Source organism: Paenibacillus planticolens (assembly GCF_013141725.1).
Taxonomy (GTDB): Bacteria; Bacillota; Bacilli; order Paenibacillales; family NBRC-103111; genus Paenibacillus_E; species Paenibacillus_E planticolens.
Genome location: NZ_WHNZ01000083.1, coordinates 1 through 57,671, shown reverse-complemented (window position 1 = coordinate 57,671; position 57,671 = coordinate 1). Strand labels below are relative to the sequence as shown.

At 48.8% G+C, this 57,671-nt stretch carries 55 protein-coding genes and 2 riboswitches; of the genes, 54 read left to right on the top strand and 1 reads right to left on the bottom strand.

The window, feature by feature from the left end; all coding sequences use genetic code 11:
• Positions 1 to 44: 44 nt before the first annotated feature.
• A riboswitch (cyclic di-GMP riboswitch) is annotated at positions 45 to 131 on the top strand.
• A 100-nt stretch (positions 132 to 231) separates the two neighbouring features.
• From GC097_RS31645 to glyA, 11 genes are all read left to right on the top strand, one after another.
• A complete protein-coding gene (locus GC097_RS31645; protein ID WP_171687245.1) occupies positions 232 to 966 on the top strand; it encodes a PilZ domain-containing protein in 735 nt (244 codons plus the stop codon).
• A gap of 78 nt (positions 967 to 1,044) precedes the next feature.
• Positions 1,045 to 2,145, top strand: a complete 1,101-nt coding sequence (gene ychF, locus GC097_RS31640; protein ID WP_171687244.1) for a redox-regulated ATPase YchF — start codon at positions 1,045 to 1,047, stop codon at positions 2,143 to 2,145.
• Positions 2,146 to 2,177: 32 nt separating this feature from the next.
• The gene (gene prfA / locus GC097_RS31635; protein WP_171687243.1) at positions 2,178 to 3,254 is read left to right on the top strand and encodes a peptide chain release factor 1; all 1,077 of its coding nucleotides are present in this window, start codon (positions 2,178 to 2,180) and stop codon (positions 3,252 to 3,254) included.
• Between the two features lie 14 nt (positions 3,255 to 3,268).
• Positions 3,269 to 4,138, top strand: coding sequence for a peptide chain release factor N(5)-glutamine methyltransferase (prmC, locus tag GC097_RS31630; protein WP_246294581.1), 870 nt, complete (start codon positions 3,269 to 3,271; stop codon positions 4,136 to 4,138).
• A gap of 100 nt (positions 4,139 to 4,238) precedes the next feature.
• Positions 4,239 to 5,003 carry a stage II sporulation protein R gene (gene spoIIR / locus GC097_RS31625; protein ID WP_171687242.1) on the top strand — a complete coding sequence of 255 codons (765 nt, stop codon included), beginning with the start codon at positions 4,239 to 4,241 and terminating at the stop codon, positions 5,001 to 5,003.
• A gap of 34 nt (positions 5,004 to 5,037) precedes the next feature.
• Positions 5,038 to 6,108 carry an L-threonylcarbamoyladenylate synthase gene (locus GC097_RS31620; RefSeq protein ID WP_171687241.1) on the top strand — a complete coding sequence of 357 codons (1,071 nt, stop codon included), beginning with the start codon at positions 5,038 to 5,040 and terminating at the stop codon, positions 6,106 to 6,108.
• Between the two features lie 64 nt (positions 6,109 to 6,172).
• Positions 6,173 to 6,733, top strand: a complete 561-nt coding sequence (locus GC097_RS31615; RefSeq protein ID WP_246294580.1) for a manganese efflux pump MntP — start codon at positions 6,173 to 6,175, stop codon at positions 6,731 to 6,733.
• A gap of 114 nt (positions 6,734 to 6,847) precedes the next feature.
• A complete protein-coding gene (locus GC097_RS31610; RefSeq protein WP_171687240.1) occupies positions 6,848 to 7,450 on the top strand; it encodes a low molecular weight protein arginine phosphatase in 603 nt (200 codons plus the stop codon).
• Between the two features lie 57 nt (positions 7,451 to 7,507).
• Positions 7,508 to 7,588: riboswitch (ZMP/ZTP riboswitch) on the top strand.
• A gap of 103 nt (positions 7,589 to 7,691) precedes the next feature.
• The gene (rpiB, locus tag GC097_RS31605) at positions 7,692 to 8,150 is read left to right on the top strand and encodes a ribose 5-phosphate isomerase B (protein ID WP_171687239.1); all 459 of its coding nucleotides are present in this window, start codon (positions 7,692 to 7,694) and stop codon (positions 8,148 to 8,150) included.
• A 12-nt stretch (positions 8,151 to 8,162) separates the two neighbouring features.
• Entirely contained in the window at positions 8,163 to 8,768 is a 606-nt protein-coding gene (locus tag GC097_RS31600; RefSeq protein WP_171687238.1) for a TIGR01440 family protein, read from the top strand.
• Positions 8,769 to 8,809: 41 nt separating this feature from the next.
• On the top strand, positions 8,810 to 10,060 hold the full coding sequence (glyA, locus tag GC097_RS31595) for a serine hydroxymethyltransferase (protein ID WP_171687237.1): 1,251 nt from the start codon (positions 8,810 to 8,812) through the stop codon (positions 10,058 to 10,060).
• Positions 10,061 to 10,316: 256 nt separating this feature from the next.
• Here glyA and GC097_RS31590 read toward each other — a convergent pair whose 3' ends face one another.
• Positions 10,317 to 11,606 (bottom strand): MFS transporter, encoded by a 1,290-nt coding sequence (locus tag GC097_RS31590; RefSeq protein ID WP_171687236.1) that lies wholly within the window; start codon positions 11,604 to 11,606, stop codon positions 10,317 to 10,319.
• Positions 11,607 to 11,789: 183 nt separating this feature from the next.
• Between GC097_RS31590 and GC097_RS31585 the strand changes: the two genes are divergently transcribed.
• The 43 genes from GC097_RS31585 to GC097_RS31375 form a co-directional block, all read left to right on the top strand.
• Complete coding sequence (locus GC097_RS31585; RefSeq protein ID WP_171687235.1) at positions 11,790 to 13,616, top strand: ABC transporter substrate-binding protein; 1,827 nt, start codon at positions 11,790 to 11,792, stop codon at positions 13,614 to 13,616.
• A 185-nt stretch (positions 13,617 to 13,801) separates the two neighbouring features.
• Positions 13,802 to 14,431 (top strand): uracil phosphoribosyltransferase, encoded by a 630-nt coding sequence (gene upp / locus GC097_RS31580; protein ID WP_171687234.1) that lies wholly within the window; start codon positions 13,802 to 13,804, stop codon positions 14,429 to 14,431.
• A gap of 30 nt (positions 14,432 to 14,461) precedes the next feature.
• Positions 14,462 to 15,598, top strand: a complete 1,137-nt coding sequence (wecB, locus tag GC097_RS31575; protein WP_171687233.1) for a non-hydrolyzing UDP-N-acetylglucosamine 2-epimerase — start codon at positions 14,462 to 14,464, stop codon at positions 15,596 to 15,598.
• A gap of 224 nt (positions 15,599 to 15,822) precedes the next feature.
• Positions 15,823 to 16,044, top strand: coding sequence for an AtpZ/AtpI family protein (locus GC097_RS31570; RefSeq protein WP_171687232.1), 222 nt, complete (start codon positions 15,823 to 15,825; stop codon positions 16,042 to 16,044).
• The gene (locus tag GC097_RS31565) at positions 16,044 to 16,424 is read left to right on the top strand and encodes an ATP synthase subunit I (protein ID WP_171687231.1); all 381 of its coding nucleotides are present in this window, start codon (positions 16,044 to 16,046) and stop codon (positions 16,422 to 16,424) included. Before GC097_RS31570 ends, GC097_RS31565 begins: the two co-directional genes overlap by 1 nt.
• A gap of 33 nt (positions 16,425 to 16,457) precedes the next feature.
• The gene (gene atpB, locus GC097_RS31560; protein WP_157318598.1) at positions 16,458 to 17,153 is read left to right on the top strand and encodes a F0F1 ATP synthase subunit A; all 696 of its coding nucleotides are present in this window, start codon (positions 16,458 to 16,460) and stop codon (positions 17,151 to 17,153) included.
• 77 nt (positions 17,154 to 17,230) lie between these two features.
• Positions 17,231 to 17,455 carry a F0F1 ATP synthase subunit C gene (atpE, locus tag GC097_RS31555; protein ID WP_028556930.1) on the top strand — a complete coding sequence of 75 codons (225 nt, stop codon included), beginning with the start codon at positions 17,231 to 17,233 and terminating at the stop codon, positions 17,453 to 17,455.
• Between the two features lie 78 nt (positions 17,456 to 17,533).
• Positions 17,534 to 18,019, top strand: a complete 486-nt coding sequence (gene atpF, locus GC097_RS31550) for a F0F1 ATP synthase subunit B (RefSeq protein ID WP_171687230.1) — start codon at positions 17,534 to 17,536, stop codon at positions 18,017 to 18,019.
• Positions 18,016 to 18,549 carry a F0F1 ATP synthase subunit delta gene (locus GC097_RS31545; RefSeq protein WP_171687229.1) on the top strand — a complete coding sequence of 178 codons (534 nt, stop codon included), beginning with the start codon at positions 18,016 to 18,018 and terminating at the stop codon, positions 18,547 to 18,549. The genes atpF and GC097_RS31545 overlap by 4 nt, the downstream gene beginning before the upstream one ends.
• Positions 18,550 to 18,581: 32 nt before the next feature.
• Positions 18,582 to 20,096 (top strand): F0F1 ATP synthase subunit alpha, encoded by a 1,515-nt coding sequence (gene atpA, locus GC097_RS31540; RefSeq protein ID WP_171687228.1) that lies wholly within the window; start codon positions 18,582 to 18,584, stop codon positions 20,094 to 20,096.
• A 130-nt stretch (positions 20,097 to 20,226) separates the two neighbouring features.
• Positions 20,227 to 21,084 carry an ATP synthase F1 subunit gamma gene (gene atpG / locus GC097_RS31535; RefSeq protein ID WP_171687227.1) on the top strand — a complete coding sequence of 286 codons (858 nt, stop codon included), beginning with the start codon at positions 20,227 to 20,229 and terminating at the stop codon, positions 21,082 to 21,084.
• Positions 21,085 to 21,134: 50 nt separating this feature from the next.
• A complete protein-coding gene (gene atpD / locus GC097_RS31530) occupies positions 21,135 to 22,532 on the top strand; it encodes a F0F1 ATP synthase subunit beta (RefSeq protein WP_171687226.1) in 1,398 nt (465 codons plus the stop codon).
• 47 nt (positions 22,533 to 22,579) lie between these two features.
• Positions 22,580 to 22,984 (top strand): F0F1 ATP synthase subunit epsilon, encoded by a 405-nt coding sequence (locus GC097_RS31525; RefSeq protein WP_171687225.1) that lies wholly within the window; start codon positions 22,580 to 22,582, stop codon positions 22,982 to 22,984.
• Positions 22,985 to 23,212: 228 nt separating this feature from the next.
• Positions 23,213 to 23,578 carry an NADH-quinone oxidoreductase subunit A gene (locus GC097_RS31520; RefSeq protein WP_216625964.1) on the top strand — a complete coding sequence of 122 codons (366 nt, stop codon included), beginning with the start codon at positions 23,213 to 23,215 and terminating at the stop codon, positions 23,576 to 23,578.
• Positions 23,563 to 24,081, top strand: coding sequence for a NuoB/complex I 20 kDa subunit family protein (locus GC097_RS31515; RefSeq protein ID WP_171687224.1), 519 nt, complete (start codon positions 23,563 to 23,565; stop codon positions 24,079 to 24,081). The genes GC097_RS31520 and GC097_RS31515 overlap by 16 nt, the downstream gene beginning before the upstream one ends.
• The gene (locus GC097_RS31510) at positions 24,078 to 24,830 is read left to right on the top strand and encodes an NADH-quinone oxidoreductase subunit C (RefSeq protein WP_171687223.1); all 753 of its coding nucleotides are present in this window, start codon (positions 24,078 to 24,080) and stop codon (positions 24,828 to 24,830) included. The genes GC097_RS31515 and GC097_RS31510 overlap by 4 nt, the downstream gene beginning before the upstream one ends.
• A gap of 3 nt (positions 24,831 to 24,833) precedes the next feature.
• A complete protein-coding gene (locus tag GC097_RS31505; protein ID WP_171687222.1) occupies positions 24,834 to 25,934 on the top strand; it encodes an NADH-quinone oxidoreductase subunit D in 1,101 nt (366 codons plus the stop codon).
• Complete coding sequence (gene nuoH / locus GC097_RS31500; RefSeq protein ID WP_171687221.1) at positions 25,934 to 26,938, top strand: NADH-quinone oxidoreductase subunit NuoH; 1,005 nt, start codon at positions 25,934 to 25,936, stop codon at positions 26,936 to 26,938. Before GC097_RS31505 ends, nuoH begins: the two co-directional genes overlap by 1 nt.
• Before the next feature lie 22 nt (positions 26,939 to 26,960).
• Positions 26,961 to 27,413 carry an NADH-quinone oxidoreductase subunit NuoI gene (gene nuoI / locus GC097_RS31495; protein WP_171687220.1) on the top strand — a complete coding sequence of 151 codons (453 nt, stop codon included), beginning with the start codon at positions 26,961 to 26,963 and terminating at the stop codon, positions 27,411 to 27,413.
• A complete protein-coding gene (locus GC097_RS31490) occupies positions 27,406 to 27,936 on the top strand; it encodes an NADH-quinone oxidoreductase subunit J (RefSeq protein ID WP_171687219.1) in 531 nt (176 codons plus the stop codon). The genes nuoI and GC097_RS31490 overlap by 8 nt, the downstream gene beginning before the upstream one ends.
• Positions 27,937 to 27,938: 2 nt before the next feature.
• Entirely contained in the window at positions 27,939 to 28,250 is a 312-nt protein-coding gene (nuoK, locus tag GC097_RS31485) for an NADH-quinone oxidoreductase subunit NuoK (protein ID WP_171687218.1), read from the top strand.
• A gap of 15 nt (positions 28,251 to 28,265) precedes the next feature.
• Complete coding sequence (gene nuoL / locus GC097_RS31480; protein ID WP_171687217.1) at positions 28,266 to 30,173, top strand: NADH-quinone oxidoreductase subunit L; 1,908 nt, start codon at positions 28,266 to 28,268, stop codon at positions 30,171 to 30,173.
• Positions 30,163 to 31,785 carry a complex I subunit 4 family protein gene (locus GC097_RS31475; RefSeq protein WP_171687216.1) on the top strand — a complete coding sequence of 541 codons (1,623 nt, stop codon included), beginning with the start codon at positions 30,163 to 30,165 and terminating at the stop codon, positions 31,783 to 31,785. The genes nuoL and GC097_RS31475 overlap by 11 nt, the downstream gene beginning before the upstream one ends.
• 4 nt (positions 31,786 to 31,789) lie before the next feature.
• A complete protein-coding gene (locus GC097_RS31470; protein WP_171687215.1) occupies positions 31,790 to 33,301 on the top strand; it encodes an NADH-quinone oxidoreductase subunit N in 1,512 nt (503 codons plus the stop codon).
• A gap of 286 nt (positions 33,302 to 33,587) precedes the next feature.
• Positions 33,588 to 36,116, top strand: a complete 2,529-nt coding sequence (locus GC097_RS31465) for a S8 family peptidase (protein ID WP_246294579.1) — start codon at positions 33,588 to 33,590, stop codon at positions 36,114 to 36,116.
• A gap of 19 nt (positions 36,117 to 36,135) precedes the next feature.
• On the top strand, positions 36,136 to 36,396 hold the full coding sequence (locus tag GC097_RS31460) for a DUF1146 family protein (RefSeq protein ID WP_246294578.1): 261 nt from the start codon (positions 36,136 to 36,138) through the stop codon (positions 36,394 to 36,396).
• A gap of 197 nt (positions 36,397 to 36,593) precedes the next feature.
• Positions 36,594 to 37,913, top strand: a complete 1,320-nt coding sequence (gene murA, locus GC097_RS31455; protein WP_171687214.1) for a UDP-N-acetylglucosamine 1-carboxyvinyltransferase — start codon at positions 36,594 to 36,596, stop codon at positions 37,911 to 37,913.
• Between the two features lie 830 nt (positions 37,914 to 38,743).
• A complete protein-coding gene (spoIID, locus tag GC097_RS31450; protein ID WP_171687213.1) occupies positions 38,744 to 39,793 on the top strand; it encodes a stage II sporulation protein D in 1,050 nt (349 codons plus the stop codon).
• 82 nt (positions 39,794 to 39,875) lie between these two features.
• Positions 39,876 to 40,607: a M23 family metallopeptidase gene (locus GC097_RS31445; RefSeq protein WP_171687212.1), complete on the top strand. Its 732-nt coding sequence runs from the start codon at positions 39,876 to 39,878 to the stop codon at positions 40,605 to 40,607.
• A gap of 304 nt (positions 40,608 to 40,911) precedes the next feature.
• Positions 40,912 to 41,202, top strand: coding sequence for a sporulation transcriptional regulator SpoIIID (spoIIID, locus tag GC097_RS31440; RefSeq protein ID WP_029195640.1), 291 nt, complete (start codon positions 40,912 to 40,914; stop codon positions 41,200 to 41,202).
• Between the two features lie 164 nt (positions 41,203 to 41,366).
• Positions 41,367 to 42,365 carry a rod shape-determining protein gene (locus GC097_RS31435; RefSeq protein ID WP_171687211.1) on the top strand — a complete coding sequence of 333 codons (999 nt, stop codon included), beginning with the start codon at positions 41,367 to 41,369 and terminating at the stop codon, positions 42,363 to 42,365.
• A gap of 29 nt (positions 42,366 to 42,394) precedes the next feature.
• The gene (locus GC097_RS31430) at positions 42,395 to 43,288 is read left to right on the top strand and encodes a flagellar hook-basal body protein (RefSeq protein WP_171687210.1); all 894 of its coding nucleotides are present in this window, start codon (positions 42,395 to 42,397) and stop codon (positions 43,286 to 43,288) included.
• A 23-nt stretch (positions 43,289 to 43,311) separates the two neighbouring features.
• On the top strand, positions 43,312 to 44,178 hold the full coding sequence (locus GC097_RS31425) for a flagellar hook-basal body protein (protein ID WP_171687209.1): 867 nt from the start codon (positions 43,312 to 43,314) through the stop codon (positions 44,176 to 44,178).
• A 26-nt stretch (positions 44,179 to 44,204) separates the two neighbouring features.
• On the top strand, positions 44,205 to 44,423 hold the full coding sequence (locus GC097_RS31420; RefSeq protein ID WP_171687208.1) for a DNA-directed RNA polymerase subunit beta: 219 nt from the start codon (positions 44,205 to 44,207) through the stop codon (positions 44,421 to 44,423).
• A gap of 100 nt (positions 44,424 to 44,523) precedes the next feature.
• Positions 44,524 to 45,042: a CDP-alcohol phosphatidyltransferase family protein gene (locus GC097_RS31415; RefSeq protein WP_246294577.1), complete on the top strand. Its 519-nt coding sequence runs from the start codon at positions 44,524 to 44,526 to the stop codon at positions 45,040 to 45,042.
• 164 nt (positions 45,043 to 45,206) lie between these two features.
• Positions 45,207 to 45,635, top strand: coding sequence for a 3-hydroxyacyl-ACP dehydratase FabZ (gene fabZ, locus GC097_RS31410; RefSeq protein ID WP_171687206.1), 429 nt, complete (start codon positions 45,207 to 45,209; stop codon positions 45,633 to 45,635).
• A gap of 23 nt (positions 45,636 to 45,658) precedes the next feature.
• The gene (locus GC097_RS31405) at positions 45,659 to 47,362 is read left to right on the top strand and encodes a phospho-sugar mutase (protein ID WP_376768440.1); all 1,704 of its coding nucleotides are present in this window, start codon (positions 45,659 to 45,661) and stop codon (positions 47,360 to 47,362) included.
• 171 nt (positions 47,363 to 47,533) lie between these two features.
• Positions 47,534 to 49,582, top strand: coding sequence for a DUF5693 family protein (locus GC097_RS31400; RefSeq protein ID WP_312875756.1), 2,049 nt, complete (start codon positions 47,534 to 47,536; stop codon positions 49,580 to 49,582).
• A complete protein-coding gene (csaB, locus tag GC097_RS31395; protein ID WP_171687258.1) occupies positions 49,558 to 50,673 on the top strand; it encodes a polysaccharide pyruvyl transferase CsaB in 1,116 nt (371 codons plus the stop codon). Before GC097_RS31400 ends, csaB begins: the two co-directional genes overlap by 25 nt.
• A gap of 53 nt (positions 50,674 to 50,726) precedes the next feature.
• Positions 50,727 to 51,515 carry a WecB/TagA/CpsF family glycosyltransferase gene (locus GC097_RS31390; RefSeq protein ID WP_171687203.1) on the top strand — a complete coding sequence of 263 codons (789 nt, stop codon included), beginning with the start codon at positions 50,727 to 50,729 and terminating at the stop codon, positions 51,513 to 51,515.
• Positions 51,516 to 51,647: 132 nt separating this feature from the next.
• A complete protein-coding gene (locus GC097_RS31385) occupies positions 51,648 to 52,757 on the top strand; it encodes a glycosyltransferase family 4 protein (protein ID WP_171687202.1) in 1,110 nt (369 codons plus the stop codon).
• 273 nt (positions 52,758 to 53,030) lie between these two features.
• Entirely contained in the window at positions 53,031 to 56,906 is a 3,876-nt protein-coding gene (locus tag GC097_RS31380; protein ID WP_171687201.1) for an S-layer homology domain-containing protein, read from the top strand.
• A gap of 382 nt (positions 56,907 to 57,288) precedes the next feature.
• Positions 57,289 to 57,671 (top strand): S-layer homology domain-containing protein (locus GC097_RS31375; RefSeq protein ID WP_171685887.1); only part of this gene is annotated, 383 nt, incomplete at its 3' end.

Here is a 57,671-nt window from a genome sequence, read left to right as displayed (position 1 = left end):
TTTAGACCATAAAGAACGAGATAAGTATGAATTTCATTTGCAGGATTCGATAATGGCAAACTTGCCGAAAGGCAAGGACGCAAAGCTGAGGGTCTACCGTTCCATGGAACTATGACAGCCTGGTTACCGAAAATCGATGCTTTTTTGGGTTGAGGTAATAGGCTGTTCCCGCGGTAAAGGGGCAGTCTATTTTTTTATATAAGGAACACGGAGGAAGGTGTTGATGAACAAATGGCGAGCAGACAAAAAGCTATGAAGTTTTATGGCAGCAAAGAAGGGTACGACGCTGATGTCATGATTGAAAGCAAAGCGATGCTGAGCAAGGACGATTTCGTTGCTACAGGCGTGCTGACGTATGCGCTCGGTGATATTATTGAGGTGGAGCTGCCGGAATATGATAATTTTGCGCTGGGCGATAAATGTAAAATGACCGTCTATACGAGGTCCGGGCTGTTTGTCATAGAGACAACGGTCGTGGCCAAGGAGCAGGGCTCTCTCATTGTCCTGAATCCGCCTGAAAACCGCAGGAAATTTACGGAGAAAAGGGAGTTCCCTCGCGTGGATGTGAAGAATGAGGGGCTGCTTTTCGGACTTCAAGACAAAAATAAGCGGAATAAACATCAATTCGATGACCCTATCAGGTTCTCTATCAAAAATATATCCGTCAACGGCCTAGGTTTCACAATCAACGAGAACGCTATGCTTGAAAAGGTCATCCAAAAGCATTCCCAGCTTGAAGTGGAGTTGATTTTGGGCTTTTTGGTGCCATGCACAATGGAAATTGTTCGGCAAGAAAAAACGAATGAAGGTTATTACTACGGGGCAAGCTTTATCTCCATACCGGAAGAGAAAACGAACGCGCTGCGCGGCTTTATTTTAAAAAATCAGATCGAAACCTATTTCGTCCAGAAGCGGGAAAATGAAACGAAAAAAGCGCTGGAAAAAAAGTCTGCGGCTAATCAATAGCCTTCAGGCTTTTTTTTGCGTTCCAAGTACTATATAATAAGAAGGATGATTTTTGAAAATTAAGGAGTTGTAACTACAATGGCTTTGAAAGCAGGTATCGTCGGTCTACCGAACGTAGGAAAATCGACATTGTTTAATGCAATTACACAGGCGGGGGCAGAATCTGCGAACTATCCGTTCTGTACGATAGATCCGAATGTTGGGGTAGTTGAAGTACCGGACGAGAGAATGCATAAGCTGGTAGAGATGATTGTCCCTAAAAGCATTGTCCCGACCGCCTTTGAATTCGTTGATATTGCGGGTTTGGTAAAGGGCGCGAGCAAAGGCGAAGGGCTTGGAAATAAATTTTTGGCACACATTCGTGAAGTAGATGCGATCGTGCATGTTGTCCGTTGTTTTGAGGATGATAATATTACCCACGTATCCGGTAAAGTGGATCCGATTGGCGATATCGAGACGATTAATCTCGAATTGATTTTGGCTGACATTGAATCCGTGGAGAAAAAGATCGAGCGCTCCCGCAAAAACCTGAAAGGCGGCGACAAGAAGGTCGCAGCTGAGGTTGAGTGTCTGGAACGCATCAAGGAAGCTCTCTATAACGATCTGCCGGCGCGCAGCATTGATTTGAGCGATGATGAGAAGCTGCTTGTACGCGATCTTCATTTGCTGACCATGAAGCCTGTGCTTTATGCGGCAAACGTGAGTGAAGATGAAGTAGCAACAGCGGATGAGAATCCGTTCGTCAAAATCGTTCAGGAATACGCTGCGAAAGAAAACAACGAAGTTGTTTCGATCAGCGCGAAGGTAGAATCCGAGATTGCTGAACTCGAAGACGAAGAAAAAGCGATGTTCTTGGAAGAGTTGGGACTTCAAGAGTCCGGCTTGAATAGATTGATTAAAGCAGCTTATCGCAAGCTTGGCTTATATACGTATTTTACGGCTGGGGTGCAGGAAGTAAGAGCTTGGACGATCCGCAAAGGAACGAAAGCTCCTCAAGCGGCTGGCGTGATTCATACTGATTTCGAGCGTGGATTTATTCGTGCCGAGGTTGTGTCTTATACGGATTTGGTAACGGCTGGCTCCATGAATGGCGCGAAAGAAAAAGGGCAAGTGCGTCTGGAAGGCAAAGAGTACGTGGTGAATGACGGCGACGTTATGCATTTCAGATTTAATGTGTAACCCATAAAAAATAAAGAAAGGAGTGATCCGTTATGTTGGATCGACTTCAGTCCATTGTGGACCGCTATGAGAAATTAAGCGAGCTGCTGTGTGACCCGGATGTAACGAGTGATACGAAGAAGCTTAGAGAGTATTCGAAGGAACAATCCGATCTTCAGGAAGCCTACGATGCTTATAATGAATATAAGAGCGTGAGCGAGCAGCTGGCAGACGCGAAAGCGATGCAGAACGAGAAGCTGGACGATGAAATGCGTGAAATGGTTAAAATGGAGATCGAAGAGCTAAGCGAACAGTCTGCTAATCTAGAAGAACAGCTTAGAGTACTCATGATGCCAAAAGACCCGAATGACGATAAGAACGTCATCGTTGAAATTCGCGGAGCGGCAGGCGGCGATGAAGCTGCGCTGTTCGCAGGTGACTTGTACCGGATGTATACGCGTTATGCGGACGGGCAAGGCTGGAAAACGGAAATTCTGGATGCTTCCGTCAATGATTTGGGCGGATTCAAAGAGATTATTTTCATGATTACGGGTAAAGGCGCTTATAGCAAGCTGAAGTTTGAGAGCGGAGCGCACCGTGTGCAGCGTATTCCAGTAACCGAATCAGGCGGACGTATTCATACGTCAACGTCCACGGTTGTTGTGATGCCGGAAGCGGAAGATGTTGAGATCGTCATTCATGATGCGGATATTCGCGTAGATACGTTCTGCTCCAGCGGAGCGGGCGGTCAGTCCGTTAATACAACGAAATCAGCGGTTCGCGTGACGCACGTGCCTACGGGCATTGTTGCGACATGTCAGGACGGCAAATCGCAAAACTCCAATAAGGAGCAAGCGCTTCGCGTACTGCGTGCACGGATTTCGGATAAGATACGTGAGGAAGAGGAAGCGAAATACTCAGGTGAGCGTAAAAGCAAAGTCGGGACAGGTGACCGTTCGGAGCGGATTCGCACGTACAACTTCCCGCAAAGCCGGATTACGGATCACCGGATCGGCTTGACTTTGCATCGTTTGGAAACTGTTCTAAACGGCGATATGGCGGAGATTGTTTCTGCACTAACTATTGCTGCACAGTCCGATGCTTTAGATAAAGGGGAGCAGGCAATGTGATGCCGACTGCCTCGATGACGATTAGAGAAGCCTATGTAGAGGCTTCTTCTTTTTTAGGGAAGCTGGGCGTGGCGGAAGCGGCTTCCTGTGTGGAGCTTTTGCTGCAGCATCTATTGGGCTGCAGCAGGACAGAGCTGCTGTTCCGCTTCCAGGAACAGTTTCCGGTGGAGCTGGCGGATGCATGGCGCCAGCTTGTAGAGAGGAAGGCTGCGGGTGAGCCGGTGCAGTACATTACCGGCGAGCAGGATTTCTACGGCCTTCCGTTTGCGGTGAGCCCGGCGGTGCTGATACCGCGGCCGGAGACGGAGCTGCTCGTGGAAGCTTTGCTCCACGAGGGCTCGCGTCTGTTCCCGCAAGGGGCTCCGCTGCTTGCGGATGTGGGCACCGGGAGCGGTATCATCCCGGTGACCGTGGCTCACGCGCGCCCGGACTGGCGCGTGGCCGGCAGCGACATCTCCGCGGCAGCGCTGGAGATGGCCCGTTCGAACGCGCAGCGGCACGGCGTGGCTGCGCGGGTGGAGTGGCTCGAGGGGGACCTCCTCGAGCCTTATATCCAGCGCCGGATCGCTCCGGATATACTGGTGTCCAACCCACCGTATATTCCTGATGGCGATCTCCCGGCGCTGATGCCGGAGGTGCGGCTGTTCGAGCCGCACACGGCTTTGTTCGGCGGTGTCGAGGGACTCGACCTGTACCGCCGGATGATTGGGCAGCTGCCGCTGCTGCCGCGAATCCCGACCGTGGTCGGGTTCGAGGTCGGCATCGGGCAGGCGGAGGCTGTCGCGGCGATGCTGCGCGCCGCCGCGGATTGGGAGCAGATCCGGTTCGTGCCGGATCTGCAGGGTATTGATCGCCATGTGATCGCGATCCGGCCCAGCAAGTGACTCTACCAATCCTATCAAATTTAAATAGATTACTAGGTTTAGCCTCTCCTCTTTTTGCCTATACTGGCTAGTAGAAGCGAAGGGAAAGGGGCTTTTCATTATGGTAAAAAGAACGGATCGTCATTCATTTAAACATTTATTATTCGTGGCTTTTGCACTTATTGTTATGATTACTTGCTGGGAGTCTAATCGTACGAATGCGGCGGTTATTTCGCCTACGATACCGGAAGAGTCAATTAGGCTGCGGATTCTAGCAAACTCGGATTCTGCTCAAGACCAGGCTCTTAAGCGTGAGATTCGAGATGCGATTATTGCGCGTATGCAGGATTGGGTCGTTGGACCTCACTCGCTGGATGAGGCCAGAGCGGTGGTTACGGCTCATTTGCCGGAGTTCGATGCGCTTGTCGGGCAAATGATCGAAGCCCGGGGTTATACTTATACGCATACGGTTGAGCTTGGCAAAGTTCCTTTCCCTACAAAGATGTACGGTAACGAAGTGTACCCTGCAGGCGATTACGAAGCGCTTCGCGTCACGATTGGCAGCGGTGAAGGTCAGAACTGGTGGTGTGTGTTGTTTCCGCCGCTTTGCTTTGTAGACTCTGTTTCCGGAGAAGCTGTGGCCGCAGCAGCAGTCGTAGCCAAAACGGAGGGCCAAGACAAGATCAAAACTTCACCTGCGCCAACAGCCAAAGACAGTAAAGCAGCTCAATCAACGGTTAAACAGGACAAAGAAGCGAAAGTAAGCACATTAAGCACATCAGGTTCATCAAGCACAAAAGAACAAGTACAGTCTGCTAGTTCGCAGCCTGAAGTGAAGTTTTTTGTCTGGGAAATGATCAAGAAAGTGGTTGCATGGTTTAGTTAATAACTTGAATTTATTTCGGAAGTAAGGATGATAGATGGTGACAAAGTATTGGAGAGTGGACCCGGATAAAGGAAGCGGCAGGGGTGGAGAATTAACGGAAGCGGCAGCGCTTCTGAGGAGCGGAGACACCGTCGCTTTCCCGACAGAAACGGTGTACGGGCTGGGAGCTGACGCTACGAATACCTCAGCGGTAGAACGTATTTTTTCAGCCAAAGGACGACCATCCGATAACCCACTGATCGTTCATATCGCTGATACCCGGCAGCTCACAGGTTTAATCGAGCCTGCTTGCGTCACGCCTGATCATCGCAGGCTTATGGAAGCTTTCTGGCCAGGTCCTCTTACTATTGTGCTGCCTGTGAAACCAGGCGGCATTTCGCCGTTGGTGACGGCCGGTCTTACGACGGTAGGCATAAGAATACCTGATCATCCGGTTGCTCTGCAGCTGCTTCGTGAAGCGGAACTTCCTATTGCGGCGCCAAGTGCAAATCGTTCAGGCAGACCGAGTCCGACACTGGCATCACATGTTAGAGAAGACCTTGACGGTCGAATCGGAGGCATTGTGGACGGTGGAGGAACAGGTGTCGGTGTCGAATCGACGGTGATCCAGCTTGTTCATGGCCAGCTGTATATATTGCGTCCTGGCGGTGTGACGGCGGAGCAATTGCAGTCCGCGCTGCCGGCTATTCGAATTCATGAGCCGGAACGGGAAGATGTGCAGGCTTCAGAAACGCCGCGTGCTCCGGGCATGAAGTATACGCATTACGCGCCGAAGGGGTACATGCATATCGTATTTGGTGACGATACGGATGCCGTGGCCGCTTGGATTCAGCGTGACATTCATGCGGCCAAGTCAAGAGGGGAATCGACCGGAATCCTTACTTTTGAGGAAAGAGCTTCCCGCTTTGAAGCTGATTTAGTTATTGCCTGCGGATCGTTAGCTGAGCCGGAAACGATTGCTCAGGAGCTGTATGCTGCATTAAGACAATTCGATCTGCAAGACATTCATTATATTGTCGCAGAAGGCTGCCCGGAAACGGGAATTGGTCAAGCGATCATGAATCGTCTGCGTAAAGCGGCAGGTCATCGGCTTGTACGTGTTTAGCTAGCATGATTCCCAGTTTGTCCGCATATCTTGGTTAAGAAAGCGGACAAGGGGGATCGTACTTATGCTCTTAAATGACGTTGACTTTGGGCAGATCATCACCATATTCATCATGGCGATTGCTCTGGGCTTGGATGCTTTTTCCTTGGGGATCGGCATCGGCATGAAGGGGATTCGCTTGATGGATATTTTGAAAATAAGCATTGTGATTGGCATTTTCCACATCATTATGCCGTTAATGGGCATGTTCATGGGGCAATATGTCTCGCTCTTGCTTGGCAATGTTGCTACAGCGGCTGGTGGATGTTTGCTCATTCTTTTGGGCTCCCATATGGTGTACAGTTCGATTCGCGGGGAGGAAGCGACTTCTTTTGATCATAGATCACTATGGGGTCTGACGATTTTCGCGCTTAGTGTCAGTATAGATTCGTTCTCTGTTGGAGTATCTTTAGGGATGTTTGCGACGGATATTTTGCTTACGGTGCTTGTGTTTGGTTTGTTCGGTGCTTTGCTTTCCATAGCCGGATTATTGGTCGGAAGACGGGTTAACGGTTGGGTTGGCGAGTATGGAGAGGCATTTGGCGGGCTTATTTTGCTCGCGTTTGGGATCAAGTTTTTGCTATGATACAATACAGGTGGAGAAGGCTCTGCCTTTGCTTACGAAGAAAGTTTTGCTACGCAAAACACAGTCTATGCTTACGAAGAAAGTTTTCCTACGGAAAACTCTTAGGAGGAACTCATGTTGCGAATTCTATTTGTCTGTACAGGAAATACGTGCCGCAGTCCATTAGCCGAAGGTTTGCTGCGTATCAGGGTGCACCAAGAAGGACTTGCGATGGAAGTTCGTTCGGCTGGGGTATCGGCGATGACGGGCGCTCCGATCTCCCGGAACAGTGCATCGCTCCTGCAAGAAGCGGGCTTCACGGAGTCCATCAGTTCGTTGGCGATTCAGGCGTCTGAAGTGAAGTGGGCAGATGTTATTTTGACGATGACAATGGGACATAAACGGACGGTGATCCAGCGATTCCCGGATGCGGTCGAGAAGACTTTTACGCTCAAAGAATATGTAGAGGATGACCATCAAGTCCTGCAGGCGATTGAGGAAAGGGAAAAACTTGTGACGGAAGTTCAGCTCAAGCAGGCACTGTCGCAGACGGTGACGGTTGAAGAAAGAAATCGTATTTATACCCTTGAACATGCCATTCCGGATTACGATATTTCTGACCCGTACGGGGGTTCGCTAGAGGTTTACCGGCAAACGGCGAAGGAAATAGGCGGGAGTTTAGATAAATTAGTTGCAAAGCTTCGAAGACAGAAAGAGGGCCCTCAGACTGGGAAATGATTTGCGGAATACGTCTTTACACCTGGGGCATAATGCGATAAAATGAACCTATCAAGCAAGACTCAATGTAACTGGCGACGAGTGGGATCAACCACAGTGGAGCATTGAGCTATACGGCCGGTCGCCTGGGCAAAAGAGCAACGCGCTATTTCTAGCGTGTCCGCTCTTTTTTTCGTTTTCTGGTGAACTTTGGGATATAATAGGATGGTCGAATTCGAACAAGCAAAGGAGCGTTCTACTCATGAAAATTGCGTTAGGTGCGGATCATGCAGGCTATCGTTTGAAAGATGTTATCATCCCCTTTATTGAATCATTAGGTCATCAGGTCATAGATTATGGCTGCAGCTGTGCAGATTCGGTCGATTATCCGGATTACGCGCTGCAAGTTTGCGAGCAAGTGGTTTCAGGCGGAGCCGACAAAGGAATTCTCATCTGCGGAACGGGCATCGGCATGTCCATCGCTGCGAATAAGGTTCCGGGGATCCGTTGCGCCCTGGTGCATGATCTCTTTTCCGCCAAAGCGACACGGGAACACAATGATACGAATGTCCTTGCTTTAGGGGAGCGTGTCATCGGACCGGGCGTTGCTGAGGAAATCGTCAAAATTTGGCTGGAAACGGAGTTTTCGCAAGGTGTCCGCCATCAGAACCGCATTAACAAAGTGCAAAGCATCGAAGATCGCTTCGCGATTCATCCTTAGAGGGCGACCGCGATGACAGATTCCATACTTCACACGATTGCAGAAGGCTTGGAAACAAATCTTCGTGAGTTGGTCAAGGTGGGCAGTCTGCAGCTAGGTCATATTCTGGTTATCGGTACGAGCACAAGTGAAATTCTCGGGCATCGAATCGGCACTTCGGGGACGCTGGATGCGGCCCGGCCGATTTTTGAAACGGCGCAGCGTATAAGCCGCGAGTTCGGACTGTACTTGGCCTTTCAATGCTGCGAGCATTTGAACCGTGCGCTCGTCATCGAAGAAGAACTGCTGTCCAGAGCTCCTCAGCTTGAGCCCGTAGCGGTTATTCCGGTGCCAAAAGCCGGCGGCTCGATGGCCTCGTACGCATACCGCCACTTTGCAAAGCCTGTCGTTGTCGAGACGATTCAGGCGCACGCCGGGATTGATATTGGCAGCACGCTGATCGGGATGCATTTGCGGCGGGTTGCCGTACCTGCAAGGCCCCCCGTGCGAAATATCGGTCATGCCTATGTGACCATGGCGTTTACACGGCCTAAACTGATTGGCGGTATAAGAGCTGTCTACTCGCCGGAGGCTGCCGAGCAGCTCTATCAGCAAGCCGCGCCGGATGCCGATTGCTAGGCTATATGTTTAGATAAATTATCCTTTAGGAGGAACTCCATATGACAAACTTTCTAAGCAAGCAAGATCCAAAAATCGTAGAAGCAATGAATCTAGAACTTGGTCGTCAACGCGACAAAATTGAGCTTATCGCCTCGGAAAACATCGTTAGCCAAGCGGTTCTCGAAGCAATGGGTACGGTTCTGACAAACAAATACGCAGAAGGCTACCCAGGCAAAAGATACTACGGCGGCTGCGAATATGTAGACATCGTAGAAGATATCGCTCGCGACCGCGCGAAAGAGCTTTTCGGCGCAGAGCACGCGAACGTTCAGCCGCATTCCGGTGCACAAGCGAACATGGCTGTTTACTTAGCAGCTCTTAACCCTGGCGACACGGTGCTTGGTATGAACCTGGCGCATGGCGGTCACTTAACGCACGGCAGCCCGGTGAATGCTTCCGGTATTCTTTACAACTTCGTAGCTTACGGCGTAAGCGAAAAAGATTTCCGCATCGACTACGACGATGTTCGCAAAGCGGCGTTCAAACATAAGCCTCGCATGCTCGTAGCAGGCGCAAGTGCTTACCCGCGCACGATCGATTTCGAAGCACTGGCTTCCATCGCTAACGATGTAGGCGCTCTGTTCTTCGTCGATATGGCGCATATCGCTGGTCTGGTTGCAGCCGGCTTGCATCCGAACCCGGTGCCGCATGCACATTTCGTTACAACAACGACGCACAAAACGCTTCGCGGTCCTCGCGGCGGTATGATTCTTACGCGCAAAGCTTGGGCAGCAGCAATTGATAAAGCTGTATTCCCTGGTTCCCAAGGCGGTCCTTTGATGCATACGATTGCAGCAAAAGCGGTATCCTTCGGCGAAGCTCTTCAACCGGAATTCAAAACATACGGTCAAAACGTAATCGACAATGCGCAAGCTTTGGCGACTGCACTGACAGCTGAAGGCATCAACCTTGTGTCCGGCGGTACAGACAACCACTTGATGCTGGTTGACCTGCGCAACCTGAACATCACAGGTAAAGATGCTGAGCACGTACTTGACGAGATCGGTATCACAGCGAACAAAAATGCGATTCCTTTTGACCCGACAAGTCCGTTCATCACAAGCGGTATCCGTCTAGGCACACCGGCTGTAACGTCCCGCGGCATGGGCATTGAAGCTATGCAAACGATCGCGAAAGTGATCGCACTTACGCTGAAAAGCCCGAAAGACGAAGCTGTGCTTGAGAAAGCTCGCGGCATGGTGAAAGATTTGACGGCGCAATATCCGTTGTACCCAGGTCTGACTTACTAATAAATACGAAGGGGCTGCTTCAAAAGGTCGTTAACGACCTTTTGAAGCAGCCCTTTTTTTGTGATCCTAAAATTAAGGGGAACTATGATCCTCTATTTAATCCGAAAGCCGCCAATTGGGCGATGTGTGGGAACTATGGTCCGCTATCTCAGCCATTCTGGTTGAAAACGAAGGTTTATTGTTTAAATAAGACCCTGTAGTTACCATTGATTGCTGGAAGAAGCTCATTTTTGCGAAATAGAGGACTCTGGTTTCCTTAACGGCTCCTAGGTGAAAATACCGCATGCTGCACCTTTTGCGATTCTTCCTTCAGGCTTGGCAGGATGGAGGCCAGCATGCCGATGCCGAGGACGCCGGTCGCTAGAATGTACACGGCCATAGCGCCCGACGGCAGGAAGCCGCCGATGATCATGTTAAGGCCGCTGAGCATGATGGCGACCCGATTGGTCATGCTACTCAGCGCCATATAGGAGCTGCGGGCATCATCCGGGACGAGCTGCACGAGGAGCGATTGCTTTAACGGCACATAGGTCAGCTCGCCGATTGTGGCCACGAGCATGAGCAGCAGCAGCAGGGCCGGCTGGTTGCCGAAAACCAGATACGTGTACCCGGCCACATTCAGGAACATGGCGAACAGCATGATGCGATTGTCGGAGTTCCCTTTGAGCAGACGGCCGACAAAAAGGGAAAGCAGGACAACGGCAATCGTATTCTCGGTACGCAGTACCCCGACCAGCGGTAAGCCGTCGATCGTCGACGATAGACCGGGCAACCACGGAGTTTGGTGAATATCTTGAGCGAGCCGGATACCGATGTACCCGTTTAAATTCATCTCTACGGACACGACCAGCACACTGGAGAGCAGATAGATCAAGAATCTGCGGTCCTGAAGCACTATTTTATAGCGTTCGATCATGGTAATGCGTTTAGTTAAGGCTGGACCCTGATTTTCTCCCGCGTTTCCGTTTGCTTCGGGCATTGTTTCTTTCATGAAGAAGGCGGTCACCAGAAGTGCAATGAGTGACATCCCGCCAGCAGCCAATAATAGCTCAAACAGATAGTCGCTGAAGAAATACCCGCCTATCATAGCGGCTACGGATATAGCGAGATTGTTGCTCCAATAGTTGATCCGGTAGATGGCTTTGCGCGTATCCGGCCCCGATACATCAATCAGCATGGCCTCAACGGCAGGTTTGCTTAGTCCCCAAGAAGCGCTGCTGATTATTGTCATGACGAGCGTAAGCTCGGCCGAATGCCAGAGAGGAGAATTCGCGAAGGTCATGATCGCATAGGACAGCATGGCGACCCCTTCCCCGAACAACATCAATTTCTTGCGTCCGATCCGGTCGGCGTAGTGTCCGCCAATGGTAGCGCTGACGAGAGCTACAATGATGGAAATCGTAGTGGCTGTGCCGGCCATCGTGGTACCGAGCGTACGGGCAAAATAAATCGACATGAACGGAACAACCATATTGCTGAGTATGTTGGTTAGAAAGCTAAGAGCAATGCGCAATCGCACATTAGGATGGAATTGAAAGAATGTCATGCTGCATCACCTGTTTCATAGAGTCGTAAAGTCTTGGTGCTACCCATCATAACAAATGACTCTAGGTTAAAAAGTGTATAGAGCTTTGAAAAACTTTCACCTTTTATTCCCTCCAAAGGCTGTTGACGAATCGGTGAGGTGCCCCTATACTCTTGGTAATTCGTGTAAATGGAGGGGATTTTCATGCAGCTGGCTTTACAATATGCGCAGTTAAAAACATCAATAACGCGCGTTTTACAGATCCCCCACACGTATATGGACGTGCCCGTCTCGGTTGAAGAAATTGCCGGCTACCTTTACTGTACGGAACGAAACGTGAAAATTCTGATTCGCAAAATGAGCGAGATGGGCTGGATTGTTTGGACACCGGGGCGCGGCCGCGGGCACCGCTCGGCCATTCGGTTTCTGGTTGCCGCTGAAGATCTGCTGCTGGCGGAAGCGAAAGTGCTTGTCGAGCAGGGAAACTTGAACAACGCGATGAGCTTGTTTCATATGGAGGGTCTTGATGGGGGTGTCATTGACCGGTTCCTGGCATGGCTGGGCAGTTATTTCGGCTACCGGGGCAACTGTGAGTCCGGCAACCCTGAGACGCTGAGGCTGCCCATGCAGTTCAGGGTATTGACACTCGATCCCGTCGATATACTCTTCTCCCGAGATCTCCACTTCGTGAAGCAGGCCTTCGACACGCTCCTCTATTACAATCCGCTCTGCGGCTGTCTGGAGCCGGGTCTCGCTCATGAGTGGGCTTGCAACGACAATGCGACCGTATGGACCTTTTATTTGCGAAAAAGGGTGCGATTCCATCATGGCCGCGAGATGACAGCAGACGATGTCGTCTTTTCATTCAACCGGCTGCGCTCGCTGGGTACGGAGTACTCGCCGAACCGTTGGCTGCTGAGGTCCGTCAGAGAGATTCGCGCTGTGGACCGGCTGACGGTCAGGCTGGAGCTGGATGCGCCGAATTATATGCTGCCTCACTATGTGAGCTCCTACCAGGCAGCGATTGTTCCCGCGGATGTTTATAGCGCGAGTAAGGTAGCGGATGCCAGCATGCTTCCCGTTGGAACGGGTCCTTTTCGAATTGCGAGGCATGATACGGGAGGCTTAACGTTAGAAGCGTTCGAGGATTACTATAAGGAGTGCGCCCATTTGGATCGCATCGAGCTTCTCTATGTGCCGGATAATGTCAGCGATCGAAGATGGCAGCAGCTGAACTTCCAAATGGGCAAGCTCAATCACTATAAACAGCCTGCCCCTGCGCATTGGTACAAAAAAGAAGTGATGATGCTGGGCTCCAGCACGCTCGTATTTAATTTTCGTAAAAAGGGTCCTCAACAAGAACTCAAATTTCGCCAAGCCATTCAGCTTATCCTGAACCGAAGCGGGTTGATCAAGGAATTAGGTCTTTATCATGCTAGACCTGCCGCCGACTTCCTGCCGCCGGAGTCTCCGACTGCAGAGCCGGAGGATCACCAGCCTGAGCGCGCGAAGGAGCTATTGAGAGAGTGCGGATACGAAGGCGAATCTATCACCATGATCTTTACGCTGAAGAACCGGCCTCATGCTGAATGGATTCAATCTTGCTGCCAGGCTGTCGGCATTGGGGTTGTCCTGAAGGAGTATACCTTTGAACAAATGACGAAGGTTCCCCTGTTGTTAGAAGCCGATGTCATTATCGGCGGAGTTGTGGCAGATGATGATGAAGCGCGCTGTCTGATCGAAGTGTACAAAGTAGGCAATCTAGCGGTTCGTACTTATGCGACGGATGAGCAGCGCCTGGTTTTTGATGAAACTATCGCAGCCATCGAAGCCGAGCCCGACGCGCAGGAGCGGTTGCAGCGAATCCGTGGCATGCAGGATCTCATTTCTGACAATTACGCGGTCTTGTTTCTTTTGCATACGACGCAGCAATTGGTGTACAGCCCTCATTTACAAGGGATTGCGTTCAATACGCTGGGCTGGTTTGATTTTAAAAACATTTGGTTTCGCTCTGATTCTATGGAAGAATAAGCGTATTTTAACACCGCTTGAGAGAAGATCTCAGGCGGTTTTTTATTTAAATAAGGAGATTCATGGTAGGTTTGGTTTTTCGGAGGATAAGTTGGATAACATATGATATAATGAACGAGGTTTGTCGTACCTTGACGCTAAATAGGTAAAATACATATAACAATGTGGTCTTTTAGGAGGAAATTATGGGGAAGTTATTTATTTGTGATCATCCGCTTATTCAGCATAAGCTTACCTTTATTCGGGATGAGAATACGAAAACGAAAGACTTTCGGGAGCTTGTGGACGAAGTGGCCACATTAATGGCTTATGAGATCACGAGAAATATTCAGCTTGAGCATGTTCAGGTAAAAACACCTGTAACAACAGCGAATTGCCGAATTATTTCCGGCAGAATGCTGGGACTCATTCCGATTTTGCGCGCAGGACTAGGGATGGTTGACGGTGTGCTTAAGCTGATCCCGGCTGCAAAAGTGGGACATGTTGGCCTTTACCGTGATCCGGACACGCTGCAGCCAGTCGAATATTATGTGAAGCTGCCGACAGATGTGCAGGAGCGGGAACTAATCGTGATTGATCCGATGCTGGCTACCGGGGGATCCGCCAATATGGCCATTGAAGTATTGAAGCGCAGAGGATGCACCCAAATCAAGCTGATGTGCTTAATTGCGGCGCCGGAGGGAGTTAAAGCGGTTCAGCAAGAGCATCCTGACGTTGATATTTATGTAGCGGCCGTAGATGACTACTTGAATGACCACGGCTATATCGTACCTGGACTGGGAGATGCGGGAGATCGTCTGTTCGGCACGAAATAAAAGACTTGTGACGATGGGGGAGAAGAATTAATGAAACGTTTGAAAGTCATTACGATCTTCGGCACTAGACCTGAAGCAATTAAGATGGCTCCTCTGATTAAGGAGCTGGAGAAGCATCCAGAGCATATCGAGTCGCTCGTTTGCGTAACGGCTCAGCATCGCCAGATGCTGGATCAGGTGCTCGACATTTTCAAAATTACACCGGATTATGATTTGAATGTCATGAAAGACCGCCAAACGCTGAATGAAGTTACGATGCGCGTGCTGCAGGGGCTTGAGCCTGTGTTTCAGGAAGCGCAGCCGGATCTTATTCTCGTGCATGGCGATACGCTGACGACGTTCCTCGCAAGCTATGCGGCTTTCATGCAGCAAATCCAAGTTGGACATGTCGAAGCGGGCCTTCGTACGTGGAACAAAATGTCGCCGTATCCGGAGGAAATGAATCGTCAATTGACCGGTGTGCTGGCCGATCTGCACTTTGCGCCAACGGATTTGTCTGCGGACAACCTGCGCAAGGAGAATAAATCCGAGTCGCAAATCTACGTGACGGGCAATACGGTAACGGATGTTTTCCAATATACGGTTGAAAAAGACTTCCAGCACCCGATCCTGGACTGGGTGGGGGACCGCAAGCTGATTCTGATGACGGCGCATCGCCGGGAATCGCAAGGGGAACCGCACCGCCAGATCTTTCGCGCGGTACGCCGCATTGCCGACGAATTCGAGGATATCGCGATCGTGTATCCGGTGCATTTGAGTCCTGCGGTTCAAGGACCTGCTCATGAAATATTGGGCAATCATCCGCGGATTAAACTGGTAGATCCTCTTGATGTAGTGGAAACCCATAACTTCTATCCGCATACGCACATGATTCTGACAGATTCGGGCGGTATTCAGGAAGAAGCGCCATCCTTCGGCGTGCCGGTGCTTGTACTCCGTGATACGACGGAGCGTCCGGAAGGCATTCAAGCAGGCACTTTGGAGCTGGTTGGAACGAATGAGGAGAAGGTCTATGAGCGTGCTCGCGCGCTGCTGACTGATGCAGATTTATACAACCAAATGAGCCAAGCTGCTAACCCTTACGGGGACGGCAAAGCATCCCAAAGAATCGCTCAAGCCATTCTGCATCACTTCGGCAAGGTCGCGGAGCGTCCTGAAACATTCTAACCGTGACAAAATCATGACAAACGCTACAGCGTACAGTTCGACTGTTTGGTTTGGAAACTCGCAATCCCTAGAGCCGCAAGGCTCTGAGGGGTTTTGGGCGGAGAGGCCTGTTAAGTTTCGTCAATTGACAAACCTCGCTTGCCTTCGATACAATAAATGAGGATTCGTAGCGCTATGTCTACGAAACAGGTTTTCCACAGCGGAAAGCCTTCAGGAGGGATGCGATGAAACGGCAAAATCCCAATGATAATCCGTGGCGGGCAGTAGCGTTAACTAGTGCGATTGGCATTGACCTTGCAGTTTGTTTAGGAGCCGGATACTTGTTCGGCGATTGGCTAACACGCGTACTAGGGGCACAATTCTGGTTGTTAGGCGGATTTTTGCTAGGGCTTGTAACCGGAATCATTAGCATTTACTTCATGATAAAGCGGTACGGAGGGCTATGATGGATGAATTTTCAGCCACTCTGAAAACGGTTCAAAATGTGTTTCTTTTCTTTTTATCCTTTTGTTTGGCTGCATGGGCGCTTCTTGTCGATTACCGGGTTTACTTTGCTGGCATTATGCTTGGATCTATGGCGAGTATGATCAACGCGAGGTTCTTGGCCTGGAAGATTAACAAGTTGGCAGCAGCTGCGATAGAGCAGAAAGGGCGCAAGGTGACCCTAGGTTTTCTGACAAGAGCAGCAATTGCTGGCTTCGCAGGTTTGGTTGCCGTTCGGTATCCGGAACATGTCGCTTTAACCACGACAATTATTGGATACTTTTTTGCTCAATTGGCAACACTCGTACTGGGTATTCTTTCTATTAGGAAGTCTAAGAAGTAATTCCATTCGATGAAAGGGGTGAAAATGGGAAATATGGAACATAAGGTACCAGAATTTGAGTGGTTAGGTATTCACTTCGACGCATCAGCACTTATGATGATCGGGATTACCACCATTATCGTGCTTATTCTTGCAATCGCAGGGGCTAGCCGTGCATCCGTAACGAATCCTTCAAAAATTCAAAACTTCATGGAATGGACGATTGAGTTTGTAGAAGGCATCATTGGAAGCACGATCGGTTCTAAGCACGGCAAAGGCTTTATCGCGCTTGGTCTTACGCTCATTATGTACATCTTTATCGGCAACATGCTCGGCCTTCCTTTCTCGATTGTGACGGAAGATCATGTATCATGGTGGAAATCACCGACGGCTGATATCGCTGTAACAGGAGCACTGACGGTTATTGTTATCGTACTAAGTCACTACTTAGGGATAACGCGTAACACGAAGCACTACTTCGCGCATTACTTTGAGTACAAAGGGGCAATGTTGATCCTTCATTTGATTGAAGTTGTATCAAAGCCGCTTACGCTCGCTTTCCGTCTTTACGGTAACATTTATGCAGGTGAAATTATGATATCTGTCATCATCGGAGCTGGTTGGTTTGGAATTGCGCCTCTCTTCGTATGGCAGGGCTTCAGTGTGTTCGTAGGTGCTATTCAAGCCTTCGTATTCACAATGCTGACAATGGTTTACATCTCGCAAACGTTAATCCACGAAGAACACTAAAAGCAAGACTTACCTCGGGTAGTCTCGAGTCACTTATACACAAAACAAACCTAAGAGTTTAAGGGAGGATTTTATCAATGGGAGCAATAGCATTAGTAGCAGCAGGTATCGTATTCGGTTTAGGAGCACTAGGTGCAGGTATTGGTAACGGTTTGATCGTAGGTCGCGCTTTGGAAGGTATTTCCCGTCAACCAGAACTACGTGGTACGCTTCAAACAACTATGTTTATCGGGGTAGGTCTAGTAGAGGCAATGCCGGTCGTTGCATTGGTACTTGCGTTCATTTTTATGGGGAAAGCTTAAGAAACCGTTTGGCGGGGATGGCCGTAGTCGCCACCACGCCTTCGTTTTGCCCACGTTATCAGAAGGGAGTGACGTTACTTGCATATTGAATGGTCCACATTTTTTATACAACTTATCGCGTTTTTGATTCTGTATGTGTTGCTTTCCAAGTTTGCGTTCGGTCCTCTGTTCGGCATGATGGAAAAACGCAGACAATTGGTTAAAGATCAAATCCAAACAGCTGAAGCAAGCCGTAAACAAGCTGATCAACTGTTAGAGGAACAAAAACAAGCACTGCAACAAACTCGTAAAGAAGCTTATGAAATCATCGAGCAAGCGAAACAAACTGGTTCTAAACAAGCTGATGATATTGTTCGTGCAGCTGGAGCTGAAGCAGCTCGTCTGAAAGATGAAGCTTTGAAAGATATTGAGAACGAGAAGAACAAAGCGGTTGCCGCTCTTCGCAGCCAAGTTGGCGCGATGTCCGTTCTAATTGCCTCCAAAATTATTGAAAAGCAAATCGACGAAAAGTCACAAGAGCAACTTGTTGAGCATTACCTCAAAGAGGTAGGAGGCAACGTATGAGTGACATCGTCGTAGCGAAGCGTTATGCCAGAGCTCTTTTTGAGGTAGCACAGGACAAAGGAATTATTTCCCAAGTCGAAGAAGAGCTGAAATCTGTAGCTAGTGCGATTAGGGACAATGCAGACTTGCAGAAGTTCCTGAACCATCCGAATATCGGGACGACCGCCAAAACGGACCTGCTGAAGCAGATTTTTGAGGGCAAAGTTTCCGAGCCGGTGTGGAACACGCTGCTGGTCTTGATTGATAAAGGAAGACAAACGATTTTGTCTGCTCTGGTGAGCGATTATGTGAAGATTGCGAATGAAGCGCTTGGACAAGCGAGTGCAACAGTTTATTCCGCTTTCACACTAACGGAAGCTCAACAAGCGGAAATTGCATCACATTTCAGCAAAGTTACGGGAAAAACGATTCGTGTTGCGACTGTTGTTGAGCCTAAGCTGCTCGGCGGCATCCAAGTGCGTATTGGTGACCGTTTATATGATGGAAGTTTGGCAGGCAAGTTAGACCGCCTATCCAAAGCTTTGGTTTAAAAAAAGCACTGTAAGAATAGGGGTGACGTTCGTTGAGTATCAAACCTGAAGAAATCAGCTCATTGATTAAACAACAGATTGAAAACTATAAATCCGATATGCAAGTGGTTGACGTAGGTACAGTCATTCAAGTCGGGGACGGTATCGCTCGTGCTCACGGTTTGGAAAACGTAATGGCAGGCGAACTGCTTGAGTTTTCAAATGGCGTTTTGGGCTACGCGTTTAACCTTGAAGAAAGCAACGTTGGTATCGTTATTCTCGGACCTTACAAAGATATCCGTGAAGGCGATCCAGTAAAACGTACAGGACGCATCATGGAGGTTCCTGTAGGGGAAGCTCTACTCGGCCGTGTCGTTAACTCCTTGGGTCAACCAGTTGATGGTCAAGGTCCAATTGCTACAACAGAATTCCGCCCTGTAGAGAACATGGCTCCAGGCGTAATGGCTCGTAAATCCGTTCATGAGCCAATGCAAACAGGTATCAAAGCGATTGACGCGATGGTACCAATCGGTCGCGGTCAACGTGAGTTGATCATCGGTGACCGTCAAACAGGTAAAACGGCGATTGCAATCGACGCTATCCTTAACCAAAAAGGTAGCGGCGTGAAATGTATCTACGTTGCTATCGGTCAAAAACAATCCACAGTCGTAGGCGTTGTTGAAAAACTTCGTGCTGCCGGCGCTTTGGAATACACAATCGTTGTAACTGCATCTGCTTCCGAGCCTTCACCAATGCTTTGGTTGGCTCCGTACTCAGGCTGCGCAATGGGCGAGTACTTCATGTACAAAGGCGAGCACGTATTGATCGTATACGATGACTTGTCCAAACAAGCTGCTGCATACCGTGAGTTGTCCCTCTTGCTACGTCGTCCACCAGGTCGCGAAGCATACCCAGGTGACGTATTCTACTTGCACTCCCGTTTGCTGGAGCGCGCTGCGAAATTGAACGATGATCTTGGCGGCGGTTCGATTACTGCACTTCCATTCATCGAGACACAAGCGGGCGATATCTCCGCCTACATTCCGACGAACGTAATTTCCATTACGGACGGTCAAATCTTCCTTGAGTCCGACCTGTTCTACTCCGGTCAGCGTCCAGCGGTTAACGTTGGTAACTCTGTATCCCGTGTAGGGGGCTCCGCTCAAACGAAAGCAATGAAAAAAGTTGCCGGTACACTGCGTGTAGACTTGGCACAATACCGTGAGCTTGCTGCATTCGCAGCGTTCGGTTCCGACCTTGACAGAGCGACGAAAGCTCGTCTGGATCGCGGGGTTCGCACACTCGAAATCTTGAAGCAAGGCGTGCATCAGCCGCTTTCGCTTGCAAAACAAGTTTGCTCCCTGTACACAGTTGTTAAAGGTCACTTGGATGACATTCCAGTACAAGACGTAACTCGTTTCGAGCAGCAGTTCTTGGCTTACCTGGAATCCAACCGTCCGGAAATCTTGAATAGCATTAATGATACGAAAGACATTTCTGCGGATAACGACAAAGCACTGGTTGATGCAATCAACACGTTCAAAAAGAGCTTCGCAGTTTCTGAATAAAATTTGAATACCTGAGCTTTTCTTCATGGAAAGCCAGGTACTCCGTTTATGCCTGAGATTGGGTGCAAGCTGCCTGAGATCAGGCCTTCGAATGAAGGCTTTCCAAAGCCTCAAAAGAGAGGTGACAGGTATGGCAAAAGGAATGCGCGAGATTAAGCGCCAAATCAAATCGACACAAAACACGAAGCAAATTACGCGCGCGATGGAAATGGTCGCAGCAGCGAACTTGCGTCGGGCTCAGCAAGCTGCGGAAGCGGCTCGTCCTTATTCGGATAAGCTGAAAGAAGTAGTTGCTAGCATCGCTGCAGGCTCCAAAGGTGTGAAACATCCAATGCTGCAAACGCGCGAAGTGAAGAAAACAGCTTACTTGGTAATCACTTCGGATCGTGGTTTGGCTGGAGGCTACAACGCGAACGTATTGCGTAAGGCTATGACGGAGATTCGCGAAAGACATCAATCCACGTCGGAATATGCTGTTTTCGTAATTGGACGTAAAGGTAGCAATTTCTTCAAAAAACGCAATGTTCAGATCGTTCAAGAAGTTACAGGACTTCCGGATTCTCCGAAGTTCTCGGATATCAAATCGATTGCGGCTTCTGCAGTTGCTAATTTTGAGAAGGGCTTGTACGACCAATTATTCTTGGTGTACAACAAATTCCAAAATGCAATCAGTCAGATACCAACTATGGTTCGCTTGCTTCCTATGGAGGAAGTAAAAGGTTCGTCTACGGCTAGCTACGAATATGAGCCGTCTGCGGAAGGCGTTCTAGAAGTGCTGCTGCCTAAATATGCGGAAACGATTATTTACAGCGCGGTATTGGAAGGTAAAGCAAGTGAGTTCGGTGCGAGAATGACGGCGATGAACTCGGCAACGAAAAATGCAACGAAGATGATCAGCAGCTACACATTAGCATACAACCGTGCACGTCAAGCTGCCATTACGCAAGAAATTGCGGAAATCGTCAGCGGCGCGAACGCGAACGCTTAATTGATAAAACGCCTCGTTTCAGAGGCGAAGCTTTTCTTAGGAGGGAAACCATGAGCAAAGGGCGCGTTGTGAATATTACAGGGCCTGTCGTCGACATTGAGTTCGGACGCGGACAACTCCCTGAAATTCTGAATGCAATCAAGATTGAAAAAACGGAAGCCGGACAAACGGTTACGATTACGGTTGAAGCGGCGGTTCACCTTGGTGACAACCTCGTTCGCTGCGTAGCGATGTCTTCCACGGACGGACTTGTACGTGGTGCTGAAGCTACAGACACAGGAGTTCCAATCACTGTACCTGTAGGTGCTGCAACACTAGGTCGCGTATTCAACGTAGTTGGAGATCCTATCGATGGTATCGAAACCGTTGATCGTACGTTGACTAGTCCAATTCATAAAGAAGCTCCTGCATTCGAGAACTTGTCCACGAAATCGGAAGTTCTTGAAACAGGTATTAAAGTTATTGACCTTATGGCTCCTTACGCAAAAGGTGGTAAAATCGGTCTCTTCGGCGGCGCGGGTGTAGGTAAAACCGTAACGATGCAAGAGCTGATTCACAACATCGCGCAAGAGCACGGCGGTATCTCCGTTTTCGCAGGCGTTGGCGAGCGTACTCGTGAAGGTAATGACCTTTACCACGAGATGAAAGACTCCGGCGTAATCGCGAAAACAGCAATGGTATTCGGTCAAATGAACGAGCCTCCTGGTGCGCGTCTTCGCGTAGCTTTGACAGGTTTGACAATGGCTGAATATTTCCGTGACGTTGAAGGCAGAGACGTTCTTCTGTTCGTCGACAACATCTTCCGTTTCACACAAGCAGGTTCCGAGGTTTCGGCTTTGCTTGGTCGTATGCCGTCTGCGGTAGGTTACCAACCGACTTTGGCTACAGAAATGGGTCAATTGCAAGAGCGTATTACATCCACGAAAAAAGGTTCCGTAACATCGATTCAAGCGATTTACGTTCCTGCGGATGACTATACGGATCCGGCTCCAGCTACAGCGTTCGCACACTTGGACGCTACAACGAACTTGGAGCGTAGCATCGCGGCTGCGGGTATTTTCCCAGCGGTAGATCCACTTGCTTCCTCTTCCCGTATGTTGACGCCAGAAATTTTGGGCGAAGAGCACTATAAAGTAGCACAAGGTGTTAAACAAGTTCTTCAACGTTACAAAGAGCTTCTGGATATCATCGCGATCTTGGGTATGGATGAGTTGTCCGATGAGGACAAATTGGTTGTAACCCGTGCTCGTCGTCTTCGTCTGTTCTTGTCTCAGCCGCTTCACGTTGCTGAGCCGTTCAACGGATTCCCAGGCTTGTATGTACCATTGAAAGACACTGTGCGCAGCTTCAAAGAAGTTCTTGAAGGTAAGCACGACAACCTTCCTGAAGTAGCGTTCCACAACGTTGGTACGATTGAGGACGCAATCGAGAAAGCGAAAACACTGTAAGGTTACCAATGGTAATCTTGAGTGTTAGCTAAGGAAGGAGAATCCAAGTGAGTACATTCCTACTGGAAATCGTTACTCCTGAGCGCAAAGTGTACGCTGAACAAGCGAACATGGTTGTAGCAAAGGGTGTCGCAGGGGAGCTTGGAATTCTGCCGAACCACATTCCACTCGTGACTCCACTAAAAATCAGCTCGATTACTGTGAAGAAGCAGGGCTCTAAAGACGAGATCATCGCAGTGAACGGCGGTTTTATGGAAGTGCGTAAGGACAAAGTGGTTATACTGGCGGAAAGCGCCGAGCTGCCAGAACAAATCGATGTGGATCGTGCGAGAGCAGCGAAAGAACGTGCGGAGAAACGTATTGCGGAAGCAAAGCAAGAGAACGTTGACTTCAAACGTGCGGAAGCGTCTTTGCAAAGAGCATTGAACCGGATCAGCGTATCCGGCAAATAATAGATCGAAAAAGCGAAGGAACTCAGGTTCCCTCGCTTTTTTTATTACGGCTGAGTATTTTATGATAATTATGGAAAATCTACTCCCTATATCTGAATAAATTCAGGGCTTGGAATTAGTCATCGACGCCCAAAAGGACTTTTGGTATAATATTGAAGGTGAATATTACCAAATTTAATAAGAGAAATATCAAAAGTAAATAGGAATGGAGGCGGTTACATTCAGATGATGTATACAAATAACTATGTAATCGTAGCGATTTTTCTAGGGTTAGGTATTTTCCTCCCGGTGGTAGCGCTTACGATAGGCAAATGGTTAAGGCCGAGTAAACCCGTCGTGGAGAAATATACGACGTATGAGAGTGGGAACGAGCCTGTAGGTGAGGGACAAATCCGGTTTAACATTCGTTATTATTTATTTGCTTTGATGTTTGTCATCTTTGATGTAGAGACCGTATTCCTGTATCCATGGGCTGTTGCTTTTAATCAGCTTGGACTGTTCGCTTTAGTAGAAATGTGCATTTTTGTAGCCTTGCTAGCCATAGGATTAATATACGCATGGAAGAAGAAGGTGCTGCAATGGACTTCAGTTTAGAATCGATATCCCCAGAAGAACGCGAAGAGTTAAACCGCAATGTCTTTATGACGACACTGGAGCAGGTGAAAGCTTGGGCTCGCAGTAATTCGCTTTGGCCATTAACATTTGGTCTTGCTTGTTGCGCCATTGAAATGATGGGTACGGGCGGATCCCATTATGATTTAGACCGTTTCGGAGTCATCTTCCGTACGTCGCCTAGGCAATCCGATGTGATGATTGTAGCAGGGACAGTTACGAAGAAAATGGCTCCTTTGCTTCGCCGTCTTTATGAGCAAATGCCTGAGCCGAAATGGGTCATTGCCATGGGCTCCTGTGCAACAGCCGGCGGACCGTATATTAAATCATACTCCGTTGTCAAAGGTGTCGATCAAATCGTTCCGGTTGATGTCTACATACCGGGCTGTCCGCCGAATCCGGCGGCGCTCATCTACGGAATTAACAAGCTTCAGGAGAAGATTCGCTATGAAGCGAAGACTGGTAAGCAGGTGATTAATCGATGAGTGAGGATAAGAAACCGGAGGGCAGCGCAGAGCTTACTGCCGAGGAGAAAGCAGCAGAGCGCGCCGCGGCGAGAGCCGCCCGCCTGGCGGCGAAGGCTGCCGCTGAGCAGGCCGGCGAGCCGGCAACGGCACCCCCTGCGGAGGCTAGCGCAGCAGGGGATGACGAGAAGGCGGCCAAAGCGCAGGCCGCCGCAGAAGCACGCGCAGCGCGAGCCAGCGCGCGCGGGGCGAAGACCGACGCGGCGGAGCCTGCCGCGCCGAAAGAGCCTTCGCCGAACCAGCCGCTGCTGGACCGGCTGGTCGCGATCTTGAAAGAAGGCGCCGGCGAAGACGCCGTCGTCGATAGCTTTATCAACGAAAGGGACGCGCATCGCCCTTACGTGGTCATTCACAGCTCCCGCTGGCCGGAGGCTGCGGTAACGCTGCGGGATCACGAAGAGCTGCGCTGCGACTACTTGCGCAACCTCTCCGGTGTGGACCAAGAGACGCACCTGGAGGTGGCGTATCATCTGCTTTCTCTCACTCACAAGCGTGAATACTGTGTGAAGGTGAAAACAGACCGGGATCAGCCAAGCATCCCTTCGGTCGCTCCTGTGTGGCCGACCGCGAATTGGAATGAACGGGAAGTGTATGACCTGCTGGGGATCGATTTCCCTGGGCATCCCAACTTAGTACGCATCATGATGCCTGACGACTGGGTCGGCCATCCGCTGCGCAAAGATTACGAACCGCTTGACCCGGAGGTGTAGCATTTGTTACGGACAGAAGAGCTCCTGCTAAACGTTGGACCTCAGCATCCGAGTACGCACGGCGTTTTCCGCGTGATCGTGAAATTGGATGGAGAGGTCATCAAAGAAGCTATACCCGTTATGGGCTATCTGCATAGAGGAACAGAGAAGCTGGCTGAGAACTTGAGTTACACGCAAATTATTCCTTATACGGATCGCATGGATTACGTGTCAGCGATGACGACGAACTATGTGCTCGTTCATGCCGTTGAGAAAATGATGGGGCTGGAAATCCCGGAACGTGCCGAATTCCTTCGCTTAATCGTGATGGAGCTTCAGCGCATCGCTTCCCATATGGTTTGGTGGGGAACTTATTTGCTGGATATAGGTGCAATGAGCCCGTTCTTATTCGCTTTCCGCGATCGGGAAATCATCATTGACCTGTTTAATGAACTTTGCGGAGCTCGTTTGACTTACAACTACATGCGTGTAGGCGGGGTGAAATGGGACGCTCCAGACGGTTGGATCGAGAAAGTTAAGAAATTTATCCCTTATATGTACGGTAAATTAGAAGAATATCACACGCTCGTATCCGGTAATGAGATTTTCCTTTCCAGGATTAAGGGCGTAGGGAAATATGATGCCGATACAGCCATTGCGTACGGCCTTAGCGGCGCTAACTTGAGATGTACAGGCGTAGACTGGGATATTCGCAAAACGCAGCCCTACAGCCTCTATAACCGCTTCCAGTTCGATGTGCCTGTACGAAGCGGAGGCGATTGTTATGATCGTTATCTGCTGCGTATGGAAGAAGTGAAACAGTCACTGCGTATCCTGGAACAAGCGGTGGCGCAGTTCCCGGAGCAAGGCGAAACGATGGGCAAGGTGCCTAGGGTGATTCGTCCTCCGGAAGGGGAAGTGTATGCCGCTATTGAGTCTCCTCGCGGAGAAATCGGCTGTTATATTATTTCCCGAGGCAAGCAAGAGCCATTCCGTCTGAAATTCCGCAGACCGTCCTTCGTCAATCTGCAAATATTGCCAAAGCTCCTGGTCGGTGAATCGATGACCAATCTGATTACGATACTGGGCGGCATCGATATTGTCGTTGGGGAGGTGGATGCTTAATGGTGAACTTGCTGGAAGAGAGTCTGACATGGACGAACTTCTTTGTTTTCCTTTTCTGGGGCATCGTCATGCTGATGCTGGTTCTTGGCTTCGTTACGTATGCCATCTACTTTGAGCGGAAGGTCATCGGTTGGATGCAGCTGCGGATCGGACCGAACCGGACGGGGCCGTTGGGGCTTTTGCAGAGCGTTGCGGACGTATTTAAACTGCTGATTAAAGAGGATACCATTCCGAAGAAGGCGGAGCGCGAGCTGTTCATCCTGGCGCCTATTATTACCTTCATTCCGTCCTTTACGATAATTGCGGCGATCCCGTTCTCGGACCGGATGTTTAATGCGAACTTGAATGCTGGTCTTCTCTACTACGTCGCCCTTACGGGGATTTCCACGATTGGCATCATCCTTGGCGGTTGGGCATCTAATAACAAATATGCACTTCTCGGCGGTATGCGTTCGGCAGCGCAAATGATTTCTTACGAGGTTCCGCTTGTCATCTCCGTGATCGGCGTCATTATGATGACAGGCAGCTTGAATCTGCATACCATCGTTGACCACCAAGCGGGGGGCTTCTGGCATTGGAATTTCATTCCACAGATTCTAGGCTTTATTATTTTCGCGATTGCCGGTGTATCGGAGCTTAACCGAACGCCTTTTGACTTGCCGGAGGCAGAGTCCGAGCTTGTCGCAGGCTACCACGTGGAATACAGCGGATTTCGCTTCGCCTTTTTCATGCTGTCGGAGTACGTGTATGTGTTTATCATCGCATCGCTGACCAGCCTGATTTTCTTGGGCGGATGGCATTCGCCGTTCCCTTTCCTTGATTTTATTCCGGGGATTGTGTGGTTCCTGCTGAAATTCTCCCTCGTCGTTTTCGTCCTGTTTTGGCTGCGCGCGACGCTGCCTAGGGTGCGGATTGATCAACTCATGGGATTCGGCTGGAAAGTGCTGCTGCCATTAGCTTTGGTCAATATGCTGGTGACGGCGATCATTATGACCATCTTTTAGCAAAGTCTAAGGAGTGAACCAAATGAAGGGCATAATGAAAGGCCTAGGCGTAACGTTGAAAAGCATGACACAGAAAAAGATCACGTACGCATACCCTGACGTCCCTATTAAAATGCCGGATCGGTTTCGCGGTATTCAACATTTTGACCCAGAGAAATGCATTGTGTGCAATCAATGTGCGCGTGTGTGTCCGACCGAGTGCATTACCCTCACGGGGAAAGCGAATCCTGATCCCGAGAAGAAGGGCAAGGTCATTGATACGTACGACATTAACTTCGAAATCTGCATTTTGTGCGATCTTTGTACGGAAGTATGTCCGACGGAAGCAATTGTCATGACCAATAATTTCGAGCTTAGTTCGTATAGCCGTGATGATCTTTTCAAAAATATGCAATGGTTGAATGAGAACAACCAAAATATTCGTCAGGAGAATAACTCGGCCATGCCAAAAGGGGGGGCCAAAAAAGATGTTTAACGGAATTGGAGACTTCCTCTCAAGCGGTTCAAGCTGGGCCTTCTTCATTTTCGCTCTTCTTGCCATCGGCGGAGCCATCTTTATGATTTCCTTTACCAAAGTCGTTCATATGGTCATTGCCGTTGCGCTGACGTTCATTAGCTTGGCGGGGTTGTACATTATCCTTGAAGCGGAGTTTGTCGCGTTCGTTCAGGTGTTGATCTATGCGGGAGCCATTTCGATCCTGATGATTTTCGGCATTATGATGACGAAGCACCGGCAAGGGGAAGATGAAGAGCCGAGACGCCCTTGGCATGAGGGTTTGGCGATTGTCGGCGCTTTGGGCTTGTTCGGAGTTTTATTTTATGCGATCCAAAAAACGACCTTTGTCGCCACAGGCACTCTGGATGCCGGCAAAGACAATACGTTGGAAATCGGCAAACTGCTGTATAACGAGCATGTGATTCCGTTCGAAATCATGTCCGTGCTGCTGACAGTAGCCTTCATCGGCGCTATCGTCGTAGCGAAGAGAGAGGAGGATTAGCGATGGGCAATGTCATTACTCCCTATCTCACGCTGGCTGCGATCCTGTTCTGTATCGGCCTATATGGCGCACTAACGAAGAAAAACGGGGTCATCGTCCTGCTTTCGATTGAGCTGATGCTCAATGCGGTGAACTTGAATTTGATCGCATTCTCCAAGCTCGGAGATCATCCTGCGCTGACAGGCCAAATTTTCTCGCTCTTCAATATTACGATTGCAGCTGCTGAAGCGGCTGTCGGGATTGCCATTCTTATTACAATTTACCGGAATAAAGGAACAGTCGACGTAACGGATTTGGATTCTATGAAGCGCTAGGAGGCTAACAAGGATATGGTATCGGACTATTCACAGTACGCCTGGCTCATTCCGTTGTTTCCGCTGATTGCTTTTCTAGCGCTTACGGCTATGGGACGTCAATTAAAAGACTTAGGCATCTATATCAGTATTTTCGCGATGCTTGCATCATTTATCGTGGCTGTATTGATATTTATTGAACGCACTGGCGGCAAAGTTGAGGATTATACGTGGGATAAGCTGAATTGGCTGCAGGTCGGCGATCTCACCCTGAATATGGGGTTTGAGGTCACCAATTTGAATGCCTTGATGCTGGTCATCGTCACGCTGGTTTCTTTACTCGTCAATATTTACTCCAAAGGTTATATGAAAGGCGACGAGCGAATCCACGTATTCTTTAGCTATATCGCTTTGTTCTCTTTCTCGATGCTAGGCCTTGTCATTTCGGAAAATATGTTAGAGCTCTACATTTTCTGGGAGCTTGTAGGGGTATGTTCCTTCTTGCTCGTCGGTTTCTGGTATTTCAAGCCAGAGGCGAAGGCTGCAGCGAAAAAAGCGTTTATCGTCACCCGGATCGGGGACGTGGGGCTGTTTCTGGCTATCCTGCTGCTGTTTTGGTATATGCCTGGACATTCGCTTGATTTTACTTCGATACATAATGCTTTTACAACGGGCAAAATCGACCCGACGATTGTCACCTGGATTGCTGTTCTGATCTTTATCGGGGCAATGGGAAAATCAGGTCAGTTCCCGCTGCACACTTGGTTGCCTGACGCCATGGAGGGCCCGACGCCAATAAGTGCGCTGATCCACGCAGCAACGATGGTTGCGGCCGGGGTGTACTTAGTAGCGCGCACATTTGATATTTTCCACGCTTCACCGGATGCTTTGACGGTTGTTGCTTATGTGGGCGGCTTTACAGCCATCTTTGCAGCGACGATTGGGATTGCGCAGAACGATATCAAACGCATTCTCGCTTACTCTACCGTAAGTCAGCTAGGCTATATGATGATGGCGCTCGGAATCGGCGTCTCGTATACGTCGGGCATGTTCCATTTATTCACGCATGCTTTCTTCAAAGCGCTGCTTTTCTTGGGCGCAGGCAGCGTGATTCATGCTGTCCATACGCAGGATATCAATGAAATGGGCGGCCTCTCCCGCAAAATGAAAATAACAACCTGGACATTCGCCATCGGAACGCTGGCACTCTCGGGTATTTTTCCTTTCGCAGGATTCTGGTCGAAGGATATGATTTTGACGCAAGCCTACGAGCATAACCAGCTGTTGTTCTGGGTTGGGGTCATTGCGGCGTTCTTCACAGCGTTCTATATGTCCCGTCTCTTCTTCCTGGTTTTCATGGGTTCTCCTAGAGGCAAAGCTAACGCGCATGGCGAGCATGGTCATGCTCATGAACCGCATGAATCTCCACCCGCGATGACGACGCCGCTGATCATACTGGCCGTGCTCGCTGTGGTTGCGGGGTTCGTCAATACGCCGTTCAACGGATGGCTTGGCCACTGGTTAACGGGTCAAGCGCATGAGGAGGCAGCCAACTGGATCGTCATTATTTTATCGACACTTGCCGGGCTGCTCGGGATCGGACTCGGGTACCTGATTTACCTCAAACGTTCGATTCCACGCGATGTGGTTTCGGGCAAACTGCCGTGGCTGTATACGCTGCTGAACCGCAAATATTTCGTGGATGAAATCTATAACGGAATCTTCGTCAAGCCGCTGCGCGGATTGGGATGGATTCTCGAGCTGATTGATGTGTATATCATTGACGGTATCGTGCGTCTGGTCGCCTTTACTGTGGTCAGTCTTGGCCGCCTAGGCTCCCGTCTTCAAAATGGTCAGATGCAGACCTACGGTGTCATCATGATTCTAGGGATGCTGATCTTGGCTCTCGCCATCGCAGGAAGGAGGTTCATCCATGCTGGCTAATTTTCCCATATTAAGTCTGATCGCTTTCTCGCCTTTGCTCGGTGTGCTGGTCCTGCTCTTCATTCGAAGCGACCGCGGCCGTTTAATAAAGACGATCGGTATCGTGACGACACTGATTCCGCTTATTTTGGCGGCATGGCTGTACGTCGATTATAACTATCAAGGCGACCCTATTCAGTACAAAGAACAGTTGGATTGGATTAAGGTCCCGCTCAACCATGAAGGCATTCAACAAGTTACGTCTTATTTCTTTGAGTTTAAATACAGCGTAGCGGTAGACGGAATCTCTTTGCCGCTCGTATTTTTAACGGCTCTGGTGTCGTCCATGGCGGCACTGGCCTCGGTGTATATCAAAAAACGTTGGAAAACGTACTTCATTTTATTTCTGCTGCTGGAAACCGGTATGTTCGGCGTTTTTATGGCTCAAGATCTGTTCTTGTTCTTCTTGTTCTTCGAAATTACGCTCGTGCCAATGTTCTTCCTGATCGGAATATGGGGGTATATGAACAGGGAGCAAGCGGCCAACCGCTTCCTTCTCTACAATGGACTCGGCTCGGCGATTATGCTGATTGCGTTCCTTATTCTCGTCAGCACGGCTGGTTTCAACCAAGATCCGTCGCAGACAGAGGCTATCATTTACTATAGCGGGGACATTCATACGATTGCGCATAATTTACTGCAGGAACCGTCTGCCTACGTGAATCAGGAAGGCTCTCCGTTCTTCCTAAGTGCGGCTATGAAATGGACTGTGTTTATTATGCTGCTGGTCGCCTTCGGCATTAAGCTGCCGATCTTCCCGTTCCATACATGGATGCTCAAGGTACATACAGAGGCTCCGCCTGCTGTGGTTATGATTCACTCGGGTATTTTGCTGAAAATGGGGGCCTACGGCCTTATTCGCTTCGGCATCCTGTTCTTTCCCGCGGAGGCGAAGCAGTGGGCCTGGATGCTGGCGCTTCTCGGCGTCATCAACATCGTGTACGGGGCCATTCTGGCGACGACACAAAAAGATTTCAAGCTCGTGCTGGCCTACTCGAGTATTAGCCACATGGGCATCGTCCTGCTCGGTCTAGCCGCGTTTAACGTGTCGGGCCTGCAGGGAGCCGTGTTCCAACTGATCTCACACGGTCTGATCTCGGCCCTGATGTTCTTGCTCGTCGGCAGCATCTACGAGCGGACGAATACCACTGAGCTCGATCGCTTAGGCGGTCTCGCGCAGTCGGTGCCCTTCATCAGCGGGATTCTGCTGATTGCGGGGATGGCCTCGCTCGGATTGCCGGGCTTATCCGGCTTCGTCAGCGAGTTCCTCGCGTTTCTCGGACTCTTCGAAACGCACCGCGTGTACGCCATCATCGGTACGCTTGGGATCATTCTCGCAGCGGTTTATGTGCTTCGCGGGGTGCTAAATATCACGTTTGGCCCGAAGCATCCGGCTTTGGTTCTGCAAGGTATACGCGACGCGCGGTTAATCGAGGCGGTGCCGATGATTACTCTGGTGGCGTTTATCCTTTTGCTTGGGGTGTACCCAAGCGTGCTGAGTCAGCCGCTTCAGCAAACGATAGGCAGCTTGGATCAATTGATCCAAAGTGTAGCCGGGAAGATAGGAGGTTAGTCCGGTGGAACAGCTTCGACTCCATGTCGCCGATTTAGTGCATCTGCTCCCTGAGCTTTCGCTGGTTGCCACCGCGATCATCCTATCTCTCTTGGATTTGATCCTGCCAAGCAGGTTAAGTCGTTCCGTTATTGGATGGTTGACCTTGGTCGGCCTTGTAATTTCTGCTGTATTTGTCTTGCTTCAGTTGAATCCGGATGAGGCCATTCAGCTGCTCAACCAGAGCTATAGAGTGGATGATTTCTCGAATCTGCTGAAATTGTTTACTTTATTAGGAACCGGCTTCGTCGTCCTGATGAGTTTAAGCTTCGTGAAGGAAGACGCGATCCCGCATGTGGGCGAATACTACTATTTCTACCTGCCTGCTGCGCTGGGCGCCATGATTATGTCATCTTCCGGTGATCTGATCACGTTATATGTGGGGTTGGAGCTTCTTAGCATAACCTCTTACTTGCTTGTTGCGATGAAGAAGAAGGATAGCAATTCCAATGAAGGAGCTTTTAAATACCTGGTCATGGGCGGTGTTTCCTCCGCCATCATCTTGTATGGGATGTCCTTCTTGTATGGCATGGTCGGAACGAGCAATCTTTCGGAGATTGGCGCTGCGCTTCCGTCTCTCGTTGCTTCTTACGAGCCGCTGCTGTATGTTTCGTTCTTCATGCTGCTTGCCGGCTTCGGCTTCAAGATCGCCGCTGCCCCGTTCCACAGCTGGGCTCCGGATGTTTACCAAGGCGCTCCTACGCCGGTGACAGCTTTCTTGGCCGTCGTGTCCAAAGGCGCCGGGTTCGCCATTCTTTTCCGGGTATTCTACATCTTGTTTGGCTTTAGCTCTTTCGAGGAACCGAAATTCCAATCCGATATTTTCCTGGCCATCTCTGTCATGGCTGCGATCGCGATGGTGACCGGTAATTTCATTGCGTTGAAGCAAACGAACATAAAAAGGTTGTTGGCTTACTCGGGAATCGCCAATGCGGGATATTTGCTGGTTCCGATCGCAACCTACTTCTCCGCCGTCCATTACGCGAACTTCTCTGAATTTATTTTCTATTTAATCGCGTACTTGTTTATGAACATCGGTGCATTCGCAGTTTTGATGATTATCGAGCAAGCGGAGGGACATACCGAAGCAAAGGGCTTCGGGGGTTTGTACTACCGGGCGCCTTATACAGCTGTAGCGATGGTATTGCTTGTGCTGTCCTTGGCGGGTATCCCTATTTCCGGCGGATTCTTCGGTAAGTTGTATATCATTCTCGGAACGATGCAAACCCATCAATATTGGCTGGGCTCCCTGATGATCGCGACGAGTGTGGTATCCTTGTACTACTACTTCGGAATCGTGCGTCAAATGTTCATGCGCAGCGATTACGAGTCTGCCGAGGTCAAAGTACCGGTTACGCTAGGCGTAACGGTCTGGTTATGCGCACTTGTCAGCTTAGTCTTGGGCTTTGTGCCGCACCTTGTGCTCAGATGGATCGAAAGCATTTTTATGCTGACGAAGGATTTTATTATGATGTAAAAATTGTGAAGAGCCTTTCCCTTGTTGGGGAGGGCTTTTTTATATCACCTTTAACCTGTTTTAGCACAAAATCCACGGTTTTCCGCATCTCTGGTAATTGCCTCCAAATCCCACACAAATCCCACATTTCCATGTACAATAGATTCACATGAGCCAAGCCCCAAAAGATTATTTCAAAAGTTCTGAACTTTTTGCGAAGAAAAACCGTTATATGTATCGAGAAGACGGGTAATGTGGTATAGATAGAGAAGGACAAAGACCATTACGATAAAGGAACTGTGATCTCATGAAATTCATTCGACACGTATGGCTCATCGTTCTGATGCTGCTCGTTGTGGAACTTACAGTGATGGTTACAAAAGCAGAAGCGGCGTATCCCGCATCGACGGATCCCATGAGGGTAAAACAAACTTACCTGGACATGATCCACATCGATCAAGCGTGGGTTGCGGCTGGAGATACCCGTACGCCTATTGTAGTGGCTGTTGTTGATACGGGTGTTGATCTTACACATCCTGATTTAGTAGGTAATTTGGTGGATGGCGTGAACTTGCTTCAGCCTACGAAAAAGCCAATGGACGATAATGGACATGGAACGAATGTAGCCGGTATCATAGCGGCTTCGATTAATAACGATAAAGGTATCGCAGGCATAGCTCCTAATACGAAAATCATGCCGATCAAAGCGTTGGAGGCAGACGGCACCGGCGGCGAAGCGAAGCTTGGTGAAGGCATTAAATATGCCGTGGATCACGGGGCGAAGATCGTTGTGCTTTCCTTGGGTTTGAACAAGTACTCCGATTACTTGGCGAACATTGTGCAGTATGCAGAAGATCACAACGTACTGCTTGTGGCTGCTGTCGGCAATGAAAGCATGAGTGTCAAATACCCGGCGGCGTATCCGACGGTTTTAGCTGTAGGAGGCGTTCGCTCCGATAAGCAGCCAGATCCGCGATCCAATTTTGGACCGGAGCTGGACTTGGTAGCACCATGGGATGTGTATACCACAGCACTGGGAGGCGGCTATCAGTATCAGGACGGAAGCTCGATGTCCGCACCGCAAGTTGCCGGAGCAGCCGCATTGGTGTGGGGCAAATTTCCGGCTTTGAGTGCGTATCAAGTACGATCGCAGCTTGAACAGACGACGGAAAATTTGGGCGAAGAGGGATGGGATCCCAAAACGGGATATGGGCTGTTAAGAGTCGATTTGGCACTGACAAAGCCCTATAATGAAAATCGTTTTGAGTCAAATAATAGTAAAAACAAAGCGGCCAAACTTTCTATACATACTTCTGTGAAAGCAGTGCTAACTTCTGCGCAGGACGAGGATTGGTTCGCGATTGATGCGCCCTATGACGGGTATATCAAGGTATGGTTGAAGAATGCGGATACCACGGGTATTCGTGTGCGCTTTGATTCCGGAGAAACGTTTGTTTCTAATAATACTTCGAATGGCATGCAGCCTTTTCTAGTGAAAGTAACCAAGGGTCGCACATACATGCAGCTTCAGGCGGTGGATCGCACCCGGAAGACGGGGATCAGTTATAGCTTGCAAACGGATTTTATTATCTACAGGGATCCCTATGAGGATAACGATAAGCAGTACAAAGCATTTGCGCTCCCTGCACGCAGTCAAACGATCGTCGGAACTTTTCACCAAAAAGGGGACGTTGACTGGTTCGTCCTTCCCCTGCAGCAATCAGGCACGATTCGGCTAAAGCTTTCCGTGGATACAGGACGTATTGACCCGATGATCCTTTTTCAAAAGGAAGGGGAAAAGGCGATTACGATCGATCAAACCGGAGATGGCGGGATTGAGATCAGCCCGCTAATGGATGTATTTCCGGGGCAATATTATATCCGCATCAGCAATGTGAAGGATTTTACGGAGCCGATTACGGGCGAGTATACGCTTGAAATCGAGTATTCGCCGAAGCTGATTGATCCGAATGAGCCCAACGATAAGTCGTATCAGGCGACTTTTGCAGCGATGAATTCGGTGTATGAAGGATTATTTAACAACAATGAAGACGTCGATTGGTTCAAATTCCGAATGACCAAAAACGGATTGGCGCAGGTGAAGTTAACCAACATCCCGACTTCACGGACGATGTACGCAACGCTGTATGACAGTACATTGAAGGAACAGGGCTTTTATAGAAACGAATACGGCTCTGATGAGCTCTTCATTGAGAAGACGCTGGATGCAGGCACCTATTATATTAAGCTTCAAGCAAATCAATGGTTTATGAGTCAAATGTATCGGTTAAAAATAAGCAGTTACACCCTAATCAGCGGGTTTGCCGATATTGAGGGGCATTGGGCGCAGGATGCGATCAGCAAGCTTACGGATCAAGGTGTGATCAGCGGCTATGGGAACTACCGTTTTGCTCCGGACCAATCGATTACGCGTGCGGAGGCAGCGGCTGTGCTGACTCGGGCTTTGAAGCTGACGAAGCGCAAAGAGCTGAAATTCAGCGATATGGACACGGCGCACTGGGCTTACGAATACGTAGCCAAAGCGCTGCAGGCGGATATCGTTGGCGGGTATCCGAACGGGACTTTCGGACCCGACCGCACGCTTACCCGGATGGAAATGACGCAGATGCTTGCGCGGAGCATGAATATGACAGGGAAGAAGCGGGGCAATTCTCCTTTTAAAGATGTAGATGAGTCTTATTGGGGGATTGGCATTTTAAAGCAAATGTGGGCTGACGGCTGGGTTGCCGGCTATCCGGACGGGACTTTCCATCCTGATGAGCAGGCTACCCGCGCGGAATTTGTCTCCATGCTGTTGAAAGTAATGAATCGGTAGAACCGAAGAGGAGTGACCTATGGGAGAAACAGACAAATGGAATGAAGCTGCCAAGTATGCTTCGCTAATGAATATGGTCGACATTGTTGTTTATATTCTATGTATCGGCTTGGCGTGGTGGGCGCTGCAAGCGTTCCGCTTTGACGTGCTGCTGAAGAACCCTAAGGGTGCGCAAGCCATTATGCTGCAAATTCTGCTTTCGATTGGATTGGGGCATCTCGTTGCCAGTTTTTTCATCCAGTATTTAGGTCTCTCCCTGGGCTTCGGAAAGATGTTTTAATTCGCTTTTTCGAATAATGCTTTAAATTGTTGTCAACAATGGATAGTAGAACGGAGCCAAAATCGAGATCCTTTTCGAACTCTATGATGGTGTCTAGGAATACCAAAAGAACACAGTTGTATCTATGTGGCTTGTGATGATAAACTTAGGAAATGTGCAAAACCTTGTAATTAAAATAAGTGCGCGGAGGGACCATGATGAGCAAAATTATCGTCCGCGGTGGCCGAAAGTTAGCTGGCAATGTGAAAATCAACGGAGCGAAAAATGCGGTACTGCCGATTATTGCAGCTTCCATTCTGGGGTCGGAAGGTGAAAGCGTCATCCACGATGCGCCTCCCCTTGACGATGTACTAGTCATTAATAAAGTATTGCAGAGCTTAGGTATTGAAGTCGAATATGACCGTCAGGTTATTCGCGTTCGTGCCGAGCGCATTGACACATGCGAAGCATCGTACGATTTAGTTCGTAAAATGAGAGCCTCTTTCCTTGTTATGGGGCCATTGCTTGCAAGACGGGGGCAGGCGAGAATTTCCCTGCCAGGCGGCTGTGCAATTGGCACGAGGCCGATTGATCAGCATCTCAAAGGCTTTGAAGCGATGGGTGCCGATATTGAATTGGGTCAAGGGTATATCGAGGCCAGAGTGAAAGGGCGCCTGAAGGGTGCTAAAATTTATTTGGATGTAGCCAGCGTTGGCGCAACCGAGAATATTATGATGGCTGCTACGCTTGCTGAAGGCACAACCATCATTGAGAATGCAGCCAAAGAGCCGGAAATCGTCGATTTGGCTAACTATTTGAATGCGATGGGTGCCATTATTCGCGGCGCTGGAACAGGTGTTATTCGCATAGAAGGCGTAGAGAAACTTAGTGGGGCTGTACATACGGTTATTCCAGATCGCGTAGAAGCAGGTACATATATGATTGCTGCAGCTATTACCGGCAGCGAACTGTACATGGAAGGCGCTATTGGGGATCACCTCCGTCCTGTCATCTCCAAAATGCAGGAAATGGGCGTGATCATCGAAGAAGACGAGAACGGCATTCGCGTTCGTGCAACGGCGCCGTTGCGTGCGGTGGATGTGAAGACGCTGCCGTATCCGGGCTTCCCGACCGATATGCAGTCGCAAATGATGGCGCTGCTGATGGTGGCGGACGGCACGAGCCTCGTGACGGAGACCGTGTTCGAGAACCGGTTCATGCACGTGGAGGAATTCGCGAACATGAACGCGCATATTAAAGTCGATGGCCGTACCGCGATCGTGAGCGGCAATGCCAAGCTGCGCGGCGCGAAAGTATGCGCAACCGACCTGCGCGCAGGAGCCGCGCTTATTCTGGCGGCGCTGGCTGCAGAGGGTGAAACCGAGATTACGGGGGTTCACCATATTGATCGCGGGTACGTCGACATTACAGACGTCCTGCGCGGACTTGGTGCCGACATTTCCCGTTCGGTACCGCAACAAGTGGAGCAGGAAGCTGCGGAGCTGGGCTTTTTCAATATCCAGCCAACATTAGCATAGGATGAATAGAATGAACCGTCGGAGGTGATCCGGCGGTTTTTTATTTTTGGGGTGCGCCGAGCTTCCCCCCTTATTCATGCGGCGACGGTCAGTCTCAGATGCCACACGGTGAGGTAGGGGAACTACAAGGCTCTATTTAGCCCAAAACACCCCATTGAGCGAGGAAAGGGGAACTACGGTCCTCTATTTCGCCATTACGGACAGGATATTGGGAGACAGCTGCGAGTTAGGACCCTGTAGTTCCCCTTCGGCCCAACAGATTCCACTTTTATTTTAAATAAGGGAATGAGGTTCCTTTAAAACGACCCGAGCGCCAATGTATTTCAATACGAGTCCACTCGTCCCAAACACACTGGCTATTTACAGGAAGGGGCAAGCGGAGCTTGACCTCTCTTATCCGTAACATTTCACAGTTATGCGTACATGAGGTTTGCCCTAAATTAGCTCTGATCACATGTTATAGTTCGGTTTTTTACGTAAAAAATGTTTATTAAATTGATTCTTATGTGCAACATAAAAGCGGGGAGTGCCTTAAAAACTGTGATTCGATTGTACAAAATGCAATCATTTAACGGAAAAAGGCTTGAAAACTCCCCCACACGAAGCAATAAGAGTCTTTGGAGACTCCTATCTCCGTTGGAACATGCAATCAGCAGCTTTCTGCTTAATTCATTGCATTAAACGCGGGAGCCCAATAGCGATAGTAATGTTGTATAGAGTACAACATAGAAATAGACCTAGCCTCGTGTTCTAATCTAGCAACGCCTCTCATAAGCTAAGTCATACCAAATTACCTGCTAGTAAACGCGCTTATGGAGGCTGCTGAGACGATGTTGAAGAAGAAACGTGTTCCTGGCCGCGGGGTCATCCTATGGATGGCTGTTTGTTTGTCTTCGATGCTCTGTGTCATCATTCTTGTTCCTGGATTGCTAGTCAAGAAGATTCCGGGCGGCGACGTGCCATCTGCCCAAACGGACGACTACGGCTCCAATCAAGCGACGGTGACCCAACAAGGTTTAATGATTCCCGTGTATTTGACGAAGAAGTCGGTAGTGGAGACGGTTCCGCTGGAGCAGTATGTGAAAGGTGTATTAGCCGCGGAAATGCCGGTTGAATTTGAGCTGGAGGCGCTAAAAGCGCAAGCGATGGCTGCTAGAACTTACGTTGTACGGAGAGTGCTAGAGAAGGATTATAGCAATATGCCTGTGAATGACGCGCTCGTAACAGATACAACCGCACATCAAGCCTATTTGAACGATCAAGAGCTGAGAGAGAAATGGAGCGGGGGTACATATGAGACGAATATGGCCAAAATCGATAGAGCTGTGAATGAAACCAAAGATATGATTCTGACTTACGAGCATAAGCCTATCAATGCGACTTTTTTCTCCACCAGCAACGGGTATACCGAAAATTCGGAAGATTACTGGCCGTTCATGAGCCCCTATTTGCGCAGCGTACCGAGCCCATGGGATGTAAAGCTGTCTTCACGCTACCAGGAAACCGTAGATATCACTTACAAAAGCATGCTGCAAAAGCTGGGGGTTACGAGCATAGCCACCACCGGCACCGGGGAGAAGAGTATGAAGGTGCTAGAGTGGTCGACAGGCCACCGGATCAAAAAGATAGCAATCGGAGGAAAAATGTTCTCTGGCCGTGAAGTAAGAGAGAAGCTCGGACTAGCATCCTCTCAATTCGCATGGAAATGGGCCGGCTCCAAAATTACGTTTACGACCTACGGATACGGTCACGGAGTGGGCCTGAGTCAATGGGGCGCTAACGGCATGGCCAAGGAAGGCAAGACAGCGGAGCAAATCGTAACCTATTATTACACGGGGATCTCTATTGAAAAAGCGGCGCCTTTTATCCAGAAATCTTAGTTCGTAACGTTTCTATAAAAATATCTTTCTTCAAGTATAAAACCTTTAAATGTGTCAAGAATGGTTGATGAGGTGATTAACCATGAGTGATCAAAACAAAGGTTTTCAAAAAGAAGAAGCTCCTAAAACTGTTCAAGGAGCACAAGGAAGTCCATCCGCATGGAAGAAGTTGCTTGCTAAAAAGTGGGTATTCCCAGCAACGTATGTAGCAGCAGCGGCAATTATCTTAACCTTAATGTGGGTGTACCAGGACGCTGGGAAGAAAACAGTCAGCCAAGAAGATCTGGGCATTAAGGTAAGCAGCGAGAATCAAGCACCTGACAATTCCAAAGACGGGGCGGTTGCCGTAAACGCACCAGCAGAGGCTATGCAATGGCCTGTAAAAGACAGATCGCTGGTCGAAGTATCCATCCCATTCTATGACACCAATGCAACCAATGAAGTGAAACAGGCGGCGATGATCCAGTACAATGATCAATTGACGCCGCATACCGCAATCGACTTGAAAGCCAAAGATGGCGCAGCATTTGATGTATTGGCCGCATTGAGCGGTAAGGTTACGGCAGTTGAGCAGAATCCGGTTGTCGGCAGCCTTGTCGAAATCACACACAGTAACGGTTTGATCAGCGTTTACCAAAGCTTGGCTGAAGTGAAAGTAACCAAAGGCACTGAAGTGAAGAAAGGTGACGTGATCGCGAAAGCGGGACGTAATGAATTCGAGAAGGAAGACGGCGTGCACCTGCACTTCGAAGTGCGTCAAGTTACCGATAATGCCGCTGTGAATCCCGAAACGATTTTAAACGCTAAACAGTAATTCAGTTAGGGATAAAAAGGCGAACAGTTGGCTTTGTCACCAACCAGCCTACATAGAATGAGGGCAGCGGGTATATCCTGCTGCTTTTTTGCATTGATTGCCCTGGGTACGCAGCCCCTGGATTTGCGTTGCATAGCCCACAAAACAAGCCTGTCCTCTTCAAAAAGGACCGCATAAGCCCTTATTCCCTGGTTTTTTTGAAAATAAATATGGGAATTGGGCTTGTCAGGCTTGGTTACGTAGAATATCTAGTCATGCCCCTCATATACTTTACCAAACTATCTCGAGTAGGGAGGCGAGGGGAGTGCACGATTACATCAAAGAGCGAACCATTAAGATTGGTACCTGTATCGTCGAGACCAAGAATACGGTTCGCACCATTGCGAAGGAATTCGGTGTTTCCAAGAGCACGGTGCATAAGGATTTGACGGAAAGACTGCCGGAAATCAACCCGGACCTGGCCAACCAGGTGAAGCACATTTTGGAGTATCACAAGTCCATCAGACATCTAAGGGGAGGAGAAGCGACGAAAATCAAGTATCGTAAGACGCGAAATCCGAAGCACTCCGAAAACTTAGTTACGGTCAAATCCTAAAAGAACCATCATCCCGGCGGTTTCCTATAACTGGACATGTCGAAATTTAACGGAAAAAGAGGAAATAATGCATTTGCAGCGAATTTAGCTTATAATTAGAACTATCTATAAGAGCGCCGATTCTTCACGGGATGGACGGTAGATTTAGGGAGGATTAACTTGAAATGTTAAGCAAGGATATTGGGATAGATCTCGGCACGGCGAACGTGCTCATTCATGTGAAAGGACGCGGCGTTGTGCTCGATGAGCCATCTGTAGTAGCGATTGAAAGCGATACGAAACGCGTGCTTGCTGTAGGAGAAGAAGCTTTCCGCATGGTTGGTAGAACTCCGGGCAATATTATCGCGATTCGTCCATTGAGAGATGGTGTTATCGCAGATTTTGATATTACAGAAATGATGTTAAAGCATTTTATTGCAAAAGTGGGGGGCAAGAACTGGTATTCGCATCCGCGGATCTTGATCTGCGCCCCTACCAACATCACCTCGGTTGAGCAGAAGGCGATCCGCGAAGCGGCTGAGCGCAGCGGTGCACGAGAGGTATTCATGGAAGAAGAGCCGAAGGCAGCGGCAATCGGTGCGGGCATGGACATTTTCCAGCCTAGCGGCAACATGGTTGTAGATATTGGCGGAGGGACGACGGATGTAGCTGTGTTATCCATGGGTGACATCGTCACCTCCTCCTCCATCAAAATCGCTGGAGACAAGTTCGATATTGCGATCACGAAGTACATCAAAAATAAGTACAAACTTCTGATCGGCGAACGGACAAGCGAGGACATTAAGCTTAAAATCGGAACGGTATATCCACATGGCAGAGATCAAGAGATGGATATTCGCGGCAGAGATATGGTATCCGGATTGCCGCTTACGATTACGATTCACTCCAGTGAGGTTCAGGAAGCTCTATGGGATCCGGTTTCATCTATCGTAACGGCTGCGAAGAGCGTTCTGGAGCGCACACCGCCTGAGCTTTCCGCAGACATTATTGACCGCGGCGTCATTCTGACTGGCGGAGGAGCTTTGCTGCACGGACTGGATCAATTGTTGGCGGACGAGCTCAAGGTTCCGGTATTAATTGCGGAAGATCCAATGTCTTGCGTAGTTAAAGGAACAGGGATTATGCTTGATAACTTAGATAAGGTTTCTAAACGTAAATTTTAACTAGACAGTTTATCCAAGAGGGTGAAGAGATGCTAAGAGGACTGTATACCGCGGCAGCAGGAATGATTTCCGAGCAGCGCAGACACGATACCATTACCAACAATATTGCCAACATTAATTCCCCGGGTTTTAAACAAGGCAATGCCTTGTCACGCTCGTTCCCGGAGATGCTCATTTCGACAATACGCGGTGGACAAGGAGCCTCGACAGCTCCGCTTGGAAAAATGAGTCTAGGTGTGTTCTCCGAGGAAAACATTTCCATTCACGCGCAAGGCGACTTGCAGGAAACGCAAAATCCTTTTGACTTTGCCTTGGTGTCAAACATTCAAGTGCCGGGCATGGTTTTTGACGCTTCAGGGAAATACGTGAGTGAAGACGGACAGCGCACATTCCAGCCGAAGGCTCTGTTTACCGTGATGAACGCGCAGGGAGAGCCCCGGTATTCTTTGAACGGTAAATTTACGGTAGATACGACAGGCCAATTGGTGAACGCGGATGGCAATCAAGTGCTGGGTCGAGATGGACAACCGTTGCTCCTTATTGATGGAGCGGGACAGCCGATTCACTCCTTTAAGGTGACAGACAAAGGCGAGTTCCTTGACGGGAACGGCCAACCGCTGCTGAATGCAGCCGGACAACCTGTAGGCTTAATGCTCTCGCGTGCCGAGAATCCCAACTTGTTGCTGCGGGAAGGCAACGGCTTGCTGCGGATTAATCCGGGCGATGAAGCGACGGTAACGCAAGTCGCACCGGGCGATCAAGTTGAGGTTCGACAAGGCTTTGTCGAGCGCTCCAACGTGGATTCTGCGCAATCCATGGTGGATTTGATGTCAGCGCTTCGCGCTTATGAAGCGAACCAAAAGGTCATTCAATCTTACGATAAAAGTATGGACAAGGCAGCGAACGAAGTAGGACGCGTCTAATCTAGCTTGCGAAGGAGCTACACATGAACAATTCCATGATTAACTCATCGGTATCCATGCACAGCTTGCAGCAAAAGCTGGATATTCTGTCCAATAACATAGCGAACGTAAACACAAACGGTTTTAAGAAAAAAGAAGCCTCCTTTGAGGACGTTCTGACCAACGTGAAGTCGCAGCCGGAAGGATTCCGCCAGCAAGGACGGTTCTCGCCGCTTGGCTTCAACCAAGGATGGGGATCGAAGCTGGTTCAAATCCAGACGAACCTTGCGCAAGGGCCTATTCAGTCTACGGGCAATGTCACGGATTTTGCGATTCAGGGAGACGGCTTGTTTGAAGTAGCTGTCAGCAAAGTAGACGCGAATGGCAATCAGGTATTCCAGCCGGCATGGACCCGAAACGGTGCGTTCAGCTTAACGCCTGACGCGAATGGCGATACGGTGCTGACGACCAAAGAGGGCCATTTTGTTACGGGTGCGGATGGCAATCCGATTCGCGTGCCTGCCGGTTTGAGACCTGTTGTTGAACCGAACGGTCTCATTAACGGCTACAGCGAGCAGGATCCGAGTGCCGCGCCGCTTAATTTGGGACGAATCAAACTCGTTCGCGTTGTGCGTCCGCAGTTGCTCCAAGATGTTGGAGATAATTTATACGCGCTTCCAGCGGGGATAACGGCTGCGGAGAAGGCCAATATTTTACAAGATGTGAATCCGGGATTAGATACAACGGGCAATCGGGTTACCTTGATGCAAGGGTTTTTGGAGCAATCGAACGTGACGCTTGCCGATGAAATGACGGATCTCGTGATGGTGCAAAGAGCGCTGCAGCTCAATTCCCGGGCGATTACATCCTCCGATCAGATGATGAATATCGCGAATAATTTGCGCGCCTGATCACAGAAAGGGAGGGATAGGGCTCGATGTCAGACAAGCCTGCTCCGAAGAAGAAAGCGCCACGGCCGAAATGGCTGGACGTTATATGGCTTATTTTCAAGATTATTCGTATTCCTGTTCTTTGCGTGTTGGCCGTTTACGTCGGACTATGGCTTGGATACTCCAAGCTGGGCCATCAACCGGCTGCGGAAATCTTTCATATGAGCACCTGGCGGCATTTATACGATTTGGTCTTTGCGAATTAATTCAAACTCCCGTATTGGGAGTTTTATTTTTGTGTAAGCAAATGTATAATGAATGAAGGTTAATCGTCATATTCCAGATAATAGGCGCAGGAGGGGTACTTTGAATATTCCGAACATGCTCACCATAAGCAGGTTTGTTCTAATTCCTGTGTACCTCGTTATTTTTTTTAGCGGCCATATTCAGGTTGCCTTCCTGATTTTATTGGCAGCGGGACTTACAGATATCTTAGACGGTTATATTGCCAGAACTCGAGGCTTGGTTACACCTGTTGGCGTCATGCTGGATCCCCTTGCAGACAAGTGCATGATGATTGCGGTCATACTTTCTTTGCTCATTACCGGGATGATACCGTGGCAGGCGGCGGCAGCGATATTCATTCGTGACCTGGGCATGATCATGGGCTCTGCCTTTTTTCATTTCAGGGGCAAATTAACGGTTCCCGCCAACGTGATGGGGAAATTAACGACGGTGCTTTACTATTTCGCCATACTCTTCATTGTTTTTCATTTAGACTTCGCCATGACGTACTTATGGTTCGTGATCGGGGTTTCCTTCTTAACTTCCTTCATTTATATTTTTCAATTCCTGTTGTTAAACCGAAGGGCCAAAATCAAATAAAAACATAACGTAAAAAAGAGCCTACGTAAGGGACTGTGCACAGACCGCTTTACATAAGCTCCCCCTATATGAACCTTCACTTCTGCAGTTAATGAAGGGACACCTGTATTGTAAGTGATTACCTTGTATTTTATACAAGCAATTTGAAAGGAGCATTCCCCGTTATGCTAGATATTAATCAGATTCAAGAGATTATTCCGCACCGCCCTCCTTTTCTGCTCGTTGACCGAATCTTGGAAGTCGAAGAAGGCGTGAAAGCGGTAGGAATTAAGAATGTTACCATTAATGAACCGTTCTTTGCTGGTCATTTTCCAGGCTATCCGGTTATGCCGGGCGTGCTGATTATCGAGGCTTTGGCACAAGTGGGCGCAGTGGCCGTATTATCGATGCCGGAGTATAAAGGCAAAATCGGTTTGTTCGCCGGCGCAGACGGCATTCGTTGGCGCAAGCAGGTGGTGCCAGGCGATACGCTAACATTAGAAATGACGATAACACGTGTAAAAGGCACGATTGTCAAAGGCCAAGCTGTGGCGAAAGTAGACGACAAAGTGGTAGTCGAAGGTGAGCTTATGTTCGCCCTTGCTAATAAATAATCCATAGATAAGAGGAGATGAACCTGACTACTATGACGCGTGTACAAACAGAATATCAATTATGGCTGAACGATCCGGCTGTGGATGACGAAACGAAGAAAGAACTGCAAGCCATTGGGGGAAATGAGAAAGAAATTGAGGATCGCTTTTACAAAGATCTCGAATTTGGCACAGGCGGACTTCGCGGCGTAATTGGCGCTGGAACGAACCGAATCAATGTATATACCGTTGGACGCGCAAGCCAAGGTTTGGCGCAATATGTCAAGGGTACCGGCGTACCAAGCCCTTCCATTGTCTTGGCTTACGATTCCCGTCATATGTCGCCGGAGTTCGCTTTAGAGGCCGCCCTGGTCTTCGCAGGCAACGGCATCAAGGCTTATTTATTCAAGACGCTGCATGCTACGCCACAGCTGTCTTTTGCCGTAAGATATTTGGGAGCTGCCGCAGGCGTCGTCGTCACAGCAAGCCATAATCCACCTGAATATAACGGATACAAAGTATATGGAGCAGACGGTGGACAGCTTGTTCCTCAGTTTGCGGAGCAAGTGATCGCTGAGGTTCAGAGCATTGATTCCTTCGATAAAGTGAAGAAGCTGAGTGAGCAGGAAGCAGAGGCGCAGGGCCTGCTCACATGGCTCGGCGAAGATGTCGATCAAGCGTACATAAAAGCCGTAACCGCGATTAGTCAGAATCCGGAAGTCATTAAGGAAATTAGCGACGATTTCCGCGTCATCTTCACGCCGCTGCATGGAGCAGGCAATGTGCCGGTCAGGGAAGTGCTGAAAGCCGTTGGCTTCGGACAAGTTCGTGTCGTTGCCGAACAAGAGCTGCCGGATGCGCAGTTCTCGACGGTGAAGTCTCCGAACCCGGAGGAACGGGAAGCTTTTACACTCGCTATCGCACAGGCGAAAGATTGGAATGCCGATATCATTATCGGTACGGATCCGGATGCCGACCGCATGGGGGCGGTAGTGAAAGATCCGAACGGTGAGTATGTCGTTTTGACAGGCAATCAGTCCGGGGCGATTATCGTTAATTATTTATTATCAAGCCTGAAAGAACGTGGAACATTGCCGGCGAACGGCGTAGTTATCAAAACGATCGTTACGAGCGAAATGGGTGCGGTGATCGCCGGGCATTACGGCATTCCAACGTTAAATACGTTAACCGGCTTTAAATATATCGGGGAGAAAATGACGCAATTCGAGCAAACAGGCGAGCATACTTACCTGTTTGGTTACGAAGAAAGCTACGGTTATTTGGCCGGAGACTATGCCCGAGATAAAGATGCGGTGATCGCAGCGATGCTTATTGCCGAAGCGGCAGCTTATTATAAGAAGCAAGGCAAGACTTTATATGAAGTCCTGCAAGAGCTGTACGAATCCTTTGGTTACTTTTTGGAAAAACTGGAATCAAGGACGCTTAAAGGGAAAGACGGCGTGGAACAAATCGGACGCATGGTGGAAGCTTGGAGAACGAATCCTCCGGCGGAAATCGGTGGTACGCGTGTTACCGATATGGAAGACTACGCCAAAGGGGTTAACGGACTTCCGCTCGAGAATGTGCTGAAATTCAAGTTGGAGGACGGCTCCTGGTTCTGTCTGCGTCCCTCAGGAACCGAACCGAAAATTAAGTTCTATTTTGCGGTCAAGGGAGCAACAGGAACTGAAGCCGCGGAACAGATGGATCGCATCGTTCAATATGTGCTTAGCCGTGTAGACGGATAATGAAATAGGATCAATTGAACCTCTTCAGAACCTAAGTCAGGGATAGGTCGTCTAATGAATAGATGGAATAAATCCGCATTCATTTGGCCTATTTTCCTAGGCTTGGGAGCTGGAGGGGTTTTCGAGTGTATATGGGAATAGAAAGTAAATGCTCTAAGGAGTGGACAATTGGTGAATTGGTATAAAACTTGGAATAACCCGCTCAAAAATGTTCTATGGTGGCTCGTCATTATTGGTATGCTAGGCTCGCTTCCGCTAGCTTACACGCGTCACCAAACCGAAACTTCGACGAAGAACGTCGAGTTCGTATTTGACTATCGTGATTTATTGGATATCTCGGATGTACAAACAAACCCGCAAAGCTTCGTTGCGCAGCAGCTGAAGAATATGAAGGCCGCGGGCATCGGATCCATGTCTGTGTATGAAAGCACGCTGTCCGAGTTCAAAGAGAGTCGTCACATTGATATGTACAACTCAAGGGACGCAGCCGCGCTTACCCAAACCTTCGGTGATCCGAATGAGAACTTCACCTATGTGTTGTTCAGGGACAGCGCAACGCAGCAAAAGCTGGAGCCATTAATTCAGAAGACATTTGCCGACCTGGGCGTTGGCATCAAACCTTGGAGCTTCAAAAATCGCAACGGACTCATTATTCAAATGAGTATGGACGATGCTTCGATTAAGGGAATGGACCCTGACCCGATTACTCTGCAAATGTTGAAGGATCAAGGCTTCCAAATCGTAGTGCGCCTATCGAATCGCCGACCTTTCGTCACGAATGAGATGGATCGTCTCCTGAAGCAGCTTCATGATTTCGGTGTGAAAAGAATCATCGTCGATGGCAATGAGGTTCCGGGCTATACGGAAGAAAACACGGATCTTAACCTTAATAAAATGGCAGATCTGCTGAACAAAAACGGCATCGGTCTGGCCGCTATCGAAATGCTGAAAGAGCCTCAAAAAGGCTTTAATACGTTAGCCAAAGAAACGAATTATAACGTCGTCCGCCTGCACTCCTTCACGGAGAAAGACGGTGAGAAGCTGACAGAACCGCTGAAAAAAGCGGAGCTGGAAGACCGCATTCAAGGGGTTGCCGATCGTTTCGTGCTTGCTGTGAAGGATCGCAATATTCGCATGGTTTTCATAAATGCGAGACCTGTAAAAAGCTTGGATAAAGGTAAGTTGGTAGATCCGCTCTCCGCTTACTATGAGAGCTTGCAAGGTAAAGACGGAGCTATTCCGCGTATTGAGAAAGAAGGCTTTACGCTTGGCATAGCCCAGCCTTTTGAAGTAGAATCGAATGTTTGGCAGAAAGCAGCCAGCGTCTTTATGCTGATTGGCGGCTTGAGCCTAATCGTGCTTATGATTTCATTCTTCATCCCGGAAGCAACGCTCATTTTCTTTGTGCTGGGCTTGCTGGGCTTGGTTGCACTGCACACTCTGTCAGCTAATTTATACGCGCAGGGTCTTGCCTTGGCAGCGGCTATTTCTGCGCCGAGCATCGCAATTATGCGCGCTATTCGTACGGTTCGTACGGGAGCCGCAGCCAAATGGAAGTCCGGTCTTGCTTTTGCCATATGGACATTAATCATAACTTCGGCGATTTCGCTCATTGGTGTTGTTTACGAAGTAGCGCTCCTTAACCACATCACGTACATGCTTGTTCTGCAACAGTTCCGCGGCGTAGGTATACTACATTTGCTGCCTATCGCAATCGCAGGCGTATACTTGTTATTCTTTAGCGAAAACAATACCTATAGCGACAAACTCAATAATATCCGCCGTATTCTCACTTCTTATATTAGTGTATTGTGGATTCTCGTTGCCGGAATTGGTCTTGCGGCAGTCTTCTATTATCTGTCCCGTACAGGTAACGAGGGACAAGCATCTACAGTGGAGAAATTGTTCCGTTCGTTCCTGGAAAATACGCTTGGCGTGCGTCCTCGTACGAAAGAATTTTTGGTCGCCCATCCGTTGTTTTTACTTGGGGCCTACCTATCTGTCCGCTACAGACATGCGGTTTACCTGATTTTCATCGGCGTAATCGGACAGCTTTCCATCGTTGATACGTTCGCTCACTTGCATACACCGCTTCATATCTCGTTCATCCGTATTACCTACGGTCTCGTGTTTGGCGCTATCATTGGCCTCGTTCTAATCGCAGCTTGGGAAATTGTCACAAGGAGTTGGAAACGATGGGTGCCAAAGTTGTCAAAATAGCGCTATCCGGCTACTATGGCTTCGATAATAGCGGGGATGAGGCTGTGCTTCAATCGATTTTGTTCGCTTTGGAGGAACAGGGCCGAGAACAGGGCATCCGCATCGAGCCGATCGTGCTTTCCGCGAATCCGGAGAAAACGTCAGCGATGTACGGCGTTGCCTCGTATCACCGGATGAAGCCGGGCTCGCTGCTCCGCGCGTTGCGGGAAGCGAACGGTTTGATCAGCGGCGGCGGCAGCTTACTTCAGGATGCTACAAGCTCGAAGACCATTCCGTATTACTTGGCTGTGTTGAAAATCGCACAGTGGCTTGGAAAGCCCACTTTTATTTATTCGCAAGGCATCGGGCCGGTGAACCGCCGGATGTTCGACGGCTGGATCCGCAGCGTATTCAAACGCTGCGCCTATGTATCCGTCCGCGATATCGAATCCGCGGAGCTGCTTGAGAAGATGCGCCTCCCGCGGGAGCGCATCGCGGTCGTGCCCGACCCGGTCATGGGCCTGCCGCTTCGCGGCGAGGCTGGGTCTAACGGGTCGGCAGCGGGTGTGCGGACGGTCGGCGTGTCCGTCCGCTTCTGGAACGAGGACCGCTCGGAGCTGGAAGCTCTTTCGCGGTCCCTGGTAAAGCTGCTCGCCGCCGATCCTAACGTGCGGCTGCGGTTCTTGCCATTCCACCTCCCGTCTGACGAGGTGGCTTCGCAGTTCGTGATCGACCGTTTAGGCGATCACGGGGCGCGGGCGGAGATGGTGCCGGGCATCGTCCATCCGCAGGATATGCTTGCGCAGGTCGCGGGATGCGACCTGCTGATCGGGATGAGGCTGCACTCGTTGATTTATGCAGCCTCGCAGTATGTGCCTATGGTCGGCATCTCGTACGATCCGAAGATCGACCAGTTCCTCCATAGGCTCGGCATGAAAGCCGCGGCATCGACCGCTCGCTTCGATGCCGATGCCTTGGCCCAGGAAGCACAGCGTCTCCTGGCGGGTTCAAGTGCTTGGGCGGCGTCCAAGCGCGCCGCCATTGAGGAGCTTAAGGCGCAGGCGCAGCTCCCTGCGAATCGCATCGTTTCATTTTATAAGCAAAAAAAATAGTAAAAAGTCAACCAAAACGTGAAAGTCAACGTCACATAAAGGAAGAGATATCTATGAGCTCAACATCGACAACGATCCCAACTGGAATTGTTTCTGCCCAAGCTATACCCAAAGTCCGTATATATGGGGTTCCTATCTCCAAGATGAGCATGGCCCAAACGGTTGCCTACCTATCCAAGGCGATTGATCAAAGACAGCCTCATCAGATCGTTACCGCTAACCCGATTATGGTCATGGCGGCGCTGGATGATCCTGCTTATATGAGCATGATGCAGCGCGCTGAGCTTATCGTTCCTGACGGAACGGGCGTCGTCTGGGCGGCCAATTATGTGGGAGAGCCTGTAGCTGAGCGGGTTCCCGGCTATGATTTGCTCCAAGAACTGTTGAAAGCCGGAGAGCCGAAAGGCTGGAAAGTGTACCTGCTAGGGGCTTCAAGTGAAGTGATCCAAGCGGCTGCTGCTAAGATTCGTGCGAACTATCCTGGAATCAAACTGGTTGGCGTGCGTGACGGCTATTTTGGTGACGAGCAGGATGCCGAAGTGATTCAATCCATCGTGGATGCGGAGCCGGATCTTCTATTTGTAGGGAGAGCGGCAGCGAATCAAGAGCCTTGGATCGGGAAATACAAAGGGCAGCTTGGCGTTCCGGTTATGATGGGAATCGGGGGAAGTTTTGATGTTATTTCGGGCAAGCTAAAAAGAGCGCCGGTCATATTCCAAAAACTACGTCTTGAATGGTTCTACCGCCTGTTGCAGGAACCGTGGCGCTACAAAAGAATGCTATTACTCCCCAAATTCGCGATGAAAGTGATGCGCGATAAAGAGAAAGTCACAAAACCATGAAAATTTTTATGAAAATTGGCTGAAAACGGTCATTTCAGACAAATTTAGCAGTAGTATTTGTGGACAAATGGGAGTATAATTCTCTTCGGCGGATCACCTGCCACCCAAGACAAGAGGAGCTGTGAAGAAGACATGTATGGATTATATGCGATTGGGTTCATCGCTGCCTGCGTTATTGCAGTGCTGCTGACACCCTTGGTCAAAAAATTTGCCTTCTGGGTTGGAGCTGTGGATGCCCCTAACCAACGAAAAGTTCATACCCGAATTATGCCGCGTCTCGGAGGCTTAGCTATTTTCCTAGCATTTGTCGGAGCGTATTTCGTCGTCTCTCCAGCACTAGATGCCGTAAACTCCAATGCAGCCTTCGGTTTGCTGCTCGGCGGTTTAGTTATCGTCATTACGGGGGCTCTGGATGACCGTTTTCAACTTTCGCCCAAATGGAAACTGCTCGGGCAGCTCATTGCCGCGTGCATCGTCGTTTCCTTTGGCCTCAAAATCGATCTCGTTAACATTCCGTTCGGAGAGACGAACCTGCCTATCGGCTGGTTGAGTATCCCGATTACGATATTATGGATCGTCGGCGTATCCAATGCCATTAACTTGATTGACGGTCTTGACGGCCTGTCAGCAGGAGTATCCGGTATTGCTACCACTACGATTCTTATTTTAGCGCTTATGATGGGCAATGTGACTGTTATTCTATTGAGCGTGATTCTGCTAGGAAGCATCGTAGGATTCATGTTCTATAACTTCCATCCAGCCAAAATCTTCATGGGCGATTCAGGCGCCTTGTTCCTAGGCTTCGCCCTGGCGACATTGTCGATTCTCGGCTTCAAACAAGCGGCCGTTGTATCGCTCTTAATTCCGATTATGATCCTAGGCGTGCCATTATCCGATACCTTCTTCGCGATTATGCGCCGCTACGTGAATAAACTGCCGATTTCGGCGCCGGACAAAAGCCATCTGCACCACTGCTTGCTACAGCTCGGCTTCAGCCATCGTACAAGCGTATTGATCATTTATGGTATTGCTTCCGTATTTGGCGGCAGCGCGGTTATCTGCTCGGTCTTTATTTCCCAGGATTCTACTTGGGGCTTAATCATGATCATTGTCGCGCTTTTCCTTGTCATGCTCGTTGGAGCAGAAGCGATCGGCATTATCAGTAAAAGCCGCAAGCCGGTCTTGAACTTCCTGCAAAAACTTATCCGCAAGCCTGTACAGAGCGACCGGATGGGCAAATAAATCAGCACTTATATCGCTTTACTCTAATCCAACCTTCGGGTTGGATTTTTTTTCTATTTTGTGAACTTCCCTCTTTCTCTAAACAATTGCGAGGTTTTGACCGATAAGAAAGGTACAAGAACTTTTGGTAGGTAAGCTGCGTCTAAACATGTAGAATGATAGAAGAATTTGGGAGGGATTGTCGAAAATGAAAGAAGGCTGGCCGAGCAGGCTGGTCAAGAATGACATGACGATGATGAATAATATTTTAGATAACATAAGGAGGAACTAGCTTTGAAGACCAAGCAAAGAAATAAGTGGATTAGCATTAGCCTCATGGTTGCCATGCTGCTAACCTTGCTTCCGCCACTCACGGCTTCCGCCGCGCCTGTAATCAATATAACGAATTATTACGTACATACTGACCCCAATGATACTACAGTAATACAGGATGATCCTCCCTACTCTGATGCCGCGGTTCCTAGAATCACATCGAACCCAATCACGCTTAGCGTGGATATAGGGGGAATTTCTGACGATCAGATCACGAATATTTATTACGAGATTAAGAATATCAATACCGGGGTAACCACGCCGAACAAAACGAATCGCGCAATCAAGAACCCTAACAACAGCAACCAAATTACCTTTGAGAACATTCAATTAACCGAAGGTTTAAATAAAATCGTTGTTAAATACGGAAGCACTTCAACGGTTGATTCCAAGCCGGCATGGATTTACTTTACACCGGTGTCCAACATCACGAATTTGCAAATTAACGGTGCTGACTTTGCCGATGGGGGAATGTATCCGGTAACCGGTCCATACACGAACCTATCCATTACGGGTAATTCAAATAATGCTTATCAAGTCAATGCTACCGTAGCAGGAGCTACTTACGAAGCAACCAATTTTTCCGGCGGCATCTTTACATTCTTAACAAACACAGGCAGAGCCTCGGACTTGGCTTTAACGCCAGGGGATAACCTAGTAACCTTCGTTGCAAAGAATCCGACGAACTTTTACACGACATCAAGAAACTTTATTTATAACAATGGATACGGTTTTGCTTTTAACGGTAAAGTTCGTTTTAAAGAGACGGCCACAGGGAATACAGACCAAGCATTGGTCACTATACCTAATTTGGAAAGCTCAACGGATAATAACATCGTGTTTACAGCAGATTTAAAGAACAGTAAAGGGAATATTACGGCAGGCAGCCCTGATTACTTGTATGCAGATATTAGTGTTGCCGGAAGTGGGACAACGCTTCGTTATACATTCGCTACAGGCACAACGTCAACTAATGGCGGTTACTTGAATGTTAACCCTGATGTCGCAAGCGGAACAGATCCAAGCTTAGTTTCTCCAGCGGTTGTAACGGGAGGCACTGCCTACGATGTCCATCATATTGAGGCAAACCTTCCACTGAGCGGTACGGCTACTTACCAGGAAATCGACGTTAAATTCGTTACAAGTCTTGGCGGTGAATATACAACAAGATATACTTTCAATTATGTTAATCCAACTTTGCCTTACATTAGCTATACGGCTCAATATTTCGCTCCGGCAGTTGGCGCAGGTTATGAAGTCAAGCTTACTGAGCAAGGAACGAACCAAATCAATGAATTCCCAGCCAAACTTAAATTCCATGTGAATGGAAATGCGGATAAAGTGAAAGTGACTATCCCTGGCTTTGCAGACAGCGGTGATGTGACGGTCACATCCGGCGTAGCGGAGATTGATCTTCATGATATTCCGGACGGTGCTACCAAGATGACATTGGTTCCTTGGAACTCTACAACTGGTTATAACCAGGCTGGTTCCAAAACGTATCAGTTGAATATCTCAAGTGCGCCTTATGTCATTGTGAACAGTCTCTATAATGGGAAAGTAGTCAGCAATCCTGCTCAGATTACCTGTGCGAGCGGTCTTGCCCCTTGTATTACAGGTAAAATAGTTAATTTGCCGCCGACAGGCTACGATGATATTGAAGTATCTGTAAATGATACGAATATTACTTTACCTGCTACAGCAATTAATAGAACAGATGGAACTTTTAATATTCCTGCTAGTGCATTTAATACTCTTTTTGATGCCGATGGTAAAAAGACAATTAAATTCTCTCTTTATTTAAGGCCTGCAGGTACGAAAGTGCTTGTCACACAAACGATTTATGAGATTTTCGTTTTAAGTGATTACGCACCTCTAATTGAGGAGCTAACCCTTGATCCGGGAGTAACGCCATCAACGCCTAGTACAATTCCTGGAGCGTATTTGACTACATCTGATAAGCTTCAGTTAACGGGTACGGTGTTAAACGCTAAAATAAATTCAGCAGATCCGACTTCAACGGCTATTTTGTATGTGAGAAGCGTCCCTAATGGTTCTACTCTTGCTGTGGGTACGACTCCGCAATTAGCACAAATATCTCAAGTTACTAATCCGCTGGACGGCAATCAAATTACGACCAAATTCAAGCTTTCGACACCTTTGAATTTGGATGCGTATGGAGATTATGTATTAGAGCTGGTGGCTAAGAATAAAACAGGCCGCACGACAAGCAAGATGATTACTGTTACTAAACAGCCTGTAGACTATCTGCTGCTTCAACCAACGAATTTTGTTAAAAATGCGGATAAAATTGACCAAGCTAACGTAAATACAAACTTCCAAACCGTAGTTATTCAAGCTGACGGAGCAAACTCTATTATCTACAATAAAACAGAAGCCAAGCTTACCGCACCAGGAGTCTTCCGTTTGGATGTCCCGAATCTTAAAGCGGGCAAAAATACAATTAGCTTCGAAATTATTCGTGGAAGTGCTAAATCTAAGGGTTCCTTTATTCTTAATAATTTGAATACACCAATTGAAGGCGCACAATATCGCACCAATCTCACAGCTAAAATGAGTCTGTTCGATGGGGAGCTCACATTGACATTCCCGAAAGATACGAAGTTGATGAGAAACGATCGTACACAAACGGAACAATTTATTACTTCCGATCGCAAGCTGGTCTTTGGGATCGCCAATCAGGACGATGGTCGTGTAGATAAGGCTTCGGAAACACCGGCCGGAACACGCTTCCTTCAAGAGCCGACAGGTCGATTCAGAGCTGCCAGCAAGTTGTTCTGGATAGATGGCGGAGCGATTGATATTAGTGCGGCAAGTAGTACTTCAACACTTAAAGACGCCTTACAAGGCAGTGGTAACTTACCGTCTCCATCGCTTCCGGGACCAGGGGAGACTGCATTCTACGCTAGATACATCAAAAATTTAGTCATACCTACTGAACGTGGAACCTTAACTTTGAAATATGACGAAGAGGTTAGAAATGACTCATGGAAGTACCTTACTGTTTATCAATTCGGTACATTCTTGGATCCGAGCGGTACTGGCAATCAATATGTAGGCTGGAAAAATATTGGCGGAGTTGTGGATCCCAAAACCCACACGATCAAAGTGCCGGTTGAGAGTTTCGGGTATTTCCAAGTCAAGTATATGAATAATAGCTTTAATGATGTAACTAATCATGATTGGGCACGTGATTACTTGGATATTCTTTATTCCAAAGGGATCATGAACAACAAGACACCAGGACAGTTCTTGCCTAATGATGCGATTACACGCGGCGAGTTTGTAACGATGTTGGTTAACATTTTTAATATCCCATTAGTTAATGAAGATACGACTTATCATACCAACGATCCGACCAATCCTAACTTCCAAGGTACTTTCGCGGATGTACGCCGAGGTCTCGGATTACCGAATAGCAGCAGCTTGTATGACTTTATGCATATTGAAGCAGGAGCTCGGGCAGGAATCGTAAGAGGAAACTCCAATGGCTTGTTCCTTCCTACCAACTCGATTAGTCGTGCAGATGCAGCCGTTATGATAGAAAGAGCAGCAAATATGAAAACAACCACCGATTCGGCCAAATCGCTTGCTAATCTTAAAAAGCAATTTACAGATGCAGGCGACATTGATACTTACGCATTAGCCTCCGTAGAAGCCGTTATTAAAGCGGGCTTAATGGATGGCATCGAAAATGCACCTGTACAAGGGCAGAAAAAGCCTACCTACAGCTATGACCCTAAAGGCAATATGACTAGAGCCCAGGCCGCGGCTATTGCTAACCGTGTGCTCAAGCAGCAAAAGAAAATCCCTTAAAACCTGAATGAACAAGAAGACTGTGTCCGATGTACCGGATACAGTCTTTTTTCTTTCTATATGAAGATAAGAGAATTGAATTCAGCCTATCTTAAGCTAACTTTTAGACAGCGCTCAGTTTCTCTACGCATTTGCTTCACAAATAGAATGTAAATTGTACTTGTGGGTGAAATCTTGCCCGAAGACATGAGTATTTAAAGCAGCTGCCTGCTGGAAAATACTTATCAATGAAATTGTGTATACACTCAAGTATACTAAGTCATGTAGCCGAGGTGATAGACGAAAAGCTACACGGAGTCAACAAGAAGATTCAATAGTCGTCCCGTTGGTTATAAGTTTTTATAACAAAAAACTTTAAAATATTAGGAGGAAACAAACCCTTATGAAGAAAACTCTTTCCGTAGTCCTTACATCCGCTATGGCCTTCTCCATGTTCTCGTCCCTAGCATTCGCTAAGACGTCTGCTGACTTTACAGACTTGAAAGACCTGGATGCTGCGACAAAAGCAAAATTTGATGCGATGATCTCTGCAGGTATCTTCGATGGCGTATCTGACACAACATTCGGTCTGAAAGACGAAATGAACCGTGCGCAATTCGCAAAAGTTGCAGCGCTTATCATGGGTCTTGACATCAACAAAGACTTGCAAACTTCCAGCTTCTCTGACGTTAGTGTAACCGACGAAGCAAATGGCTATGCACTTCCTTACATCGAAGCTTTGAAAACAGCTGGTGTAACAGACGGTTATGCGGAAGGCCAATACAA

Coding starts and splice junctions, on each gene's coding strand:
- GC097_RS31645 (WP_171687245.1), top strand. CDS start 232: ATGGCGAGCAGACAAAAAGCTATGAAGTTTTATGGCAGCAAAGAAGGG.
- ychF (WP_171687244.1), top strand. CDS start 1,045: ATGGCTTTGAAAGCAGGTATCGTCGGTCTACCGAACGTAGGAAAATCG.
- prfA (WP_171687243.1), top strand. CDS start 2,178: ATGTTGGATCGACTTCAGTCCATTGTGGACCGCTATGAGAAATTAAGC.
- prmC (WP_246294581.1), top strand. CDS start 3,269: ATGACGATTAGAGAAGCCTATGTAGAGGCTTCTTCTTTTTTAGGGAAG.
- spoIIR (WP_171687242.1), top strand. CDS start 4,239: ATGGTAAAAAGAACGGATCGTCATTCATTTAAACATTTATTATTCGTG.
- GC097_RS31620 (WP_171687241.1), top strand. CDS start 5,038: ATGGTGACAAAGTATTGGAGAGTGGACCCGGATAAAGGAAGCGGCAGG.
- GC097_RS31615 (WP_246294580.1), top strand. CDS start 6,173: ATGCTCTTAAATGACGTTGACTTTGGGCAGATCATCACCATATTCATC.
- GC097_RS31610 (WP_171687240.1), top strand. CDS start 6,848: ATGTTGCGAATTCTATTTGTCTGTACAGGAAATACGTGCCGCAGTCCA.
- rpiB (WP_171687239.1), top strand. CDS start 7,692: ATGAAAATTGCGTTAGGTGCGGATCATGCAGGCTATCGTTTGAAAGAT.
- GC097_RS31600 (WP_171687238.1), top strand. CDS start 8,163: ATGACAGATTCCATACTTCACACGATTGCAGAAGGCTTGGAAACAAAT.
- glyA (WP_171687237.1), top strand. CDS start 8,810: ATGACAAACTTTCTAAGCAAGCAAGATCCAAAAATCGTAGAAGCAATG.
- GC097_RS31590 (WP_171687236.1), bottom strand. CDS start 11,606: ATGACATTCTTTCAATTCCATCCTAATGTGCGATTGCGCATTGCTCTT.
- GC097_RS31585 (WP_171687235.1), top strand. CDS start 11,790: ATGCAGCTGGCTTTACAATATGCGCAGTTAAAAACATCAATAACGCGC.
- upp (WP_171687234.1), top strand. CDS start 13,802: ATGGGGAAGTTATTTATTTGTGATCATCCGCTTATTCAGCATAAGCTT.
- wecB (WP_171687233.1), top strand. CDS start 14,462: ATGAAACGTTTGAAAGTCATTACGATCTTCGGCACTAGACCTGAAGCA.
- GC097_RS31570 (WP_171687232.1), top strand. CDS start 15,823: ATGAAACGGCAAAATCCCAATGATAATCCGTGGCGGGCAGTAGCGTTA.
- GC097_RS31565 (WP_171687231.1), top strand. CDS start 16,044: ATGGATGAATTTTCAGCCACTCTGAAAACGGTTCAAAATGTGTTTCTT.
- atpB (WP_157318598.1), top strand. CDS start 16,458: ATGGAACATAAGGTACCAGAATTTGAGTGGTTAGGTATTCACTTCGAC.
- atpE (WP_028556930.1), top strand. CDS start 17,231: ATGGGAGCAATAGCATTAGTAGCAGCAGGTATCGTATTCGGTTTAGGA.
- GC097_RS31545 (WP_171687229.1), top strand. CDS start 18,016: ATGAGTGACATCGTCGTAGCGAAGCGTTATGCCAGAGCTCTTTTTGAG.
- atpG (WP_171687227.1), top strand. CDS start 20,227: ATGGCAAAAGGAATGCGCGAGATTAAGCGCCAAATCAAATCGACACAA.
- atpD (WP_171687226.1), top strand. CDS start 21,135: ATGAGCAAAGGGCGCGTTGTGAATATTACAGGGCCTGTCGTCGACATT.
- GC097_RS31520 (WP_216625964.1), top strand. CDS start 23,213: ATGTATACAAATAACTATGTAATCGTAGCGATTTTTCTAGGGTTAGGT.
- GC097_RS31515 (WP_171687224.1), top strand. CDS start 23,563: ATGGACTTCAGTTTAGAATCGATATCCCCAGAAGAACGCGAAGAGTTA.
- GC097_RS31510 (WP_171687223.1), top strand. CDS start 24,078: ATGAGTGAGGATAAGAAACCGGAGGGCAGCGCAGAGCTTACTGCCGAG.
- nuoH (WP_171687221.1), top strand. CDS start 25,934: ATGGTGAACTTGCTGGAAGAGAGTCTGACATGGACGAACTTCTTTGTT.
- nuoI (WP_171687220.1), top strand. CDS start 26,961: ATGAAGGGCATAATGAAAGGCCTAGGCGTAACGTTGAAAAGCATGACA.
- GC097_RS31490 (WP_171687219.1), top strand. CDS start 27,406: ATGTTTAACGGAATTGGAGACTTCCTCTCAAGCGGTTCAAGCTGGGCC.
- nuoK (WP_171687218.1), top strand. CDS start 27,939: ATGGGCAATGTCATTACTCCCTATCTCACGCTGGCTGCGATCCTGTTC.
- nuoL (WP_171687217.1), top strand. CDS start 28,266: ATGGTATCGGACTATTCACAGTACGCCTGGCTCATTCCGTTGTTTCCG.
- GC097_RS31475 (WP_171687216.1), top strand. CDS start 30,163: ATGCTGGCTAATTTTCCCATATTAAGTCTGATCGCTTTCTCGCCTTTG.
- GC097_RS31465 (WP_246294579.1), top strand. CDS start 33,588: ATGAAATTCATTCGACACGTATGGCTCATCGTTCTGATGCTGCTCGTT.
- GC097_RS31460 (WP_246294578.1), top strand. CDS start 36,136: ATGGGAGAAACAGACAAATGGAATGAAGCTGCCAAGTATGCTTCGCTA.
- murA (WP_171687214.1), top strand. CDS start 36,594: ATGAGCAAAATTATCGTCCGCGGTGGCCGAAAGTTAGCTGGCAATGTG.
- spoIID (WP_171687213.1), top strand. CDS start 38,744: ATGTTGAAGAAGAAACGTGTTCCTGGCCGCGGGGTCATCCTATGGATG.
- GC097_RS31445 (WP_171687212.1), top strand. CDS start 39,876: ATGAGTGATCAAAACAAAGGTTTTCAAAAAGAAGAAGCTCCTAAAACT.
- GC097_RS31435 (WP_171687211.1), top strand. CDS start 41,367: ATGTTAAGCAAGGATATTGGGATAGATCTCGGCACGGCGAACGTGCTC.
- GC097_RS31430 (WP_171687210.1), top strand. CDS start 42,395: ATGCTAAGAGGACTGTATACCGCGGCAGCAGGAATGATTTCCGAGCAG.
- GC097_RS31425 (WP_171687209.1), top strand. CDS start 43,312: ATGAACAATTCCATGATTAACTCATCGGTATCCATGCACAGCTTGCAG.
- GC097_RS31420 (WP_171687208.1), top strand. CDS start 44,205: ATGTCAGACAAGCCTGCTCCGAAGAAGAAAGCGCCACGGCCGAAATGG.
- fabZ (WP_171687206.1), top strand. CDS start 45,207: ATGCTAGATATTAATCAGATTCAAGAGATTATTCCGCACCGCCCTCCT.
- csaB (WP_171687258.1), top strand. CDS start 49,558: ATGGGTGCCAAAGTTGTCAAAATAGCGCTATCCGGCTACTATGGCTTC.
- GC097_RS31390 (WP_171687203.1), top strand. CDS start 50,727: ATGAGCTCAACATCGACAACGATCCCAACTGGAATTGTTTCTGCCCAA.
- GC097_RS31385 (WP_171687202.1), top strand. CDS start 51,648: ATGTATGGATTATATGCGATTGGGTTCATCGCTGCCTGCGTTATTGCA.